Consider the following 57,671-nt stretch of genomic DNA (forward strand, 5'->3'; position numbering starts at 1 on the left):
AACATATGAATAACAATCCTATCGTATTAGATCCGAAAACCGAATTAAATGAGCAAACAGCACAAGATGTTCGCTTGCAACTGAGACAAGATGCTGAAGTGCAACGTATTTATAATGCTGTTGATATTAAAGATCAATTGGAATTAATTGAACTTGGAAAAGAACCTTCTATGGAAATTTCTCGTTTTGCGGATCAAATTTTACATACGATGTCCTTATCCAAGATAGAGGATTCCGGTGAATTACTAAAGCAACTTGGTAAGATTATGGACAGATTTGATAGTAAAGATTTCGCGGAAGAGAAAAGTGGCTTTTTCTCTCGTATGTTTAAAAAAGCAGATAAAATGATTGAACAAATCTTTAGTAAGTATCAAACGATGGGCCGTGAAATGGACAAAGTGTACGTGGAAATTACGAAATACCAAGACGAAATGAAAAAATCAATCGGTACGTTAGATGGCCTATATGAACAAAACTTAACATATTATTTAGACTTAGAGAAGTATGTAGTAGCAGGAGAAATGTTGCTAGAGCGTTTAAATACAGAGTTAGTTCCAATGTATGAAGAACGTGTTCGTAACAATGATCAATTAGCAGGTATTGAATTAGAATCTTTGAGAAACTCTGTCGAAATTTTAGAACAACGTATTGATGATTTAGAGAAGGCTCGTATGGTTGCGCTATTAACAGCACCACAAATTCGCATGATTCAGCGTGGTAATAACAAATTAATCGGTAAAATTAATACGGCGTTTATTACAACAATTCCTATTTTTAAAAATGGAATTATTCAAGCTGTGAACGCAAAGCGTCAAAAGCTTGTTGCTGATTCTATGGCTGAGCTCGATCGTCGTACAAATGAGTTACTTAAGAAAAATGCCCAAAATATTGCAACGCAAAGTGTAGAGGTAGCGAGACTTTCTGGTTCTTCTAGTATTAAAATGGAGACACTTGAAGAAACATGGAATATCATTTCAAGAGGTATGCAAGAAACACAGCAAATTGAAGAGCAAAACAAACGCGAGCGTGAAGAAAGTCGTAAACGTATGGCGGAACTTACAGAGAATATTAAAAAAGAATTGCAAGGGTAATTTGAAAAAGGCAATGAGGAGATTCCTCATTGCCTTTTAGTTTTTCTTAAACACTTTGATAATCTCAGTTACAACAAGCGGAATAATACTTAGTACTATAACAAATCCCCAGTCTTTTAATGTTAAGGAGTGTACCCCAAATATGTTGGCAATTGGCGGTATTGAGATAATACATATTTGCATTAGGATACCGATAAGCAGGGAGAAAACTAAGTATTTATTTGTGAATATTCCAATTGAAAAGATTGATTTTGTACTAGATCGTAAGTTGAATGAATAAGCTGTGAAAAACTAAGTACGACAAATGCCATCGTTTGAGCATGTAGTAATGCATCGTCATTAATTTGAGATGGGAACAGCGGGAAGATATTTGTATCTCCTGTATATAATTTCGCTCCAACAATAAAAGCGATTAAAGTAAGGAGCCCTATGACAGTCCCGTTTAGAATAAGAAAAGAAACACTACCTTTAAACAAGCTTTCTTTTTCCCCGCGTGGTTTGTCTTTCATCACATCTGGGTCTTCTGGATCAACGCCTAGCGATAGGGCGGGGAGTGTATCTGTAATTAAGTTCACCCATAAAATGTGAATTGGACGAAGCGGTGTAGCCCACCCTAGTAAAATAGCTAAAAATAGTGCAATAATTTCTCCAAAGTTGCAAGAGAGTAAGAAAAGAATGGATTTTTTTATGTTGCGATAAATATTTCTTCCTTCTTCAACAGCTTTGACAATAGATGAGAAGTTATCATCTGTTAAAACCATGTCAGCCGCACCTTTAGCGATATCTGTTCCGGTAATGCCCATTGCGACTCCGATATCTGCTTGTTTTAAAGATGGTGCATCGTTGACACCATCCCCAGTCATAGAAACAATATTTCCTTTTGCACGTAGTGCCCCCACAATTTTAACTTTATGTTCAGGAGAAACACGCGCAAATACATTTAAATGATTAATTTCATTTGCTAATTTTTCATCTGAAATACGATCTAAGTCTGTTCCAATCATGACTTCAGATTCTTTTTCAGCGATGCCGAGTGCCTTTGCGATAGCAAAGGCAGTATCTTTATGATCGCCTGTAATCATAATGGTACGAATTCCTGCCTTTTTACATTCAGCAATAGAGGCCTTTACTTCGGTTCGAGGGGGATCAATCATACCGACAAGCCCTATAAATATAAGATTTTCTTCCATGTGATCCTTGGCGATGTTTTGTGTGTCATACTGTTTGAAAGCAAAAGATAGTACGCGCAAAGCTTCTTGTGACATCATTTGAGCAGTTTCTAATATTTGTTCTTTATCTGCGTCGGTTAAAATTCTCGTCTTACCATTTATAAAAATATGGGTACAACGAGGTAAGAGTTTATCAATTGCTCCTTTTGTCATGCTGTAATAGTTTTCATCATATTCATGCAATGTTGACATCATTTTGCGCTCGGAGTCAAATGGTAATTCATTCACACGTCTATGTTGAACTTCTAACGTATCTTTTTGAAAATCAAAGGTGCTACCGGCAACAAGAAGAGCAATTTCTGTTGGATCCCCAGTCTGTGATTCGGTTGTATAAGATGCATCATTACATAAAATCATATTTTCTAATAATAGGCGCTGAGCGTCATTGTTTGCGTTTAAATTCTCTAATTTGTCGTATGTATGGTCACTATAGAAGTGAGTAACTGTCATTTTATTTTGTGTTAATGTACCAGTTTTATCTGAACAAATAATCGTAACAGAACCGAGTGCTTCGACGGCTGGAAGTTTACGGATGATAACGTTTTGTTTAATCATACGCTGTACGCCAATTGCGAGAACGATAGAAACAATTGCTGGTAATCCTTCTGGAATCGCAGCAACGGCTAAGCTAATGGCAGTCATAAACATTTCTAAGGTGTCTCGGCCTTGAAAATATCCGATGAGGAACATAATGATACAGATTGTTACAGCTACAAAGCCTAAATATTTTCCGACTTGCGCTAAGCTTTTTTGAAGTGGTGTTGCATCATCATCAGCTTCATGCAAGAGAGTAGCAATTTTTCCGATTTGTGATTTCATTCCCGTTTCAACAGCAACACCAACGCCTCGTCCGTACGTAACAAGAGTGGACATAAAGGCCATATTTTTTTGATCCCCTAGTGGGATTTGTTCTTCATTTTGAAGTGAAGGATGATAAAGTGAGTCTTTATCAACAGGAACAGATTCACCTGTTAAAGCAGATTCCTCAATTTTTAAATTTGCAGTTTCAATAAGGCGTAAGTCACAAGGAATATATCGTCCTGCATCGAGCATAACGATATCTCCTGGGACGACCTGTTCGGCTGGGATTTCTTTTAATTCACCATTTCGTTTTACAATTGCTTTAGGCGTAGCCATCTTTTTTAATGCTTCTAGTGCTTGTTCTGCTTTCGATTCTTGAATGACACCAATTACAGCGTTTAAAACAACAACGAGAGCGATAATGCTAGCATCGGCCCATTCACCTACAAAGGCAGAGATAAGAGCGGCAATTAAAAGAACATAGACGAGGACATCGTTAATTTGGGCAAAAATACGTTGCCATAAAGTTCGTTTTTGTTTTGTTGTGAGTTCATTTCGACCATGTTTTTCTAATCGAATTTGCACCATTTCTTCTGTTAAACCATATTGTTCATTTGTTCCAAGTTCAAGTATGGTTTGATCTGTTGTCTTCCCGTACCAATTGCTCATAGATAAAACACCTCCAGTAAAAGCAGTTAGCGATGGTAATACGATAAATCTTGAAAAATAAAATGGAATTTGGTGTGGGGTCTATGATGAGGTTCTCTTTTTATTGTACAGCATTTGGAAAATAGATGTAGAAAAGTGAAGGGATGTCATGAATTTGTTGGAAATACAAAAGTCCCTTTGGACAAGGGACTTTTCTTTATTTTTTAATTAACATACCTAATTCTTCTGTAATAGCCTGCATTTCACTAATACTAAATGTTTCACGTTTCATTACATGATCATAAATGTCACGTAGATCCTCATACATTTCTTCATTAAAGCTTTCAGCGCGCATTGCTCCTGCATTTACCATACGTAACTTTTCTTTAATAGCTTCGACCATATATTCAACATTTTCTTGCGATTTTACGGATAAATCCACCGAAGTGTCCCCCTTTGAAATAACATAAGGCTATCTTAACATTTTTTATCATTTTCGTTAATGAATCTTTTCAATCATATTAATTTAGTAGGAATTTCCTTTATAATTAATAATTGGTTGTTTATACTATATGTATATATAAGAAATGCACCCAGAAGGGAAGAAACAAATATGGTTCAAGTATTATTTGTTTGTCTTGGAAACATTTGTCGCTCTCCGATGGCAGAAGCGATTTTTCGTAATCTTGTCGTGCAAGAGGGGATAGAAGATAAGATTCATATTGATTCTGCAGGAACAGGAGATTGGCATATTGGCCATCAGCCTCATGAAGGAACACAAAAAATTTTAAAAGAAAATGAAGTCTCTTTTGAAGGAATTAAAGCACGTCAAGTAGAAAAAGAAGACTTAACAAAGTTTGATTATATTATTGCCATGGACAACAAGAATATAGCGGATTTAGAAAGTTTAGGTAAAGCTGGAGGCTATATTGGTAGACTGTCCGATTTTGTTCCAGACGTTGGCTGGACGGATGTTCCTGACCCTTATTTTACAGGGAACTTTCAAGAAGTATATGACCTTGTAACAGAAGGGTGTGCAAAATTGTTAGCATTCATTCGAAATGAGCAAGGAATATGAGAAAGATTAGAAAGAAATACTTTCTATCATAAGAAATGAAAGGGTGAAGGAATATGGCAAAGAAGAATAAGATAGCTCGAAACATTGCGATTGGTGTAGCAGCAGGTGTAGCTGTTTCCATGCTGAAAAAAGAAAATCGTGAGAAAGTAAAAAATACGGCAGAAAAAGCAAAATCAAAGATGATTGAAATTGGTGAGAATGCAAAGATTAAAGAAAAAGTGCAAACTGTTACAGATAAAGGACGCGAACTTGCAGATTTTAATGTAGTAAAGGCGAAGGTAGCGGAAATTAAGAAATTAACACCAGCTGTTGTTGAAACACTAAAAGAAACGAAAGAAATCTTTAGTAAGAAAAAAGCTGAGCCGGAAGAAAAAACAGAAACAATTGAAATTCAAGCAATTTCTCCAGTATCAGAAGAGGTAAAGGGAGAAGAAACAGTGATTGCTGAGGGGAAAAAAACGGAAGCATACATTGAGTTGAAGCAAGATAAAGAAGAGAAGAAAAGCGTTTAGATAAATATGAAAAAATTTCTAGAGAAAGCAAGGGGAAATCGTGTCTATTCGTTTGGGAAGGATCTATATGACCGAACGATGCGAGATGACGTAGCGGGCTTAGCAGCACAGCTCGCTTATTTCTTCTTGCTTGCTATTTTTCCTGGGCTTGTTTTTTTAATTACACTTCTTGGATTTATTGACATACAAACAGAGAATGTGCTCAGTTTATTGGAAGCTTATGTACCCGAAGAAGCGATGAATTTAATTGAAGTGAATGTAGATACAGTTGTAAATGAACAAAATGGTGGTTTATTATCGTTTGGTTTATTATCGATGTTATGGTTTGCTTCAAATGGTGTAAACGCAGTGATGAATGCTTTTAATCGTGCCTATGATGTAAAAGAAACACGATCTTTCATTACTACGAGGGCTTTATCTATTGTGCTTACACTAGCAATGATTTTTATGATTGTCTTTGCTTTAATTGTGCCTGTCTTTGGACAGGTAATTGGGGCAGCTGTTTTTAGAGCGCTTGGTTTATCAGAGAGTTTTTCTTTCGTATGGAGTATTACACGGTTAGTAGCTAGTTTCTTGGTTTTATTTTCCTTGTTTAGCTTTTTATATACATTTGCACCTGATCGAAAGTTAAAAAGAAGAGAAGTTGTGTCAGGAGCGTTATTTGCTACTGTAGGGTGGATTGTGGTATCGTACTCATTTGCCTATTATGTAGATAAGTTTGCCAATTATGCTAATACATATGGTGGTCTTGGTGGTATCATCATTTTAATGTTATGGTTTTATTTAACTGGTTGGGTTATTCTACTTGGCGGAGAAATTAATGGCTTATTACATTTTTATAGAACAAGTGACAATAATTTCCGTGATGAGAAATAAAGTTCTGTTCCATAATAAAAAGGAACAGGGGGGATACAAGATGAGTAACAATAAAAAAAATCATAATAATAAAAACCAAGGTAAACAAAAAAGTAGTTCGCATCCAAAACATAAAACGAGCAGTAGTGCGAATGGACATAATGGCTACCATTAGAAAGCGTAAGCGACTCGCTTAAAACGTGAGAGGGATGGGCTTCTGATATAGAAGCGTGTTTTCTCTCGTCAGAAAACGAGAAGCCACCGAATAATTTAGTCATTAGAGCTAGATATTGAAGAAAAAACGGGTTCCCTACTTAGGAACCCGTTTAATTATTTCCTTTTAATAATCGTAAACCGTTTAAAATTACAAGGATTGTACTTCCCTCATGACCGATAACACCAAATGGGAGAGCTAAAAATTGCAAGAAGTTAGAACAAATGAGCATTGTGATTACTGCTAAAGAAAGGATAACGTTTTGTTTCACGATACGATTCATTCGTTTTGATAAACGAATGGCTTGCGCAAGGCGAGAGAGTTCATTTTTCATTAGAACAACATCTGCTGTTTCTAAAGCAACATCTGTCCCTTCGCCCATAGCAACACCAATACTTGCTGTAGCGAGTGCAGGAGCATCGTTAATACCGTCGCCAACCATTGCCACTGTACCGTATTTTTCTTTTAGTTGTTTCACCGTGTCTACTTTTGTTTCTGGTAAGCATGATGCGTAGTATTCTTTAATGTTGCTTTCATTCGCAATTGCTTTAGCTGTTTGTTCGTTATCACCAGTAATCATGATGGCTTCAACACCAATGCTTTGTAAATCATGAATAGCGGCAATTGTTTCTTGGCGCAACGTATCTTTTAAAGCAATAAGCCCCAGAATTCCTTCTTTATCACTAATATAGACAACAGTTTTTCCTTCTTGTTCAAGTGTAGTAGCGATTCCGTTATGAAAAGTTTTTGTTTCTTCGCCAATAAAATTGGCTTTTCCAATCTTATAAGCTTTATTTTCTAAAATTCCTTTTAAGCCAAACCCAGTTACATCTTCTACATTTTCTGGCTTTGCTAATGTAATGTCATATGTGTGTTTTGCGTACTTGACGATAGCTTCTGCGAGTGGATGTGTAGAATGACTTTCGATAGAAGCTGTAATATATAGTACAGCTTCTTCTGTTATTTCATCACGGACGTAAACATCTGTTACAGTCGGTTTTCCTTGTGTTAACGTTCCTGTTTTATCAAAGGCAATTGCCTTTACGGAGGCAAGACGTTCTAAATGAATACCACCCTTAAACAAAATACCGTTTCGCGCGCCGTTAGAAATAGCAGATAATGTTGCTGGTGTAATCGATGCAACGAGCGCACATGGAGAAGCGACAACGAGTAAAATCATAGCGCGATAAAATGTTTCATTCCAGCTCCAATCTAGTATGAAATGAGGAACAAACATCATGAGAGCAACAACGATAAGTACACCTTTTACATATGTTCCTTCAAATTTTTCGATAAAAAGTTGGGATGGTGATTTTTCACTTTGCGCGTTTTGAACGAGACGAATAATTTTTTGGAACAATGTTTGGTCGCTTTTTTTTGTAATTTTAACTTCAATAGCTCCGCGTAAGTTCACGGTTCCGGCGAATACTTCATCACCAAATCTTTTTTCATTCGGGATAGGCTCCCCGGTGATAGTAGCCTCATCAATATTTGTTTCCCCGCTATGAATTGTACCATCGGCAGGTACACGTTCACCTGGTTTAATTAAAATGATGTCATCAATTTCTAACTGACCTACAGGAATACGTTCCTCTGCTCCATGAGAAATACGCAAAGCTTCTTCAGGTTGTAAATCTAGCAGTGCTGAAATTTCCTTTTGGCTTTTACTTAATGTATAAGATTCCATTGCACCACTTAATGCAAAGATAAATATTAAAATTGCACCTTCTGCCCAGTATCCGATAATAGCGGCACCGATGGCAGCGAAGAGCATTAACATTTCTACATTCAATTCCTTTTCTTCTAATGTATCTTCAATGCCTTCTTTAGCTTTCGCATATCCTCCAATTATATAGGCGAGGATATATAAAACAATTCCGGTGGTCGTTGCTTCGTTTTTTGTGAATAACCAGCCGGATAAAATGAAAACACCAGATAGGATCGCAAAGATTAGTTCATAATGTTTTTGAAATGATCGAATCCAAGATGGGTTAGACATATTATTTTTTGATGGTAATGTTTTTATTTCTGAGTTCATGATTACTCGCTCCTTCCATATTCTTATTGAGAAAAAGAATCAAAATCGAAACCCCCATAAAACGACGAAAGCTGCCATCCATAAGGATAGCAGCATTTCTATTGAAAAATTTTATCAGTTATTATCTTGTAATTATTCTATATTATATCATATGTTTCTACTCGAGAATATGTTTTTGCTTATTTATAAGATTGAAAAACTTGTTTTTTTGCTTTTCCTTTGGTATATATGAATATTGTTCGTAGAAAGGTCGGAAAGGAAGACAACAAGTTGAAGACAGAGAAATTTTTTACCCATCCGATAGGTGTATTTGTTGCAGCGCTCGCAGCGACATTTCTATGGGGAAGCGCATTCCCTTTTATTAAATTAAGTTATACTGAACTCGGAATTCAGCCACATGAAGTTGGCGAACAAATATTATTTGCCGGTTATCGCTTTTTCTTATCAGGTGTGATGCTCTTATTCTTTTTTAAGGCGATAGGAAAAGATATGCATTTCAAAAAAGAAACAGGAAAGCAATTAGTACAAATTGGTTTATTTCAAACGTTTCTACAATATGTATGCTTTTATATTGGGATGAGTTACAGTTCTGGAATTGAAGGTGCAATTATTTCCGGGACATCATCTTTTTTTCAAATTTTAATTGCACATTTTTTGTATAAAGATGATGCATTAAATATTCGAAAAGTGATTGGTGTATCTATCGGTTTTTGCGGTGTGATTCTTGTCAATGTTCCAAGTGGTGGAAGTATAGCATTTCATTTTGGAATTGGTGAATTATTGCTCCTTGGGGCAGCGATGATGTATTCATATGGAAATATATTGGCGAAAGAAGGAAGTAAAACATTAGATGTTGGGTACATGACAGCATACCAAATGATTTTTGGATCTATGGGACTATTGTGTATTGGTATTTTTCAAGTTGGATTTATGCCTTTTGTATTTAGTATGAAAGCACTACTCATGTTACTGTATTTATCATTCTTATCAGCGGCAGGTTTCTGTATTTGGAATACAGTTATGAAATATAACAAGGTTGGAAAAGTATCGATGTATATGTTCTTTATACCGGTATTTGGCGTTTTGTTATCCAGTATGATTTTAGGAGAAGCAATTCATTCATTCGTTTTATTTGGGTTAGCATGTGTAGCAGCGGGTATTATCGTAGTAAATCGAACACCAAATATGCAAAAAACGGAACAAGAGAAACAAGCAGCTTAAAGTAAGTGAATGTATTGTTTTTTCAGGCTAGAAAAGAAGGACAGAAGTTCTTCTTTTTTTCAAATTTTAGAGGGAAATAGAAGTTATGTCACGAAAATACAGTATTATCTGTTCATTGAGGAGCACATATTATGAATGAAATTTATATATTATTAATTGGACAAGCCATTTTATTTGTTTTCGGTGCGTTTTTTGCAATAGCACAGACAAAACAAGCTAGAAAAAACGAGCCGTTACCATTATTGATTCGTCTTACGCTTAGTTTTTCTTTAACGGGTGGTGCAATTTGGATTTGGCTACAAGACCCATCTGTAGAGTATTGTCAGTGGGTTGCGATTGGGATGACTTTATCTACGCTAGGTGATTTATTTATGGCGGGGCTCATTCCGTTTGGACATCGGCTAATTGGTGGTATGATTACATTTGCGATTGCACATTGTTTTTATGTAACGGCATTTTTGCAAACGGGTATTTCGTGGAAGGGGTTCTGGATTGGCGTAATTGTCTACGGCTTATTTTTAATAATTGGCTGGTTCTTTTTTATTCGGAATCAAGGGCAAGATAAGTTGTTTACAGTAGGTGCGCTCGTATATGGTTTATGGGTTGGTGGAATGGCATGCTTTGCCTTTGCATTATACTATGCAAAAAGTGGAATATGGTGGATCCCAGCATTCGGTGGATTACTATTTGTGATTTCTGATTTTATTATTGGTGTGACAGATATTGGTGGCCGCAAAGTAAAGTATGATCCGCTTTGGATTTGGTTAACATATATTGCTGCACAGATGTGTATTGTTTATGCTGGAATATAAAGTGAAGATTTAATCGGTGGGGGCTCTTCATACCCCACCGATTATTAGTTGAACCAATCGGGATTTTACGGACAGTTTATCTCCCATCTAACTTCTTTGCTTCCACTGAATTTTGAGGTGGGAGTATTACTACCCGCAAATAGCGGGGGAAAATGGAGAACTGCTTGTGAGAGCGGTTCTTTTCTATAGGTGCGATGAAGCATCCTTCATTCATTATTAAGCTTAACGAACTAGGATTTTGTAGGAAAATTCTCTCCTTGGTAGCTACTTTGTTATTACTAAACACGGAGGACTGTATTATCAATCGCTAATGTAGGATAAATAATACGGATAATTAACAGATAATATAGAATTCATTTACAAATGGGCTTTATAATAGAAGGATAAGAGAGAAAGGGGAAATAAATGAAAAAGAAAAGTCGCGTTCGTGAACTTTTTGAAATACTAGCAATTGCGTGTTTGTTGTTTTTTTTAATGAAAATTTTTGTGTTTTTTCCAACAACTGTGCAAGGAGCATCTATGAGGCCGGCGTTGCAAGATGGGGATAAGGTAATTATTAATAAGTTAGCAAAGAGATTTGAGACTTATGAGCGTGAAGATATTATTGTAGTAAAGACTGATAATTTTTATGTAAAGAGAATTATTGGGCTTCCAGGCGATGTAATTGAGATGAAAAATGATCAATTATACGTAAATCATCAAGTGAAAAGTGAACCTTATTTGGATAAGAATAGAAAGCATGCAAAACAACTTCTTATTAATTTAACCGAAGACTTTGGTCCTATTACAGTTCCTAAAGATAAGATTTTTGTTATGGGTGATAATCGTTTAGTGAGTAGAGATAGTCGTAACGGCTTAGGGCTGATTCATAAAACGGAAGTGCTTGGAACATTAACAGCAATCTATTATCCGTTTGATCATGTGAAAATTGTGAACTAGAAGGAAGTGATAATATGGAAGATATTATTGGACACATTCTAGTAGGGATTGGTCGAGCAGCAATTGCATTAGGTGAAGTATGTGTTGATGCAGGTAAAGGTATTGTTAGAGGGACTATTGGTGTTGTAAAAGTAGCTGGGGATTTTATGTTAGATGAAGTAGTAGAGCAAGTGTTGGAGAGATTAGTTGAACGAGAGAAACGGAAAAAGAAAAGAATACAACGGCATGTGGAAAAGCTAAAGAGGTATGCATGGTTCAAAGCTTTATATGAGGATAAGCGCTGCCAGGAAGTTCTAAATTATAATGAAGCATGTAGAGATTTATTAAGTAAACGCCGTTATGTACATAAGTTAATTCATAAAGAAGACGAGAGAAAGGCATTCATTCAGCGTGTAAGAGTTGGTGCAAAGGTTAATGATGTTATTTGGGATATGTGAAATAGAATATAACAAAAAAACCAAGCAATTGTTACAAATTGCTTGGTTTTTTCTACGTATTTAAACTGTAGGAGCCTCGTTCTTTACTATTTTTAAAGAAGGAGAATCATCATTTTTGTCATTTAGCATGAATTTGTACTGTAATAACTGTAATTTAAACAGTGTTAAAGGATCATGGTATGTTTCTGGATTTGTTCGTAGTTTTGTTAGTGCATTTTCGTCCTGATTTATTTCGAGATGTGCTGCTTCCACAGTCTGCTTTAATATGCTGAGAGGTTCTTTAAAGAACATCATAATATCACGTTCTAATGCGCTTTCGAATAATTCAAATTGAAGGAAGAACTGTTCAGAAATCATTGTTGTTACATCTGTATAGTCTTCGGTCTCAATATAATTTTTGTATTTATTGTAAAGCATAGATTGGTTTTTCTGCATATTACCGAATAGTTTTCCAGCACTTTTTAATAGAAATTGTGTTGGTGTAAAGCGTAGTAAAATATTTACGTTATCAACTTTGATTCGGTTTGTCATCCTTGCAACATCTCGGCGCCAATCATCAAGTAATTGAAAATCGCATGGTAGTTTCATACGTTCTTCTTCGTATAATTTATTAAATGTTTCACTCATTTCATCTAAATAAGATTGGCTTTGAATAAATTCGTTATGTGCTTTTTCAATCCATTCCTGAATAGAATGCGTAAACTTAGGTAATATCATTTGTTGTAAATGTTTTTGAATTCTTTCATTCATTGCTGCATTTAGTTCTTCAGGAACTTGTTTAAAGTCACTATCTTCCTGAACTAAATCAGAGCAGCTCTGTAATAACTCAGGAATTTGGTCATGAAGATCGTGTATAATTTCATCTTTAGTTAAACGATATGAGTCTGTGATAGAGCGAGTCTTATCTTTTTCAATAGCAGTTAGGTTATTAATAAAGCCGTTTAGTTTTACTAAAATGTGTTTGTTCCAACGGATGGATTTTACTAACGTATTTTCTAATTGTACGCGTTCATTTAAGAGATACGTGATGGTCTTTTGAATAAACCATAATAGTTTTTCTGTGCGTTCAGTTTTTACACTTCTATTATTAAAGTTTGAAGTAATGGATTCTGTTAAATCACTTAGCTGTTCGCTGCTCTCCTGTAAAGGTGAGTAAGGGAATACGCGTGCATTTGGAAAATGCACATGTATTTTAGACTCGATTTCAGTTAGCTTTTTATTTGCCACTTCCTCATTAAGAGTGGTATCGACTTTATTTAAAACAAAATGAACTTGTAAAGTTGGTAGTTGTTCTTGCATGTATAGTAGTGTATCAATTTCTTCATCAAGTAAAGAAGAAGTATTAAGAACATATAATAGATTATCAGCTGCATGTAAGTAATCTATATTTGTATTTTTGTTATTGCCATTTCCATTAAAACCTGGTGTAACGATAAATGAGAATTTATTTTTTCGTAAAAATCTACATGGTAACTTAAATTCAATACATTTCTGTTCAGATTCTGATTTTGGAGGAACGGTCATTATTTCGTAAAATTCATCCAAATTGGAAATGTTTCGTATTGTTAAATCTGTGAGTTCTGTAATTTCTGTCTGTGCATTATCCTTAAATACGATAGCGGCCTTAGGAGAATCTTTTAGTATATTTTCCCCTAATATAGAATTGATAAAGGATGATTTACTATTCTCATTCGTACCTGTAATGAGAACTTGTTGTACATTTAGATCGGAAAGTTCCTGAACAAGCCATGTGAAAGAATGACTTAAGTCTACATCATTCTTTTCTGCCCATACGACAATCGTTTCAAAAAGATTTGAAACCTTCTCTAGGTCAACTGCGTTATATATTGTTGAACTAGAAAGAAGCGTTTCAGCGCTTTTCACAAGTAATGTATCAAGGCTCTTAGGTGAAACTCCATTCCATGCTAACGTTGCAGCGGAAACAAATAGAGAATGTTCTGCTTTTGTTAAGCTAAACCAATTTGTTAACAAGTCTGGAATAAGTTCCTGCAATTCATGCATTAAGTATTGTCCTGTAATTAATTCACAGTATGTGTCTTGATAAAGCGTAACGATTTCATCCCATGCATCGTAAGAATCGACTTCGACGTGTAAAAAAAGGTGATTAATTGTTTGAATCCATACTAAGTAGGTTGACTCATCTTGATAGCTTTTCCAAAGTGATGAGACAAGTTTTTTAAATTGAACTGAATCGACTGTATATAAAACTTTTAATGCTTCATAAAAATATTTTGGTTTCATTTGTTTTGTGAATTCTTGATTCACATAATTTGTTAAAATCTCAAACCAATGTAATGATTTCGTTCGAATTCCTTCTTGAACAGCAAGGTCAATCGCATTGTTCCAATCCTGCTGTTTCTCATAAAAGGAGCGAGCGATGGCAGTGATATTTGGATAGTCTGGTTGGAATGCAACTGCTTCACTAATAACCTTAAAAGCAAGACCTAAACGGTTTTGTTCCATGTACAGAGAAAGAAGTTGTAAAGACACTTCCATTGTTAATGTGATGTCTTCCGTTTGAATCGACATATAGATTTCTTCTGCTATTGAAAGCAACCCTAATTCTAAATAAGCGTCTGCTATATTTTTTTTGGCCCATAGAGAGAGGTCATTGTTTACTTTCTCCCATTTGAAAATGGCTGTTTCGAAATCTTTATGGTGATAATAAACTTCTCCTTGTGCAAAACGAATGTTAGAGATATTGGAAAATTCATTTTTAGCTTCATTTACATATGATTCCCCAAGCACTTGAGGAGCTTGAACAGAATTCTGTTCAGTTAAGAATGTTTCATAGTATACCTTTTGAATCAACTGTTTTTCTATGGTCATGTTTTTTCCCCCTGTATAATTTAGAAAAATGATTTTTATGTATATACTCTACACGGGTAGAAGGTGCATTTTATCGTTATATATATGATTACTGCCTATATCATTTTTCTTGAGAGTCAAACCGATGCTAAATGTAACTTTTCTTTATTGTAACAAAAATCCTGCTTGTGAAGTCGTATTTTCTTATAATTATGAAGTGAAGTATGGATTTATCCCGCTATTTGTGGACAATATGCATCCACGCCCCAAGACTCTGAAAAGTAAGGATGAAAAGCAGCGGAAAGTTTCATAATAAGTAAGATGAATAGGAGTAGAGTTCATTATAAAAACGATGTATAGTGAATATGTATACCATGTTTGCTTAAAAGATAGAGAGGGCACAATATGGAATAACGATCGTGCATAGGATGTGTCATCCGAATGGAACAACATATTGGTGAGTTAATCACACATTATGGCTATTTTGGAATTATTATAGCTCTTGCGGGTGGAATTGTAGGTCTGCCAATACCAGATGAGTTTTTGCTGACGTTTGTTGGTTATAATATTTCGAAAGGAACTATGTCAGGGACGGCTGCTTTTCTAAGTGGAATGGCCGGTGCGGTACTTGGAATTACTTTAAGTTACATACTTGGGTTAAAACTTGGACTTCCTGTATTAAAAAAGTATGGTCCGAAGATACGAATTAAAGAAAAGCAAATTGAAAAAACACATGTCTTGTTTGAAAAATATGGTCCCTTTTTATTAATGATTGGATACTTTATACCAGGAATTCGTCATTTAACTGCATATTTTGCTGGTATGTCGAATTTAACGTTTTGGAGATTTTGTCTATACGCATACGGTGGTGCTCTCATCTGGATTAGTGTTTTTATTGGAATTGGATGGAAGCTTGGAGAGAAGTGGCGTTTTGTTGAATATAGCTTGCATCATTATGGAATGTGGATTTTAATTATCTCAGTCGTAGTTGTACTTATTGTATGGCTCTACCTAAGAAGGAAAAAAACCGCAAATTAAGCGGTTTTTTAGCTGAAAGCAATGAAGAGAACACCTGCTGTAATACATACAACACCCATTCCAGTCATGAAGTTTAATTTTTCGCCTAATATAATCATTGCGAGAATGATTGAAAAGACAACACTTAATTTATCTACAGGGGCAACTTGTGAAACCTTTCCTGTTTTTAAAGCGAGAAAATAAAATAGCCATGATGAAGCACCAGCTATCCCACTTAAGGTGATAAATAGAAGTGCTTTTTTATTCATTAGAACGTCACCGATATTTTGAAATTTTCCTTGTATCATAATTACACCTATCATGAATAGTGCCATGATAATTGAACGGATAGTTGTTGCCACGTTGGCATCGATTCCTTCTAAACCAAATTTCCCAAAGATGGATACAAGTGCTGCAGCAATTGCTGATAATAATGCGAATAATAACCATGAACTCATAGTGAAATTCCTCCATTCTTGTATTATTATACATGAAAATCATTATCAAATATAATGATTTTCATAGTTATTTATATATATATCTATTTTGATTTTATACATATAAGTCGCTGCTATAAAGAACAAAAGGTGACCAGGACTTGTTTTCTCCCTTTGTTTTCAATTGGCATGGGCAGGAAGAGGCTCTGATCTCTTCTATGCATTGCTGGATGCTCTCTCTCATTTAAAAAGAAAGGTTTTATGTCGGCTTTTCAGCTTGTATTTATATAGAAATATAACTATGAAAATAGTAAGGCCCACCTGACAGGTGGGCCTTTTACTCTATTATTCTGCAATTTCTTCATATAAAAAGTACGTTACATTATAAATGTGCTCTACTTCATCATCTGTCATAAATAAAAGTTCTTCACGCTCAATTCCTTTTTTCTTTTCGATAAACTCAATCATATTTTTCCGTTCTTCTCTTTTCATCATTTTCTTTCTCCTCCTAATCTGTTTTAATACAGTTTATTTAAGTTACTGCTATTATATAACAGAATCTTTAGAAAGTTCCACCTTTTTTATATTTTTTTAGTAAGAACTTTTCGACAAAACAAGCCCTTTTAACAGGGCTTGTTTTTGTATTACAGTCGTAAAAACTCTGGCTGAGTCGTACCGTCACTATCGATGTAGTAAATTGTATTTGGATTAATTTTTATTAGTACGTAGTTTGGATCTTCAGCACCTAGTAGCCAACGTTTTAAGCTATTATTCCAAAATTTATTTTTTAATGTTTGATCTTCTTCAATTGAAGCGATTCCTTCAACTTCGATATAATCTTCATCCCATTTCTTTCCTTCTCGTCCAAGCAGTACATGAACATTTGGATTCTGCTCAATATCTGCTAATTTTTTGGAATTACGATCTGTTGCGACGTATAGTACAAAATCTTCATGAAAAAACATCATAAAACAGCTATGTGGTTTATTCTCACGAATGGTAGCTAATACACCAGTTCTTTGTCCTTGAATAATGGTTGCAATTTTTTCTTTTAAATGCATTTTTTTAACCTCTTTCTATTACCTGAAATTTTTGTGCAAAAAAATGTATGACCTTTTATACTTTTTTCTTCAATCCCATTTTTTAAACGTATTTGTGATGAAATGGGACAAGTTAGGATAAGAATAAAGATAGTAGTGAGGAGAAATACATACGATGGAAGGATGGAGAATATGTTCAATAAGATTTTCTTAATACTTGCGCTGACTGGTGTACCGCTTTCTATTCTTGGAAATACATTACATTGGCCACAAACAATTATGTTTGCTGTATATTGCGTTACAATTATTGCTCTTGCTGCTTTTATGGGAAGAGCGACGGAAAGTTTAGCTATTGTTTCTGGTCCACGAATTGGTGGATTATTAAATGCAACCTTTGGGAACGCAGTTGAGCTTATTATTTCGATTTTTGCATTGCGAGCAGGATTAACTGAAGTTGTACTAGCTTCACTAACTGGTTCTGTTCTTGGAAACTTATTATTAGTTGGGGGTCTTTCCTTTTTCGTAGGGGGACTGAAGTATAAAAGACAAAGCTTCAATGTTTATGATGCAAGACATAATTCGGCCTTACTAATATTTGCAGTTGTTGTAGCGTTTGTTATTCCAGAAGTTTTTTCGATGAAGATGGGAATAGAGAAAACATATCAATTAAGTATTGGGGTTTCACTTATCATGATTGTCATGTATTTAGCGGCGCTGTTTTTTAAATTAGTTACACATCGCGGTGTATATCAGCATAAAAGTGATGAAGTGGAGCATGAAGAAGAACCAGAATGGTCAAAGGGGAAAGCGTTGCTTATTTTGGCGATTGCAACAGCAGCAGTTGCTTATGTATCGGAGGCGCTCGTTCATACATTTGAAACAGTAGCAAAATCATTTGGATGGTCGGAATTATTTATTGGGGTTATCATTGTTGCTATTGTTGGTAATGCGGCTGAGCATGCCTCTGCAATTATTATGGCCTATAAAAATAAGGTGAATATTGCAGTTGAAATTGCCGTCGGTTCTACACTACAAATTGCCATGTTTGTTGCTCCTGTACTCGTACTACTATCGATGTTCTTTACAGTGAGAATGCCCCTGGTATTTACAATGCCAGAACTTGTAGCGATGATCACTTCTGTCTTTTTAACGATTGCAATTTCAAACGATGGAGATACGAACTGGTTTGAAGGAGGAACATTATTAGCTGCCTATTTCATTATGGGAATTGGTTTTTACTTGTTATAAAAATAGGGATAACAATGTCATGGAGAGAAAACAATAGAGATAGTTAGTATATAAAATTTGATTTTTGACATATAAATGCTTGTTATGAAGAATAAAGGGTGACCTACACTGGTTATTTCTCTTTGTTTTCACTTGGTATGAGATAGGAAGAGAATCTGACCGCTTCTATGCATGGCTGGATGCTCTCTCCCACCTAAGAGAGAGGTTTTTTCAATTTGTATTTGTATAAAGTGAAATTTCTATCACCATGCTTCTAGGGGATGCCTTCTTTTGGGCTTGTCGCATATAAGTTATTGCTATGAAAAACAAAAGAAGATATACGCTCGTTTTCTCTTTTTGTCTTCACTTGGCATGGGGCAGGAAGAGGATCTGACCGTTTCTATGCATGGTCGGATGCTCTCTCCCACCTAAGAGAGAGGTTTTTTTCAATTTGTATATAGCTATTTAAATGATTTATACATTCTTAAATTAGGAAGGAGTAAAGCAGGTGAAACGAGTGTACAGCATATGTCTTTCAACTATGGTCTCGTTTATTTTATTATTTCCTTGCAGCAGTTTTGCAAAGACAACAGTAAATGTAAAGATGCCTTCATCTGTTTTGAATATTTCAAAAGGCAATACCTATCCAAATACAGTGCAAGATTTGCCGCATTTGCAGCCAAGTCAATTTGCGAAAGAATTATTGAAAACATCGGATATTCGTATTGAAAATCCACACTTAATTCGAATGTTTAATGAAACTTCGATTTCAAATGCCCCTCTTGCAGTAGGATATAGGGCAAAAATTTATTTGGGACAATGGCCTTTAAATTATGAGTCAACAGATACAACAATGAATTGGGAATATAAGCAAGTGAACCGTAACGTGTATGACAACCGTGGTGTAGAGAAATTATATCCACTTCGATACAAGCAAGAAGCACAAAAAACTGTAGAAGGCGGTTTAACAGCATATATTAAAGATGCGGAAGATGTGAAAAAGATGATTCTTTTAAAGGCAATGGAAAAGGTACAACTACCGCTTTCTTTTAAAACAACCATCGGTTACGGTACGGGGAATGAGCGTATATACAACATCAGCCCTAAACAACTTGGATATTTATATGCATATACACCAGCGGTAAATGAAAAAGGGAAAGTTACATTTGGAGAAGTATATCTTGTTTTAAAAGGAAATCAAAAGAGGCTTGTAATTAAAAATATTACTTCGCAGGGAATTGGAGCTGCGATTCCAATTCAAGATTATTTGTCTTTTAAATTTATTTCTTCACCTCATCCACAATAATAGGATAAGTAAAAAAACGTCAGCTAATTGGCTGACGTTTTTGTATTAAAGTGTAAGATTTGTTTCTTTTGTTAAAAAGTTTTCGGTTGGATAATAGCTGTTTTTTACAAGGATATTTGGTCCAAGACATTTTACAGCAGGGCAGTGACAGCTTAAAGATTTTGCTGTTTTTGAGCTGCACCATTTGTCATAGGCTTCTTGTAATGTATTTGTTTGAATGTTACCAAGTAGTGGTATGTCGCCAAAGTCTGTTACGATAATGCTACCATCAAAAATATTTACATTTAAGCGAGAACGCCCATCTGGATCGTTACGAACCGTCACGTTTTTGCTCTCATGTAATTTTCTCAATGTGGCTAAATCATGTTTATCATTACTACATGCGTAGAAAGGTAGTGTACCAAATAACATCCATACGTTTTCATCGCGAATATCTAATAAATGCTCAATTGCACTTCGAATTTCAGCTTTTGTTAAAATTTCAAGGTTACTAGCAAAATCACTCGGATACATCGGGTGTACTTCATGACGCTTACAGCCCATTTCTTCAACAATTTGACGGTGAATGTGTTCAATATGTGGCAAAGTACGTTTATTTAGCATTGTTTCTGCCGACACGAGAACACCTGCATCTGATAAAGCTTTACTATTTGTAATCATGCGTTCAAATAGTTTCGCACGTTGTTCATAAGTAGGTTTGCGCTCCATCATTGCAAATCCACCTTCAACGAAATCATCAATTGTTCCCCAGTTATGTGAAATATGCAACACATCTAAATAAGGAATAATTTGTTCGTAACGGGCTAAATCTATAGTTAAGTTTGAGTTGATTTGAGTGCGAACGCCTCGCTCATGGGCATATTTTAAGAGTGGTGTTACATAGTTGTCGACGGATTTTTTTGAGAGCATTGGCTCTCCGCCCGTAATACTTAAAGAACGTAAATGAGGAATCTCATCTAATCGCTTTAATAAAAGTTCCATCGGAAGCGGATTTGGATCCTTCGGCTGTAAGGTATAACCAACAGCACAATGCTCACAGCGCATATTGCATAACGTTGTCGTTGTAAACTCAACGTTTGTTAATAGTAATTTGCCGTACTCTTCAAGGTCCATATACGCTTCCCATGGATCGTAAGAAGGAGTAATCGGCTTCATTGTTTGTGATATACTCATCTGAAATACTCCTTTGACTATTGAAATAACAATTTGTCCACCCTCTATAATAGAAGAATACAGACGTTTTATAAAGTGAAACTTTTTGTAACAAGGATTTCTTGATTTTCTTATTTCGTTTTAAAAGAAAAAGAAAGCGTATTACATTTCTATTTATATTGAATCTAGTACTGTGACAAAATTGATGAAAATTCATGTCCGTGACAATCATTTTTGCGGTATAATAAAAGTAACTCGAATAAAAAGGAGAGTGCCTTCATGGGAAAAGCAATTCAAGATAAAGATTCACAACTAGTATATTTAAAAGAACGTTTAAATATGTTCGTAGAAGTAATCGATACAATTGAACCAGAAGAGGTAGAATTAGAAGATATAGATCGTCTTCTTGCAATGTTAGATGAATTAGAACTGAAATGTGAGCAATTTAAAAAAGACGAATAATATATTAAAGCGGCTGCCAATCATGTTTTGGTAGCCGCTTTTTATATGGTGAAACTGTCCCAAAAGGTCGTTAAAAACGACCTTTTGGGACAGTTTCTTCTTTTTTACCTTTATATGGATGAGAACATACTTCGTGGGAAAGAAAACTGTTGATTACCTCTTATAGCTGTGTGTTTTTTACGTCTTGTTTAGTTGTTGATGCCAATCTCCGCGGATTATGGATAACACAAATAAGACCCTATTCCAATCTATTTTTGGAAAGGCCTCGTAAGAAGAAGCGTTGGAAAAGGCGATTGTAGTTTAATATGACAAAATGCAGATTCTACATCTACTTTTCGTTTGCCATATAAATTTTCACCCTCTTCTGCACTTAAATGTTCTCGCACTTCTTTTTGCTGTTTCTGATTTTTTACAGAGACACTGATGGATTTTGTTTCTTTCCCTTTTGCACATGTTTCTTGAAATGGAGACCCGAGACCCCAAACATTCTATATACCGATAGATTCTTTTGATTGTCGTATAGCCATTACTTGTTTTTTGTTTTCTTTCATGTAAAAAAAGATCCCAAAGGTAGCTATTCAGCTATTTTTGGGACAGCCACCAAGAAAATCTGTTTTCGTTTTCTACTTTACAGTATAAATAGGAAGAAAATATAGTTTATAATATGAAGATGAAGAGGAGGAATTATATGGAATATAATTTAATGGAGCCTATATTACAAGGAAAACAAGCAAGAGAAACAAAAACGTACAATATTTACAATTTGTTTATTATTGGACTCATTTTTGGAGTTATTCCAGTTATGATTTTAGGAACTTGTAATGCGATTTGGTTAAAAGAGTCCAAACAGAAAATATACGGACTCTTTATAATAGGAATAATGACTTTACTAGCAATGTTCATGTGTGCTGCCTTAATTGGCAATATCGATGTGCTGCAGATTGTTTTTCGAATAGCTGCTGCAGTCGTAGCGGGTGCGTATATCTATGCAATGCGAGAGCGATTTCGAATTCATAGTTTAGTAAATGGAAACGTAAGGTCATTACGATGGATAGGTCTTATCATTGGAATAGTTGGTATCATAGCTCAAACGGCATTGTTAGTAGGAGGGGAGATGCTGTATGTCAACTTCACAGAGTGAAACGATGTTGTTGCAAGAGGCGCAGCATTATTACGGGATTGGTCATATTGAAACAGCACAGCAGAAATTAGAAAAGCTGCTTTCTTATAATCCGCAGCATGCGGAAGCATTGTACAATTTAGGATGCTGCTATGCAGATTCAGAACAATATGATGAAGCGAAAGAGCTTTGTATATTAGCGTTGCAGCATGGTTATAAGCCAGAAGAAGTGTACTATACACTTGGACATATATATACATACACGAATGAGTTTGAAAAAGCGGAACAAAACTTTTTGAATGTTCTGTACTCGGAACCTTCCCATGCGCAAGCAATAGCGAAATATGCATTTGTTTTATTAAAAACAGGCCATATTGAAAAAGCCAAACAATCCATACAAACAGCAGTAGAAATTGATCCGAATCATCCTACTGTTCTTCATTATCAATTTATTTTATTACTTGCAATAGGAACGAAACAAGAAATAGAGGAATCCCTAAAAGATAATTATAATGCATCAGATAACAAAGTTCATTTTTTAGTACAGTTAGGAACCCATGCAGCAACAAGGAAGCAGTATAGGGAAGCATACAAATATTACCGACAAGCGTTTTTGTTGGCGCCTAATAATAAAGAATTACTTGAAATCTTAGAAGAAGCGGAAGAGCTGATTCATCCGATTTTCTTTCCGAATGTTCTCGTCAATAAAGTGGGTGGTCCACTTATCTTTTGGGCAATATGTTTTGGAGCATTAGGTTTATTCATTACCTTGAATTGGGAAATTATGATCCGAATCGGAATTCTATTTTATATCATCATTTGTATATGGAGCTGGCTATCTACACCGATGTACAAATTGTATAAAAAAATAAAAAAATCATGACGGGGGAGAACACGGTGAATAAAATAGAGGTATTAAAGCAAGTGTTAGCACAAGATGAAGAAAATGGATCGATTTGGTATTTAATTGGAGTCGAGTATAAAGAACAGGGAGATATAGCAAATGCACTGCAAGCCTTATCGAAAGCCCTTCAGTATGGTGATCAAGAATGGAAGGATAAAGTTGCAGCTGAATTGGGAGCCTTATCACAGGTGCTTACAAGTTCGAAAGAAGCATTACATGTAACAGAAGAGGGGAGCCATTTTGAAAAAAACGAGCATCACGTAATAGAGCGAGCTCCGGAAAAGGAAAAACAGTTACATACAGATTATGTAAACGAAAATGTGGAAGAAAATGTGATTCCGATGGACGTGCTTCAAGGTGGAAGAAGTAAGCAAAAACGTGAGCAAGACCAGATTACATTTGAGGATGTCGGTGGTTTACATGATGTAAAAAAAGCGATTCAAATGAAAATTATTAAACCGTTTACTTCACCAGGATTATTTGAACGTTTTAAGAAAAAAGTTGGCGGCGGCATTTTATTATACGGTCCTCCTGGCTGCGGCAAAACATATATTGCAAAAGCAACTGCAGGGGAGTGCAGAGCACATTTTGCGACGATGAGCATTACCGATATTCTGGATCCGTATGTTGGCGTGAGTGAACAAAATGTACGGGAAATTTTCCGATATGCTCGTTCCAAAAAGCCATGTATTTTATTTTTAGATGAAATGGATGCGCTTGGATTTAACCGGAGCAAAGTATCGGGACATCCGACATTAAGAACAGTCATAGATCAATTGTTAACAGAAATCGAAGGTATTGATACGAATACAGACAAACTATTGTTAATTGGTGCGACCAATATGCCGTGGGATATTGATCCTGCGTTTAAAAGACCGGGTCGCTTTGATAAAATGATTTTCGTTTCCCCACCTGATTTAGAAGCACGGAGCAATATTTTTCAAATTAAGCTGGCAGGAAAACCAAGTTCAATAATAGATTATGATATGTTAGCTAAAGAAACAGAACTGTATTCCGGTGCTGACATTGAAAATGTAGTAGAACTGGCCGTAGAAAATGTTTTAGGAGAAATTATGACAACAGGTGTGGAGCGAATCATTACAATGAAGGACTTAACCGATGCTATAGTAGAAACGAAGCCGTCCACGTTGGAGTGGTTCCGCACGATTAAAAATTATATTAAATATGCAAATGAGAGCGGTGCATACGATGATGTACAAGCGTATTTAAAAAGATATAAAAAAATATAATCCCTTTCAGACGCTATTGAAATAGAAGGAATAGAAAAAAAAGAGTATAATCAAGTTGTGAAAAATTTCATTTGATCTTAAGAGTCGTGAAATAAAAAAGAAAAGACTCTAGAGAATTAAGAGTGGAAATTTCATTTCGTAACGTTTTGGTAGCGTTCACAATTGAGGGGGAAGTAACAATGGAAAAGCTTCAAGAAAGTATGTATCAACTAATTGTTGAAACATCGACGAATTTACCGAAAGATGTTCGTCGTGCAATTCAAAGAGCGAAAGAACGAGAAAATGCAGGGACTCGTTCAGCGATGGCACTTGGCACGATTGCAAATAATATTAAAATGGCAGACGACAATATCTCGCCAATTTGCCAAGATACAGGGATGCCAACGTTTAAAATCTATACACCAGTTGGTGTGAATCAATTGAAAATAAAAGTGGCCATCTATAGTGCGCTTGAGCGGGCGACAAAGGATGGAAAACTTCGTCCAAACTCCGTTGATTCTCTTTTCGGAGACAATAGTGGTAACAACTTAGGACCAGGTACACCTGTGATTAAGTTTGAGCAGTGGGAGAAAGATTATATTGATGCTCGTTTAATTTTAAAAGGAGGCGGCTGTGAGAATAAAAATATTCAGTACAGCTTACCTTGTGAATTAGAAGGACTTGGACGAGCAGGGCGTGATTTAGAAGGAATTCGTAAATGTCTTCTTCATGCAGTATATCAAGCACAAGGGCAAGGATGCAGTGCAGGTGTAATCGGCGTTGGTATCGGGGGAGACCGTACGTCAGGTTATGAGTTAGCAAAGAATCAACTATTCCGTACATTAGATGATGCGAACTCAGTTCCTGAATTACAAAAGCTTGAGGAATACGTATTAGAGAATGCGAACAAGCTGGGTATTGGTACGATGGGATTTGGCGGCGAAACAACTTTACTTGGTTGCAAAATTGGTGTATACAATCGTCTGCCAGCTAGTTTTTATGTATCTGTTGCATATAATTGTTGGGCGTATCGTCGCCTTGGTGTAACAATTCATCCTGAAACAGGTGAGATTATCGATTGGTTATATCAAGAAGGTGAAAATACACTTCAGCAAGAAGCAAGCCAAGAAAAAAGTGAACAGCGTGAAATTATCTTGCAGGCACCAATTACAGAGGAGCAAATTCGTGAACTCCGCGTTGGTGATGTTGTTACGATTAACGGGATGATGTACACAGGTCGTGACGCAATTCATAAGCATTTAATGGATAATGACTGTCCAGTAGACTTAAATGGACAAATTATTTATCACTGCGGTCCAGTTGTTGTAAAAGATGAAAACGATAATTGGAAAATTAAAGCGGCAGGTCCAACAACAAGTATTCGTGAAGAGCCATATCAAGGTGACATTATGAAAAAGTTTGGTATTCGTGCTGTTATCGGTAAAGGTGGCATGGGAGCCAAAACATTGGCGGCATTAGCTGAACATGGCGGCGTATATTTAAATGCAATCGGAGGCGCTGCGCAGTATTATGCAGAATGTATTAAAGAAGTAAAAGATGTCGACTTCTTACAATTTGGTATTCCAGAAGCAATGTGGCATTTGCGTATTGATGGCTTTAAAGCTGTTGTAACAATGGATTCTCACGGTAACAGCTTACACGCAGATGTAGATAAAACATCACTTGAAAAATTAGCAACCTTTAAAGAACCCGTATTTAAATAAGTAAAAAATGCATCTCGAATCATTCGAGATGCATTTTTTGTTGGCATATATGGAAAAACATGCTCAGCATGAAAGGGATATTGTAAACAGAAACTACAGGTACGATGATATATGGAAAGGAGACTATTTATGAAGCATAAATGGTTATATATAGGTCTCATTTTTTCAATTATAATGGCACTTGTTCCAGTTTCAACACTTGCTTATACAAATACACCGAATCACTGGGGAATTCCACGAGCGAAAAATGAGATCCCGCCAGATGCAGGGAAAAGATTTACTGAGTTACTCCATAATAATGGTGGTTTTTATTTAGGAGATACGAAGAAAAAAGATATATATTTAACATTTGATAACGGATATGAAAATGGATATACTGGAAAAATTTTGGATGTACTGAAGGAAAAAAAAGTACCAGCAACATTTTTTGTAACAGGTCATTATATAAAGACGCAAAAAGATCTATTATTAAGGATGAAAAATGAAGGGCATATTATTGGAAACCATTCTCAAAGTCATCCAGATTTTACAACAGTAAATGATGCAAAACTTCGTGAAGAATTGCAAAGTGTAACAGATGAAATTAAGAATGTTACTGGACAAAAGGAAGTGAAATATTTACGACCACCCCGTGGGATTTTCAGTGAACGTACATTAGCGCTTGCAAAAGACATGGGTTATTATAATGTATTTTGGTCACTTGCTTTTCTTGATTGGAAAGTCGATCAACAACGAGGATGGCAGTATGCGCATAATAATGTTATGAATATGATTCACCCTGGTTCTATTTTATTACTTCATGCTATATCAAAAGATAATGCAGAGGCACTTGCAAAAATCATTGATGATTTGCGCGAGAAAGGGTATCATTTTAAAAGCCTAGATGATTTAGTAAAAAGCAATCAACCGTAAGCATGTATGCTTACGGTTTTCTCATGCTATAATGATGTGTAAAAAGGATGGGGAAACGTATGTGGAGCGAACATGTTACGTTAAAGGATTCGTATCATTTTGAAGAGGTTTTAAGGCGTTTGTCTTTTGATCCACTCAATGTTGTTCAATTAGAAGAAAAGATCGTTTATGTTCCACTTCTTATAGATGAAGAACAAATTGTTGTCCGTGTACAAGGGATTGGTACGCTTCAAAATCCACAATTTTGGGTTTCAAGTCAGACAGGTGAACAAGAGAAGGTTATGAAACGTATCTACTCCATTTTTCAATGGAATGAATCTTTTCAAGATATACAAACCCATTTTAGAAACACATCATTACGTCCGCTTTTTGAAACATATGCCTATACACCACTTGTTTTAGAGTTTGATTATTTTGCTTGTCTTCTTCGCTGTATTATTCATCAACAAGTACATTTGAAATTTGCTACTGCTCTTACAGAACAATTTGTAAAACGATATGGAACAGAGAAGAATGGCGTTTTCTTTTTCCCTACACCAGAAAGGATAGCAAATATTTCGGTAGAAGAGCTTAGAAATCAGAAATTTAGTCAACGAAAAGCGGAATATATGGTAGGACTAGCAAAACAGATTGTGGAAGGAAATCTCAATTTAGTGGAGCTAGAAAATCAAACAGAAGAAGAAGTGTCAGCACAATTGTTACCAGTGCGAGGTATCGGTGCATGGACAGTACAAAACTTCTTATTATTTGGACTCGGGCGGAAGAATATGTTCCCGAAAGCAGATATCGGGATTCAGCGGGCACTTCAAGGTATATTTCAATTAGAGAATAAACCAGATGATGCATTTTTAGAAAAAATGAAACAAGAATGTGAACCATACTGCAGTTATGCAGCGTTATATTTATGGAAAAGTATAGAGTAGAGGTGTAACAATGGTACAAAAGCAACATGAGAGTAAGTTGGAAGTTGGTCAAACATTTCCTGTGACAATTAAGCGTCTTGGGATTAACGGAGAAGGCGTGGGTTATTTTAAAAGACAAGTCGTTTTCATTCCAGGGGCATTACCAGGGGAAGAAGTTGTTGCAGAAACAACGAAAATTCAGCGTGGCTTTGCTGAAGCGAAAGTGAAAAAAATTCGTAAGGCGTCACCGCATCGCGTAAAACCGCCATGCCCAGTATATGATGAATGCGGTGGTTGTCAATTGCAGCATTTAGATTATAAAGAACAGTTGAATCAAAAGCGAGATATTGTTGTACAAGCGTTTGAAAAGTATATGAACGGAAGCATGGAAGCTAACATTCGTCCAACACTTGGTATGGGAAATCCATGGCATTATCGTAATAAAAGTCAATTACAAGTAGGACGTAAAGATGAAAAAGTGATTACAGGATTATATAAACAAAATTCACATCAATTAATTGATATTTCTCATTGCATGATTCAGCATAAAGCAACAAACGAAGCGACAAAAGTTGTAAGACGTATATTAGAGAAGTTGAACATTTCTATTTATAACGAGAAAAAACAAAAAGGTCTAGTGCGTACAATCGTGACACGTGCTGCAGTTCAAACAGGGGAAGTACAAGTCACATTAATTACAACAAAAGAAGAATTACCAAATAAAGAACAATTTATCGCAGAAGTACAAAAACAAATGCCGACAGTTAAATCGATTATGCAAAATGTGAACTGGCGTAAAACATCTGTTATTTTCGGTGACAAAACATTCAACTTAGCTGGAAAAAAAGTCATTCAAGAAACGCTTGGTGATTTATCATTCGAGTTATCAGCACGTGCATTCTTCCAGTTGAATCCAGAACAAACAGTTGTCCTATATAACGAAGCGAAAAAAGCTGCTGCGTTAACAGGTACGGAAAAAATTGTTGATGCATATTGCGGCGTAGGTACAATTGGACTTTGGCTGGCAAACGATGCCGCAGAAGTGCGCGGTATGGATGTCATTCCAGAAGCGATTGAAGATGCAAAGAAAAATGCAAAGCGTCACGGATTTACAAATACAAAGTACGAAGCTGGAAAAGCAGAACAATGGCTACCGAAATGGGTGAAAGAAGGCTGGCGCCCAGATGTAATCGTAGTTGACCCTCCTCGTACAGGTTGTGACGATAAGTTACTTGAAACAATTTTAAAAGTACAACCAAAGCAAGTTGTTTATGTTTCTTGCAATCCTTCATCATTAGCGCGTGATGTGAAAGCATTAATGAAGAATTATGAAGTAGAATATGTGCAGCCAGTGGATATGTTCCCGCATACGGCGCATGTTGAGAATGTGGTTAAGCTTGTTAGAAAAGAAAAGTAAAGTAAAGGTGTAACAATGATAGGCCTTATCGAAAAATCGATAAGGCCTAATTTTTATTTAGGATGAATTACCCTGAACCGCATCATAAGTATAAGTAACAGATAGTGATTTGATTTTAAAAGCGAATTGTTTATTTTAGGTTTATCGGAATAATTTTAATAAAAATTAGAATTAAGAAATTAGCACTGATCTTTGTGTATGATGGAGTGCTTTTTTATTTTTTTTCATTACTATATCAATTCCGATTACTTTAATTTTAATTCGCATGTAATTAAATAATATGCTGATTAAAGGATTATACAAATATTGGGTGAAACGAAGTATACTCAATATAGATAAAGATAAGTAATTTAATTAGGAGTGATTTTTATATTTAGGAAAAATGCAAAAAGGATACTTATATCATTATTAACAAACCCAATATTAATAATTGGATACTGGATTTTTTGTTATGAGTTAGCTTTATTCTGTATGTACGGAAGAATGAATTATAATATTTATATTTTATTATTATGTATAGTATTTTTTATATCTATCATTACATTTACTACAATGAAAATTATAAAAGATAGAGAATATGAATCTAAAAAATTAACTAATTTAACTGCATGGAAATACATTTCTATTATCATTATTGTTGTAATCACATCATTTTATGGGGTACAGATTTATAAAAGTGCAACAAATTATAATGGCAAACTTGCATGGTTCATAGAAAGGTTAAAACATGAAAGATCAATTAAATTTAAACATAATAATATATATGAATATGGAGTAGAAGGTATTTTTGAAGATATAAATAAAAAATATTCTTTGCCAAAGAAATTATATATGGCAACTGATTTTGATCTTACATTTCGTTCAGATGGAACAATCACAGCGTTTGATACATTTGTTTATGGGAAAAATGCTGATGGGAAAGAGGAAACCTATTTAATAGCTTATGATAAGAAGAAGTCAGAAGATATTACTGTAATACGAGATGGGTATGCAAATCCTGATTATGATGATGATAAACTAGTAGAACCTCTAATTAAAACGGTTAAGGCTATTCCAGTTAAGCGAACAGTTAGTAAGTGGAATGAAAGTAAGTATGGATTGATTTATTACGGGAAAAGGAATTGGGGATACAATACAGAGGGAATTATTAATATTAATGAGGATGGTAAGGAGCATAAACTTGAAGAAGCAGCTTCTGAAATCATTGGATATACTGTATCTATATTCGTCCCTGGAAAAGAGAAAGAGTTAGTACCTGCTAGATATAACTTAATAGGTGACCCAAATTGGAGTAAACCAAACAGTAATTCAAATCAAAAGAGCTCCAAAGAGAAGGGTGTAACGAATAACAAGGAACAGTTTTACCTATCAAAAGAAGTTGGTTATAAACTAACTATTACAGATAAAGCATTAGGTAGTGCTTTTTATTCACTAAGCAAGACTACTGATGGAGGTAAAACATGGGAGGTTATAAATACAGACCCATTCATCGGAGGAATTGGTAGTGTATCAGGAATAACTTTTATAAATGATAAACTTGGATTTTTAGGAGCAATCCGTCCTTCTGGTACTAACGGAGAGTTATATCGTACAGATGATGGGGGCATATCTTTTAAAAAGGTAAATTATACACCTCATGAAGTAAAATTAGATAGTGGACAGTCTATAAGTCCTTTTGATTCTCCAGGTATGCCTTATGAGAAAGATGGAGTTTTTAATATGTTAGTTGGACAAGGAGCAGATGGAGATTATAATGGCGATAGTAGCGTACTTTATCAATCAAAAGATAAAGGAGAAACATGGGAATACATAAAGGAAGTTAAAAAATAGTTAGAGTTAGTACTAAAGGTGAATAAATAAAATGGCCACCGTTGTAGGTGCAACGGTGAACAATACTATAAGTAAATAGGTTTAAGTATATAACTGTTTTACCCCGCACAGGAGAAGTACGGAGCATAAATAATAAAAACAAAGAAGCAGACAATCACTTACGATTGCCTGCTTCTTTGTTTTTATTAAGAACATACTTGATAGACTAGTACACGATAACCGGTTCATAAGTGCTGAGATTATCATACACCGTTTTTGCAACATTAGGAGAAAGGTTAACACATCCGCCTGATCCCCCTGTTAAATAGGCATTATTGGCCCAGTTTGTTCGCCAGCCGGCATCGTGGAACCCTTGTCCGCCATTTGTGAACGGAGCCCAGTAATCTACCTTAACGGAATAATCAGGTTTACCTACTGCGCTACCTTTGAGTGTGTACGGTGATCGTTTATAGAGGATATACCATACACCTGGTGATGTATCTTCACTCGTACTATGTTTACCTGTCACGACATTCGTTGTGACTACCAATTGTCCATCTTTGTAAATCCAAATTTGTTGTTCTGCAATTGACACTTCCGCATACGTGTCTCCAATGCCGTTATTCGCTGTTGTTTCATAACCGATGCCTTCATTCTTCCAGCCATTGCCGTAAATATTAGAGGCAGAAAGTGATTTTTCACCTTTTTCGAATGCTTCTTGGATTCGTCTTGCTTCTTTTTCAACATGTATTGCCCAGCCGTAGCCTTGTCCTTTTACTGATATGACTGAACCAGAATGGGTTTTGAATGTGAAGTCTTTATGTAATGTCGATTTAGAATTATTAATTTCAGCAATCTTGTTCTTAATGTCGCTCGCGTCAATTGTAACCTTCATATCCTTTGACATAGAGGCATTTTTAATTAAATCTTTAGCTGTTAAAGAGTAAACTTCATTCTGCACTTTATAATCAATGGTTTGTTGAAGAAGATTCTGTAGTGCTTTCTCTTCTTTTTTTATAATAGGATTGTCTTCTTTAATAGGCTGCATGTATACAGGCTTTAGATGAACTTCACTTTTATACTTCTGCTTTTCGTAATCTTTTAATAGACTAGTAACGTCATACTGTGTTCCATCAATGCTTTTTGAGATAACAACTTTTCCCTGTTCGAGCTTCGCCATAGCATCTTGAGGCGCCTTTAAATCTTTATTCACAGATAAGAGCTTTTCTTCTACAAGTTTTTTCATCGTTTCGCTTCGATACTGATCTGCCTTTTCCGGTAGTAGCGAATAATTTTTTTCCTTTGAGGAAGGGAAAAATGTCCACTGGCTTTTTAGTAGTTTCTTAACTTTAGGCAAGTCTTCCTCCGAAAGTTCCGTTTGCGTATCTTTTTCATCTAAAATTAGCTGTTGGTCAACATAGACGTTGTTTTCTAATCCAGATGTTTTTAATTGCTGTATTGCCTGATCAGCAGTCAGACCGCCAACTTTTGTGTCATTAATCGTAACATGTGAATTGAAACGGGTTGCCTGATAATAGCTCATTCCCCCAATTAGAAGTGCAATTATTACGCCGCCACCTGTTGTGATAAATTTCCAATTTTTAAAACGCTTGCTTGAGTTTGCTCGTTTTCTATCAACTTCTTCAACTGATTCATTTATTGTGTTGTTCATAAATATTTCCTCCACATACCTAATATAATCCCGGTATCAACGTCAACCGACTGTAAACTAGTGTTTTGCATCCAAAACCATTGATTAGTTTACCTTATTATTCTTAAATTTTCACTGCTTTTTACCAGGTTTTATAGTGTTGAGTCGGTCAAATTTAGATGTTTGTCAATAGAATGAACGTGTTAATAACCAGTAGACCAAGAAGTTTCTAAAGGAGTGCGAAGAGTGGGAGAAAAATGTACAGCATAAAGAAGAGTTGCAGAAGTTCTTGCAGGAACATGGATGGCGTCCGTGAACTAGATTGTACACTATTGATTTAATATGTATAGTCTATGCGCATAATACATTGGCAGAAGTAGACACTAAATGAGCTCTCTTGTGTTACTATGAGAAGAAGATTACGAAAAACATCATAGAGTGCTTAGAATTTTTGTTTTATGTAACGGAAAAAGAAAGGCGGTGAGTCTGTTAATAAAAACATGAATAGGCAAATGTCTATGTTTTTAATAGCAGAAAACAATGAACAACTACAAATTAACAATTCAATATGACGGCGGCCGCTATAAGGGCTGGCAGCGTCTTGGTAATAACGATAATACCATTCAAGGAAAAATTGAAAGTGTGTTATCAGAAATGGTCGGACAAGAAATAGAAATTATCGGATGCAGCAGAACGGATGCTGGTGTACATGCTCTGAATCAAGTAGCTAACTTTAAGAGTGAGGAAAAATTACCAGAACATAAAGTGAAAAAGTATTTAAATCAATACTTACCAAACGATCTTAGTATTATGAATGTAGAGTTGGTTTCAGAACGTTTCCATGCTCGCTACAACTCAAAAGCGAAAACGTATTTATATAAGATTTGGAATGAGGAACATACGAATCCATTTATGCGTAAATACAGCATGCATGTTCCGAAAAAGTTAAATATTGAAAGCATGAAAAAAGCAGCTCAATATTTAATTGGTTCACATGATTTTACTGCTTTTTCAAACGCTAAATCTAAAAAGAAATCTATGGTTCGAGAAGTATATATGGTTGATATCATGGAACGTGAAGGCTTCATCCAAATTAGAGTGAGCGGAAATGGATTTCTTCACAATATGGTGAGAAAGATCGTTGGAGCATTAGTAGAAGTTGGCTTAGGTCAGTTAGAGGCTGATGCGATCCCGCAAATTTTAGAAGCAAAACAACGAAACCAAATCAACTGTCTTGCTGATGCGAGTGGGTTGTATTTGGAAAAGGTGGAGTTTTAGACAAACGGATGTAACGTATATTGTAAGTTCGGTAGTATCCCCATATGTTCCTATGTATTTTTTATATATGTGGAGATTATCGAGCTGTTGATATAGATAGAACGTAAATCAAAAAAGAAAGAGTTATTGACTCTTTCTTTTTTGATTGTACTTATAGAAAATGCAAAGAAATCCAGATAATGTATGGCTTTCTCAGGTATTTAAATTATACTTTTTTAGCCGATACTGTAGGTTTTGCCTACTCAGCCCTAAAAATTTTGCAGTTTGTGAGATATTCCCTTTATTTTCTTTAAGAATTTGATTAATGTATTCTTTTTCCATTTCTTTTATTGTATGCTTTAAATTTTTAGGCGTATCATTTTCATTCCGATCAGTTAGTGGCGGATGTATGTCAAATTCTCTTTTTGTCAGTTCATAAAAACGTGTTGGTATATGGAACGTTGTAATGATGTCCTCATCTTCAATTAAGTTCATAGAGCCTTCAATCATGTGTTCTAATTCTCGTACATTCCCCGGCCAATCGTAGCTATAAAAAAAGTCTCTTACGTCAGGGGCTATTCCTTTTACTTTTAATCCAAATTGGATATTGTATTTTTCAATAAAATGATGAAGGAGCATTAAGATATCTTCTTTTCGCTCTCTTAAAGGTGGTAGAAATAAAGTCACAACGCTTAACCGATAATATAGGTCTTTCCTTAATCGATTGTGTGTTATGGCTTCAATAGGGTCTTCATTAATGGTTGCTATGATTCGGACGTCTACTTCTTTTTCTTGTGCGCCTCCGACTCTTCGTATTGTTTTATCTTGTATAGCACGCAATAATTTTGCTTGAAGAGCTGGACTTAATGAGTTGATTTCATCTAATAATAAAGTCCCGCCATTTGCTTCTTCAAATAAACCAGGTTTATCTATTGCACCTGTAAAAGCCCCTTTGTTTGTTCCAAATAATAGGCTTTCCATGAGGGTTTCTGGTATAGCAGCACAGTTTTGTGAAATAAAAGGCTTTGCTGAACGGTGACTTTCATTATGAATGCTTTGTGCAAACAATTCTTTACCAGTTCCCGTTTCTCCTACGATAAGTATGGAGGATGATGTACGTGTTACTTTTTTGGCTTCTGTAATGATAGATTGGTTTGCCTTAGAATTACCTACTATATGATTAAAGGTAAATTTAGTATTTTGTTTTCGAGAAAGACTTGTTTTAATCGTTTGTTTTAATTTGGTAATGTCTTTTGAAATCTCAATAGCACCTTTGATTTTTCCATTTTCTATTATGGGAAAGGTATCATTAATTGTTGTAATCTCTTTTCCTTTATTATTAAAATAAGTTTGTTTTATGTTTCTTTTTGTTTTTCCGAGTTTTAGTGCCTCTATGAGTGTGCTACTTTTGTTTTCTTCAAATGCAAATACCTCTAAAGGATTTTTATGTAATATATCTTTAGAATCCATTGATTCAATTTCCATCATTTTACGATTGTAGATTATTGTTTTACTTTCCTCATTAATAATGTGAATTCCAATATCAAGTTCATTTAGCAAAGTTTCATATAGCATATTCATTTCAATTAATTTTTTTAAATTGATTTCTTCTGTATGCATGTATCATCTTCTCCTTGTTATACCCTATGAAGACTGACTTTTTTTAATTTTATTAAAATTCTCTTAAAAGCGCAAAACTTTTTGCGCTTTTCCGATTAAAAACTTAAAAATAACAGAAAAAATTTTGCACTTATTAAGTTTTTTTGTAAGCATCTCTAATTTTACAGGGGAATTGAAGTTGGTATGCATTTTGCATTAATAGTAGGTGAAAGCTCTAAATTTAAAGACTAGGGTGAGTTGAAAGTTTTATAGAGTGTATAACTTTTTAACAGCACTTAATAAGAAAGAGGAGGTTACAAAATGAAGGCAGTTATAGAAAACGTGTACAGTCCTTGTTATGGGAAAGTAGAAAAATTATTTATTACTGAAAGCTCCTATGTATATGAGTGGGAGAAATTAGCATTAATTGAAACGATAGATAAACAGAAAGTAGAAATTAAAGTGGGGATTAGTGGCCATATTGAATTGTTAGAAGTGGAAGAGGGACAAGTCATTACCAATAAAACACGATTAATAACAGTAAGGGATGACCTGTTAATAACAGGTAGTGATTAATATAAAATGTATGGATTATGTACCGTTTTCTAGTGCGCTTTAAATAATCATTTTCATTTATGCTAATGTCAATTAAGTCATGAGAAAGGTTAAGAATTGATTATCGCGTTATGGTTTATTTTCTTGGAGTGGGAGATTTACTTTCGAAAAATCTCCCACCTATTGTAAGTCTTTAATAAAAATGCAAGCTATTATCTTTTTATAGTTTAACTTTCTTTTTTAATTTATTTTTTAAAGCGTTTACATTCATGAGGATTTGCAAACAAAAAGGGGGATTTATATGACAAATCACAACCAGGAATTGAAGCGGGAGTTGAAAAGTCGACATTTATTTATGATTGCACTTGGAGGAGTAATTGGTACCGGACTTTTCTTAGGATCCGGTTATACAATCCATGAAGCTGGACCTGGAGGAGCAATTGTAGCTTATCTTGTTGGAGGATTTGTTATGTATTTAACGATGCTCTGTCTTGGAGAATTGGCGGTTGCTATGCCTGATGCAGGGTCTTATCAAACATATGCTACAAAGCATATTTCACCTGCAGTAGGTTATGTAGTGGGATGGATGTCATGGTTAAACTGGTCCGCTACGATAGGGATTGAGTTGATAGCAGTTAGTATCTTAATGAAACGTTGGTTTCCAGATGTATCATCGTGGATTTGGTGCGTAGTTTTTGCTGTTCTACTTTTTGCTATTAATGCACTATCTTCAAGAAGTTTTGCAGAGGTCGAGTTTTGGTTTGCAAGTATTAAAGTAATTACGATTATTGCATTTATTATTTTAGGCGGGGCAGCTATGTTTGGTTTCCTAGATATGAAAGGAAATGAATCAGCGCCAATGCTTTCTAGCTTTACTGATTACGGAGGACTGTTTCCAAATGGGCTAACAGCTATTTTAATTACAATGGTTGCAGTTAATTTTTCCTTTCAGGGAACAGAATTAGTTGGTATCGCGGCTGGAGAGAGCGAGAACCCAGAGAAAACCATTCCAAAAGCTATTAATAATACAGTTTGGCGTATACTTGTTTTCTTTGTACTTTCCATTTTTATACTTGCGGGGCTATTCCCTTGGCAACAAGCAGGAGTGATAGAAAGTCCATTCGTAGTTGTATTTGATAAAATTGGTATCCCTTATGCTGCAGATATTATAAATTTTGTTATTATTACAGCAGTACTATCAGTAGCGAATTCTGGATTATATGCAACTTCTCGTATGCTATGGTCTATGTCTAATCAAGGGATGATTAGTCCGATTTTTGGTAAGTTATCTAAAAATGGTGTTCCAATTTATGCATTAATTGTAAGTACCATTGTTGGTTGTCTCTCTTTATTATGTGGTATATATGCAGAGGATACAGTTTATTTATGGCTTCTTTCCATTGCAGGATTCGGTGCAATATTGGTCTGGGCATCTATTGCTTTATCTAATCTCTTGTCTAGAAGAACATACTTAAAGCAAGGAGGAGATATTAAGGACTTGAAATTTAAAACACCATTGTATCCATTTGTGCCACTTCTTGCTTTGGTATTAAACTTAACGGTAATTGTTAGTATGGCGTTTATTCCGGAACAACGAATGGCACTATATTGTGGAATTCCATTTATGATTGTTTGTTTATTGTTTTACCGTGTTACAAAAAATAAGAAAAGTAAAATGGAACGTATTGAAAAGACGGATACAACAGAAGTGCAAAGTTTGTGATGAGATTCTAATTTATGAATGAGTAAGAAAAGGTTCATCTTAAGTTATAGATTATTAGAGACTGTTAAATTGTAAACAGTCTCTTTTTTTGTAAAAATAAAAGCTGAAACATACTATGTATGCAAAGGGGAATTTGTAATGAATCAGGCAATTTCACAGTTAGTAGAACAAATCGATTCACGAAAAGAAGAGCTACTAGAACTTACAAAAACATTAATCCGTTTTGAAACACCAGCACCACCAGCAAGAAATACAAGTGAAGCACAGCAATTTGTCGCTGATTTTTTAATGAAACGTGATTTTATAATTGATAAATGGGATGTCTATCCCAATGATCCGAATGTTGTTGGTGTAAAAAAGGGGACAGCTAGTGATTCGAACAAAAGTTTAATTATTAATGGGCATATGGACGTGGCAGAAGTATCAGTGGATGAGAACTGGGAAACGAGCCCTTTTGAACCATTTGTGAAAGATGGATGGCTAGTTGGGCGTGGTGCAGCTGATATGAAAGGTGGATTAGCTGGTGCCTTATTTGCGATTCAGCTTTTGCAAGAAGCTGGAGTTGAATTACCTGGGGATTTGATTTTTCAGTCAGTAATTGGAGAAGAAGTAGGAGAAGCAGGCACACTTCAATGTTGTAAACGTGGATATGATGCTGATTTTGCAGTTGTTGTGGATACGAGTGATTTACATATGCAAGGCCAAGGCGGTGTCATTACAGGGTGGATTACTGTAAAAAGCATACAAACATTTCACGATGCAACGCGTAGACAAATGATTCATGCTGGTGGCCGTTTGTTTGGAGCAAGTGCAATTGAAAAAATGATGAAAATTGTGCAAGGTTTGCAAGAGTTAGAAAGGCACTGGGCGGTAATGAAAACATATGAAGGGTATCCATCAGGAACAACAACGATTAATCCAGCTGTTATTGAAGGTGGGCGTCATGCAGCATTTATTGCAGATGAATGCAGGCTCTGGATTACAGTACACTTCTATCCGAATGAAACACATGACCAGGTTGCAAAGGAAATTGAAGAGTATATTGGCAGGGTGGCTGCGGCTGATCCATGGCTTCGTGAAAATCCACCACAGTTTGAATGGGGTGGGGAATCAATGATTGTTGACCGGGGTGAAATATTTCCTTCACTAGAAGTAGACAAAGAGCATCCGGCAGTACAGAAACTTGCTGCGGTACATGAATCTACATTACACCGCAGCGCAACTCTAGATATGTCAGCAACAGTAACAGATGGTGGGTGGTTTAGTGATTTTAATATTCCAGCTGTTATCTACGGGCCAGGTACGTTAGAAGAAGCACATTCTGTAAACGAAAAAGTTGAAATTAGCCAGTTAGTTGAGTTTACGAAAGTTATTACCGCTTTTATATATGAATGGTGTCATACACAAAAATAAGAAAGATTTAAGGTTTTTCTAATAAAAGGATAAGGTATATCGTGTAATATGAAAGTACCTGTCGTGGAATCGTACAAACTTTGATGTTTGTACGATTTTTTTAGTCCTTCAAAATATATGAATGATAACATAATACTAAAGGTAGTAAGGGGGAATGTAAGTGAATTTGAATCAACAGGCAATTGAATTACTTGAGAAAAATGAATATGAAGAGGCATTCAAACTTTTTGAAAGAGCGTTACAAGTGTCACGAGATGTTCAATCGTTGAACAATCTTGCTTGGATATATAGTTATGAAGAAGATGATATTGAAAATGCCCTAGTACTTATTAGAGAAGCTATAGATATGAAGCCGAAATCTTATTTTCCATATAATCTTTTAGGAGAAATTTATATAAAGAAAAAAATGTGGGGGGATGCTTCTAATATTTTGCTTCAGTCTATTGCGATTCAGCCGTCCATTGAAGCATACAAAAACTTAGGGATAGCTAAGTATCACCTTAGAGAATTAGAAGAAGCATCGAAATATTTTCTTATGGGTGCGAGCAATTCGGATTATTATATGTATAGTCATATTAAATGTTTGATTGAACTTGGCAAAGCAACTGAAGCGAAGAATACATTAGATTCGTTTTCGGAGGATGATAATGATTTTGTAGGAGCAATCGAAGTTGCAGAATTGTATGTAGAAATGGGATGTTTTAAAGAAGCAACTGTCTGGTTTGAAAAAGGTCGGAAAGAGTATGGGAATGAACCGAATTGGATAAGTAGATATATTTATTCACTGTTAAAAGAGAATGCCCTAACATATGCCGAAGAAATAATCAGTAAGGTAATTGAACAGACAGATGAACTTATTCAAGAGATTCTAGACGAAGAGTGTGATGAAGCATGGACAGAAAGTGATAAGGAAGAGCGTGTTAGAGAGTTAGTTCAAGATAAGGAAGAGTATTGTCATATGATAGAGAAGATTATGTCTGGATATATTCCACAAATGGAATTTGAAATACCGCTTGCTACAGATTGTTATTTGTTTGGATGTAGACGTCATAATCATCCTGAATATCAAGGGTAGTTAACTTGCTATTATAGCTGGATTTGTATTAATTCTGACAGGCATTGATTAATGGATGTAAAATGAGAAACAATATTTGAGTATTTCCACGGAAATATAACAAACCGTTGCATATATCGACATGCTTCTCGTCATACTAACAGTGATTTCTTTTAAGAAAGGGGTATGAATATGGGACGTGGTAAATCTTTTGATCATAAGAAAAAGGGGCATGATCATAAGCCGCCTAAAGGGGCCTTCATTCATAAAGATGTAAATGAGCATACGTTAGAAGAGGAAGAATTACCTGTTAATATTGAAACGTATAAAAATAGTTTGAAGAAACATTAAAGCACCTATATAGGTGCTTTTTTAGCGTATATCTTCAATTAGCTGCTGTGATTCTTCATACATTTCATACTCACCGAGCACTTGAATACAACGCCATTTTAACTCTTCAATACTGGGCTCAAGTTCTTCGGGGAGGACATGATGAATGTCTTCAAGCCCCATGCCAAAATGAATAAGCTCTAGAACTTGATCATCAATATTTCGATCCATTAATAATTCCAATACTTCTAAATTGAATATGTATCGATAAGCTTCATCGGGGGAAACAACCTTGAGTTTTAAGCTTTCTACAATACTAAGTATAAAAAGAAGAATGGTTTTCTCTAGGACAGGCTTTTCCTCCATTTGAAAAATAAGTTTCATTTCTTTTACACCTCCACCGTATAGCGTTAGGTTGTACTATATTATTCGGGAAGGGGGAGCAAATATGCATAATAAAAAAAGTTATCCTATCGAACGAAGTGGGGGAGGATAACTTTTTTATTTGTTGGAATTTGAAATTTAATTATAAATAATGCCGAAAATCGTCATTAGAATCCTTTTTTAAAAAATGCTCCAACCTTCTTGAGCAGAAAGCAATTCTAATATTTTAAATCCAGCAATACTATTTCCATTTGCATCTAGAGCTGGTCCGAAAATACCGATTCCCATTTCTCCTTTTACACAACCGAAAATCCCACCAGCGACACCGCTTTTTGCGGGGATTCCAACACGAATCGCAAATTCTCCAGATTCATTGTACATGCCGCAAGTTACCATAAAGGTTTTACAAATTTTTGTGATATGTTTTGGGATAATTTGTTTTTTCTTATATGGATCGTAGCCATCCATTGCAAAAATTAAACCAATACGTGCTAGATCAATGCAATTTACTTCGATTGCACATTGACGTGTGTATAAATCCATTAATTCTTCGATATTACCATCAATGATGCCGTTTTGCTTCATATAGTAGCAAAGAGATCGATTTAAGTAAGCAGTTTCTAGTTCAGAGATGGCTACTTTGGAAGAGTAATTAATTGTAGGATTGTCTGTAATATCACGTACAAAGCGAAGAATTCGTTCCATTTTCTCTTCGTTACTATCTCCTGTAAGCATACTTGTAATAGCTAGCGCACCTGCGTTAATCATTGGATTAAGAGGTTTAGAAGGACTAGTTGTTTCTAGCTTAATAATAGAATTAAATGGGTCGCCAGTTGGCTCCATTCCAACTTTAGAGAATACATATTCTTCACCACGATCTAAAAGTGCGAGAGCGAGTGTAATTACTTTTGAAATACTTTGAAGAGTAAAAAGTGTTTGTGAGTTACCAGCATGGATGTATTCGGTCTCTTTATGATAGATAGCAATTCCTAAATCGTCTGGATTTGCATTTCCTAGTTCGGGGATATAAGTAGCAAGTTTACCTTTTTTTGTATAGGGTTTTACTTGTTCTAGCAACTGTTGTAAGTTGTTTGTCTCGATGCACTGCATAATACCAACGCTCCTGTTCCTTTTTCACTAAGTTTACGGTTCCCTATAAACTTGGAAATAAATAATAACATGAAAAAGTGGAATGATAAAATGAAACTTATATATGAGTAAGAATTGGCTAAAAGATATAAACCTTGTTTTAGGTGGGAGAGAGGATCCGACCATGCATAGAAGCGGTCAAATCCTTTTCCTGCCCCGTGCCAAGTAAAACAAAGAGGGCAAACGAGTGCAGGTCACCTTTTGTTCTTCATAGCCGTGGCTTATATGTTAGAAAATCAAAATAGTTATATATATCCCGTTCCATTGTTTTTTTATTTAAAACGTTAATAGAAAGGATAATTTACCTTTTATATAACAGTTTGGAAATAGGAAAGATATCCATAAAAAGTTCATAAATAAAAACTACACATCTATACAACTATATGTTATTATGATTATGTGATAGAAAGCGTTTTCTAAACGTATTTATAATGGTAACGATTTCATAAATTGAATAGGAGGAATTACAATGTTGCAGTTTTTACAACGTATTGGTAAAGCATTAATGCTTCCAATCGCAGTGCTACCAGCAGCAGGATTATTGCTTCGTTTAGGACAACCAGACGTGTTCGATATTCCTGTTATGGCACAGGCCGGTGCAGCAATCTTTGATAACTTAGCACTTATTTTTGCAATTGGTGTTGCAATCGGTTTGTCTGTTGATGGTAGTGGTGCCGCAGGTCTTGCTGGTGCAATTGGTTATTTAGTTATGAAGAATACAACTGATACATTAAGTAAAGGGTATTCTGCTGCAGAGCTAAATGATAAATTAAAGGGTGTTCAAGACTTATTAGGATCAGTTGATCCAAGTAAGTTAGCGGATACAATGACAAAAGTTTCAAAAGCGGCAGCGTTAACGCCAAAGATAAATATGGCCATACTAGGCGGTATTATTGCTGGGGTTGTTGCTGGGTTATTATATAACAAGTTCCATAAAATCAAATTACCAGAATGGTTAGGGTTCTTTGCAGGAAAACGTTTTGTACCAATTATTACTTCTATCGTTATGCTTCTTCTAGGGTTAGTATTCGGTCAAATTTGGCCAACAATCCAAAGTGGTATTGATACAGTAGCGCACGGCATTGTAAACTTAGATGCAATCGGTGCAGGGTTATTCGGTTTATTAAACCGTTTATTAATTCCAATTGGTTTACACCATGTAATGAACACATATTTCTGGTTTGTACTTGGTGACTTTACAAATGCAGCCGGTGATGTTGTTCATGGTGATATTGCACGCTTCTTTGCACAAGACCCATCAGCTGGTATGTTTATGACTGGTTTCTTCCCAATCATGATGTTCGGTTTACCAGCAGCATGTTTTGCAATGATTGCGGCAGCTAAACCAGAAAAACGTAAAATGGTTACAGGGATGTTAGGTGGGCTTGCTTTAACATCATTCTTAACTGGTATTACAGAACCAATTGAATTCTCATTCATGTTCTTATCACCAGTATTATACGGTATCCATGCTGTATTAACAGGTATTTCTTTATTTGTAACAACAACACTTGGCATTCACGATGGTTTCTCATTCAGTGCCGGTGCGATTGATTACTTCTTAAACTTCGGTATTGCAACAAAACCGTTATTATTAGCGGGAATTGGTTTAATTTATGCAGCAATTTACTTTGTAGTATTCTATTTCTTAATTAAGAAGTTCAACTTGAAAACTCCAGGTCGTGAAGATGACGATGAGTTAGCTGCAGAGGGAGACGCACCAGTGGCAGGTTCTATCGGTGAAACTTACGTGGCAGCATTAGGCGGAAAAGACAACTTAACAGTTATTGATAACTGTGCAACTCGCTTGCGTTTGCAAGTGAAAGATGCAAACTTAGTAAATGAGCCAGCATTAAAACGTGCCGGTGCAAAAGGTGTTATGAAATTAAGTAATACAAGCGTACAGGTTATCGTAGGTACAAACGTTGAGTCTGTCGCTGATGACATGAAGAAACATGTATAAATAATTAGATAAGAGGATATCCCTAAAGGCTGGATTAGACTAGTCTTTTAGAGGATATCCTCTTTTTTATATAGGGAATCTTACTTTAAAAAAATTCTTTTCTTATTTCAAACATATTGGTTGGTTATAACTTCATCACATGATAAAGTAAGAATGGTATGAAATGAAATTTCCAATAGTTAGGGGAATTTAAAGGTTATATTTTTGTGAAGTGATTAAATTATTTGGTCAGTAAGGGGAAAAAAGAATCATGAATGAAGAAAAGGATAGTGCAAGTATGAAAGCTCGTAGACCGGTTACATATATAAAAAGAACGAGCATTCTTATTGTATTGTTTTTGCTTGTATATTTCGGATATACAAAAATTACTGCACATACTAAAAAAGAGAATACGTTAAAAGCAACGACAGAAGTAAAGAAAGAAACGGAACAAAAACAATTAGAACAACCTCCAGAAGGCACGCAGCAAGCAAAGGCAGCGGAAAAAACTGTCGAAGGCCCGCCACAAGAAATTAACGAGAATGCTGAGTTAGACAATTATTTAAAAGATAAAAATTTTAGTGGAACAGCAGTTGTTGTGAAAAATGGTAAAGTACTTTTGAATAAGGGCTACGGGATGGCAAATCAAGAGAAAAAAATACCGAATAATTCACAAACAACATTTTATATTGGTTCAATTTCAAAGGCATTTGTAGCTACAGCGATTATGCAGCTAAAAGATCAAAATAAACTTCAAACAGAAGATACAATAGCAAAATATATTCCTGATTTTCCGAGAGGTAACGAAGTAAAGTTAGTTCATCTATTGACACACACATCGGGAATTCCTGAATATGAGGCAGGAGAAGGCGATATTTCTCACGAGGAATTGTTGAAGCGAATTGGACAACAAAAACGTTTGTTTAATCCAGGTGAAAAATGGAAGTATTCGGATTCAAATTACTCAATACTTGGTTACATCGTTGAGAAAGTTAGCGGGCAACCGTTAGAAGAGTATATTAAACAACATATTTTTGATGTTGTAGGGATGAAACAATCAGGTTTCGGAACGGAATTAGAGAAAACAAAGTATCCTTCGACTGGTTACAAGGTTGTAAATAATAATATGACAGTTCCTGCTATTCCAAATATGTCACAATTATATGGAAATGGTGATATATATACGAGTGCAAATGATTTATATTTATTTAATGAAGCACTATTTTCTGGGAAGCTAATATCTAAAGAGAGCTATGAGCAAATGTTTACAGCATTTAAAAAAGATTATGGATTTGGTTGGTATGTAAATCCGGGAAGTTACTCTAATCATGGTGTAATGCCTGGATGGAATTGCTTAAATGGATTTAGTAGAAGTGGGAATGTGTATGTTATTTTATTATCTAATATTCAAAATAATATTAAATCATTTGGTACGCTTAATAATGATATTTATACAATGCTACAGCATATTGAAGTGTAAGAGATTATCCTCTGGGGTAGTCTTTTTTTTATGAGTTGAGGCAGAATCTATTTATTGAGATAATGAAAAAAATGGAAAGGAAGGAGGAGGTTATGAGTATTCATAAGCACCATGCGCGTAATGCGAGGCGAACTTTACTTTTAGCTATTATTGTATGGATTATTATTGTGATTGGATGCGTAGTGGAATATCAAAATGGAACACTTCTTAGTTCGGAAAAGGGGATTCTAGAATTAATAAGTATTATGTTACCGGCGTGTATTCTATTGATTTATAGTTTGGTAGAAAAGAGCAGAGCTAAGAGGATAGAAAAGATTGTTCAAGGGAAAGAAATTTCCTTATTGTTGGAGCAAAGAAGATTTGTAGTTCGTAGGGAAACTAATTTTTTTACGGCAGTTACATACTTTGGGCTAGAGGGAAATACAATGGGGATGCTCAAAGAAAAATATGATTCTAAAATTCAAACGATATGGAAAAGTATCTTATCCTTTTTCTTTAAAGGAATGAATGAGCAACAATTTTATTTATTAAATGAATTAGGTGAAGAGCTGTTAGTAATTAAGAAAAAAAGAGGTGTACGGAATTCATATACATTTTATAGCATAATGGGAGAGAGAATCGGTGAATTCAATCAATTGTTAAGCTTAACAAAATGGGAGTGGAGCTTCCTATCATCTGAAGGAAAAGAAATCGGGAAAGTTACAGGAGATTTATCAGGTACATTACAAAAAGGAAAATGGCAAGATGGAACTTATATTGATGTGAAAGAAGACGGGATTCCGTTAGAAGCGGTTCAATATTTCTCTGCAAGTGGGGGATCACTTGTTACAGTATCTGTAGCGAAACATACAGAGTTACAGCGAGCGGTATATTACGCTGTGGCTGCAATTATAACTTTGAAAAATTAAAAAACATCTAAAACATTATCTTCGTTATTCTAGATTATACCTCAATTTAATCAGAAGCTATATCTCATTCATTATGAAAAGAAGTGTACCAAATAGGTACACTTCTTTCTATTCTGTTTTAGAAAAACTATAACAGAATAAGAGAAAAGGGTATTACAGTTTAAAATGGGTATGACTCTTTATACCACAGAATAGGATTCGTTTATAAGGATACCAAAAAAATACAATTAAGGAAAGTCTTAATTTAAAAGAGTTTAAATTAAAGTTAATACTATGTATATAGTAGTATGCTCAATATTTCACAAATGTGTCACAACTACCTCGTTCACTTTTTCAAAAAAGTAGTATTCTAAATGTGTAAGCTGTTATATAAAAAATCTTAGTCCTGTACTAATCAAAAATGGAGGAGATTAGGATGACTCAAGTATTAGAAACTGTAAAAAACGCATGGACAAACTTTAAAGGTGAAAAGTGGAAAGCAGAGATTGATGTTCGCGATTTCATTTTAAATAATGTAAACGTTTTCGAAGGAGACGAATCTTTCTTAGCGGAAGCAACAGAAGCAACGAAACAACTTTGGGATCAAGTAATGGATTTAACGAAACAAGAACGTGATAATGGTGGCGTCCTTGATATGGATACAAGCATTGTTTCTTCTATTACATCTCACGGTCCTGGATATTTAAATAAAGATACTGAAAAAGTAGTTGGTTTCCAAACAGATAAACCATTTAAACGTTCTTTACAACCATACGGTGGTATTCGTATGGCAGAGCAAGCTTGTGAAGCTTATGGATACGAAATGGATAAAGAACTTAGCCGTATTTTCAGAGATTGGCGCAAAACGCATAACCAAGGTGTGTTTGATGCGTATACTCCAGAAATGAGAGCGGCTCGTAAATCAGGTGTTATTACAGGTCTTCCGGATGCATATGGCCGTGGACGTATTATTGGTGACTATCGCCGCGTAGCATTATATGGTGTTGATCGCTTAATAGAAGCGAAAAAAGAAGATTTAAATTTAACTGGTGGCGTAATGAGCGAAGATACAATGCGTTTACGCGAAGAGTTATCTGAGCAAATGCGTGCACTTCAAGAGTTAAAACAAATGGCAGCTTCTCATGGTTTTGATATTTCTAAACCAGCAACAAATGCACAAGAAGCATTCCAATGGTTATACTTCGCTTATCTTGCAGCGATTAAAGAGCAAAACGGGGCAGCAATGAGCCTTGGACGTACTTCTACATTCTTAGATATCTTCATTGAAAGAGATATTGAAAATGGTACATTAACAGAAGAAGAAGCGCAAGAAATTGTTGATCACTTCATCATGAAATTACGTCTTGTAAAATTCGCAAGAACACCTGATTACAATGAATTGTTCTCTGGTGATCCAACTTGGGTAACTGAATCTATCGGTGGTATGGCACTTGATGGTCGCCCATTAGTAACGAAAAACTCATTCCGTTTCTTGCATACATTAGATAACTTAGGACCAGCTCCAGAGCCAAACTTAACAGTTCTTTGGTCTAAACAATTACCAGAGAACTTTAAAAACTACTGTGCGAAAATGTCTATTCAAACATCTGCAATTCAATATGAAAATGATGACATTATGCGCCCAGAGTATGGCGATGATTACGGTATTGCTTGTTGTGTGTCTGCAATGAGAATTGGTAAGCAAATGCAGTTCTTCGGAGCTCGTGCAAACTTAGCTAAGACACTATTATATGCAATTAATGGCGGTAAAGATGAAAAATCAAAAGAACAAATTGGACCTGAATTTGCAGCTATCACTTCTGAAGTATTAGATTACGAAGAAGTTATGCGTAAATTTGATATGACAATGGAATGGCTAGCAGGTTTATATTTAAACACATTAAATGTTATCCATTATATGCACGATAAATATAGTTATGAACGTATTGAAATGGCACTTCATGATACAAATGTTCTTCGTACAATGGCAACAGGTATCGCGGGCTTATCTGTAGTAGCTGATTCTTTAAGTGCAATTAAATATGCAAAAGTAAAACCGATTCGTGATGAAAACGGTATTGCAGTTGACTTTGAAATTGAAGGTGATTTCCCTAAATATGGTAATAATGATGATCGCGTAGATGAAATCGCAGTAAATCTTGTAAAAACATTTATGAACAAGCTTCGTAAACATAAAACATACCGTAATTCTGTTCATACAATGTCAATCTTAACTATTACATCTAACGTTGTATATGGTAAGAAAACAGGTAACACTCCAGATGGTCGTCGTACTGGTGAACCGTTTGCACCAGGTGCAAATCCTATGCATGGACGCGATACAAAAGGTGCACTAGCTTCACTATTATCTGTTGCAAAATTACCTTATGAAGATGCGCAAGATGGTATTTCTAATACATTCTCAATTATTCCAAAAGCGCTTGGTAAAGAAGATGATGTACAAGTTAAAAACTTAGTATCTATGCTTGATGGATATGCAGTGAAAGAAGGACATCACTTAAATATTAACGTATTTAACCGTGAAACATTAATGGATGCAATGGAACATCCTGAAAAATATCCACAATTAACAATTCGTGTATCTGGTTACGCAGTTAACTTCATCAAATTAACTCGTGAACAACAAATCGATGTAATTAACCGTACAATGCATGAAAGTATGTAAGTAAAAAGTTTCCCTCTGTTTTTATAAAAACAGAGGGAGGCTGTTTCAATAGAGGAGGAAGTTAACATGGTAAAAGGAAGAATTCATTCTGTAGAGTCTTGTGGTACTGTTGATGGCCCAGGAATTCGTTATGTCATATTTACACAAGGGTGTCTATTACGCTGCCAATATTGTCATAATGCTGATACGTGGGAGATCGGTAAAGGAAAAGAAATAACAGTTGAAGAAGTGATGCAGGATGTTACATGTTACCTTCCTTTTATTGAAGCTTCCGGTGGTGGCATTACAGTGAGCGGTGGAGAGCCATTATTGCAGTTAGATTTTTTGATTGAATTATTTAAGAAATGTAAGGAAATTGGAATTCATACGACAATTGATTCTTCCGGAGGGTGCTATTCTGAAGAGCCGGAGTTCCAAAGAAAATTAGATATTTTAATGGACTATACAGATTTAGTATTATTAGATTTAAAACATATCGATCCTAAAAAGCACCGTAAATTAACTGGTAAAACGAATGAACATATTCTACAATTTGCCCGTTATTTATCTGATAAACAAAAACCAATTTGGGTAAGACACGTATTGGTCCCAGGTGTTACAGATAGTGAAGAAGACCTGCAGAGATTATCTAGCTTCATTCAAAGTCTTTCTAACGTAAAGAAAGTAGAAGTCTTACCATATCACAAACTTGGTGTATATAAATGGGAAGCGCTTGGACATAAGTATCCTCTTGAAGGTGTAGAACCTCCAACAGAAAAAAATGTTCAAAATGCAAAAAATATTTTACAAGCAGTCTAATCCAAATTAAGGATTAGACTTTTTGTTTTCCATTAATAAATTCTAGAGTATATCTGAAGAAAAGAGTATACTGAAAGTAGAATATCCATATTTTTGTAAAGAAATAAGAGGATAAATTTACATAATTGTAAAGGGAAAACCAAATAGTAACAAGAATTAAGAAGTAGCAGGGCGAGTATCATGAAGTATGATCATTTGTAAGTTATTGCGAAAGCTCTTGTAGGAAAGTATAATATAAAGATATGAGCACAGATAGGATTAAGGGGTCAATCTTATATGCTTTGCATATCCACGACAGGTACATAGCTAACATGAAAGTGTTGGAATCCAAACATGTAATTTTTTTTAGGAAAATGTTTTTCCTATTGTCGTATATGCAATATGGAAAAGCGAAAAAGCTAGGAGTGGATTTGTTTGATAAAAAACCCCAAGGTTTTAATATTAACTGCACATTACGGTAATGGTCATGTGCAAGTAGCAAAAACATTAGCACAAACATTTCGTCAAAAAGGAATTGAAGATGTGATTGTGTGTGATCTATTTGGAGAGTCACACCCAGTCATAACGGATATTACAAAATACTTATACTTAAAAAGTTATACAATAGGTAAAGAGCTATATCGCTTATTTTATTACGGTGTGGAAAAGATTTACGATAAGAAAATTGCATCGTGGTATGCGAATTTTGGGAGAAAACGTTTAAAAGTACTATTACATGCAGAGAAACCAGATATTGTTATTAATACATTTCCAATTATTGCAGTGCCAGAATTGAAAAAGCAAACAGGTTTTTCAATTCCTGTTTATAATGTGTTAACAGATTTTTGTTTACACAAAATATGGATTCATCGTGAAGTAGATCGTTATTTTGTAGCGACAGATTATGTGAAAAAAGTAATGGTTGATATTGGTGTACCTTCAGAGCAAATCGTAGAAACTGGGATTCCAATTCGTAAAAACTTTGAATTAACTATTAATCCAGAAATCCTGTATAGTAAATATCATTTATCTCGTGAGAAAAAGATTTTACTTATTGTAGCAGGTGCTCACGGTGTATTAGGAAATGTAAAAGAATTATGTCAATCATTTATGACAGTCCCTAATCTTCAAGTAGCTGTTGTTTGTGGGAAAAATGAAACTTTAAAACAAGAGCTATTAGGACTCAAGGAACAAAATCCTGAGGTATTAAAAGTATTTGGCTATGTAGAGAATATAGATGAGTTATTCCGTATTACCTCTTGTATGATTACAAAACCAGGAGGCATTACGCTAAGTGAAGCAGCAGCTTTACAAGTACCTGTCATTTTATATAAACCAGTACCGGGGCAAGAAAATGAAAATGCAATATATTTCGAAAACAAAGGAGCTGCACTTGTAATTCGCGAAGATGAGGATGTTTTTGCGAAAACAAAGGCACTACTAGAAGATGATAGGAAGCTCTTACAAATGAAAGAAGCGATGGGAAGTATCTATCGTCCAGAGCCAGCTTGCCACATTGTAGATGCAATTTTAGAAGAAAACCATGTGCAATCTAATCATATGCCGATTAAGTCGCCAGCTTTTGCCCAATCTTTTACGTAATATGAAACCCTCTTTGTATTTTGGGAGAGGGTTTTTTGTTTTGCGTGAATTTAGTATAGGAAATAGAATTATAAGAAGGTATATATACATTGACTGTTAATAAAGTTGTAAGCTTTTATATTTTCGTTGTATGTTATCCACAAAAGAATACGGTTTCAATAGACGATAAAGTCGGAATATTAACAATGATATCCACATTATCCACAATTTTCAGAAAAAATATCCACAAATTAAACACAATATATGTGATTAAGTTTAGAGCAATCCAAAATAACTATTGAATTTATACACAATTCTATTAATTCTGTGGATAAAGTTTTCCACAAAAAATACTCCTTATAATATAAGGAGTAAATCTTTACTTTATAATTACACACCTTTAGGGCGATATCCTGCTGCGCGATCCGCTCTGCGAAACTCTCGCTGATAAAGAACCTCTTGTGTACTATTTAATGTATTTCTTGCTTTTTCACGTTTCTTTCTATCCATTACAGTTCACCTCGTGTCATAAAGTTATTACCTATCGTTTCCAATGACACAAAGAGATATACACAATAAACAAGTATATTCGCTTTATAATTTATATAAATACGCGTTGAAAGACCGACATACAATCATTCCTTTTAGGTGGGAGAGAGCATACGGGTCAGTATCTTTTTTAGCCCAATGCCATATGAAAACAGAAGGAGAAAATCAGTGGAGAACTTCTTTTATTTTCATAACCGCGACTTATATGTCGGAAAATTAAAATGGATATATATAGTTACATTTTAAGCTTCTTTTAAATGATGTGTATCTTGGAATGCAGTGTCGCGCATTGTAGCAAGTGTATATTGATCTTTAACAATCTCATATAGGTTATACACGTCCAGATTTTTGTTGATTTGATCATAAACAGCTTTTCTAGTTTCATTTGCTAGGTTTACATATGATAATTTTTCCGCTGCTTTCATCGAACGAATATTTACTTTGCGAATGCGCATAAAGATTGTTTCAATATCTAACTCATAGAAAAGCTCGCTGAAAAAAGCATCTTTTGCTAATTTATTATATCCCTGGCCATGATAAGGTTTTCCAAGCCATGTGCCAAGAAACCCAGCTTTTTCTTGCACATCAAATAAAGTAATCGTGCCGATAGGGTTTCCCCATTCATCTAAAATGGTACGTGAGATTAATTCACCACGATCTTCGGCTTCAATTGTTTGTTTTGTTAAAAATAGAAATTCTTCATATGAATAAGCCTTTTGACGCACAAAAGGGAAGACAGCTGGATCCACCATTAAATCGTATAGAACGTGGCTGTCGTGTAAGTCGCGTCTTTTTAACATACTAACTCCTCCTCATATGAGGGTAGCATGACGAAAAAACACCCCACCCTCGAAATTTTTATATCAACCTTTAAAAAATTTCGGGGTGGGAATCGAACCCACTAGAACCAGTCTATAACGCTGGTGGCGCACCATTTGCCTTCCCCATTCATCAATTTGAAATGAATCATCACGACACAAATTGATTATGGTTTCATTCAGTTTATAATCGTATAATACTTTATCTAGTCAAAAAAATAAACTAGTTTTTTTTATTTTTTTTGTAAATTATTTCTCCGTCAATCATAGTTAGTACGGGCTTGGCTAAATAATGGAATGGGTGATGTGTCCATAATACAAGATCAGCATCTTTTCCGGCCTCAATACTTCCAATCCTTTTCTCTAAACGTAGGTTTCGAGCAGGGATGATTGTAATTCCTTCTAATGCAATTTTTTCATCTAATCCTTCCCTGACAGCGATGGCTGCACAAATATTTAAATACTGAATTGGAGTATAGGGGTGGTCTGTTGTGATAGAAACTTCTATCCCATGCTTGGATAAAATATGGTACGTATCCCATGATTTATTTTTTAGTTCAATTTTTGATCGGCGTGTTAATGTTGGGCCAACAGATATTTTTAAGTTTTGGTTGGCAAGCTCTTTTGCAATAAAGTGTCCTTCTGTACAGTGTTCAATACGTAAATCAAGATTAAATTCTTTTGCGAAGCGAAGAGCGGAAAGAATGTCATCTGCCCGATGAGCATGCATACGTACTGGAATTTCTCGGCGCAGTGCTTTTAGAATAGGAAGCATTCGAAAGTCTGCTTCATTACCATAATGTTGTGCTTCGTAAAAAGATTCACGAAGCAACCCCATAATCCCCATACGAGTAATGGATTCTTTTGTGCCATTACTATGAACTCTTTTTGGATTTTCTCCAAATGCAATTTTTAATCCGGCAGGTTCTTGAATAATCATATGATCGATACAGGTTCCAGCAGTTTTAATTACGCATGTTGTTCCGCCGATAATATTTTGACTTCCGGGCATAACATGTGCAGTTGTAACCCCATTTTGAACTGCATCTTGAAAAGCAATATCAAATGGATGGATACCATCTATAGAACGAATATGTGGTGTTAATACTTCAGATGTTTCATTGGCGTCATTTCCCGCCCATCCAGTTCCTTCATCGTATAGTCCAAGATGAGTATGCACATCGATAAATCCTGGTAAAAGGTGAAGGGCTCTTGCATTAATCACAGTCATATCTTGAGTTGGCTCAATATTTGGTTTTACCGCAGTGATTTTATTGTGTTTAACCAATACATCTCCTTGAAATTTAGGAGATGTAATGGGGTATACAGTCGCTTGCTTAAATAGCGTTTTCATAGGTACCTCATTTCCATTGGTTCATAATCTTTAGACTAGCGAAGAGAACAATTCGAAAGATTTATTTTAAAAGTACTACATTGTATGCGATGTGATATTTTGTAATGCATGCTTTAATGTAGAAAAAGAATATTGGTATCCGTGCTTCATTGCTTTGTCAGGCAATACATATTGTCCTTGCAAAACAAGCATACTCATTTCGCCAAGTAAAGCATGTAGTACAAATGATGGAACGGGAAGCCAATGGGGGCGATGTGTCATAACAGAAAGTGTTTTCCCGAACTCTTTCATTGTTGTAGGTTCTGGAGCTGTAATGTTAAGAGGTCCTTCTATCTCTTTTGTGTGTATTGCAAAATCGATCATACGGATGACATCATCTAGATGAATCCAAGATAGCCATTGATTACCTGAACCAATTGTCCCACCAATAAATAATTTGTAAGGGAGCAACATTTTAGGAAGCGCACCACCATCTTTTCCTAAAACGATTCCAAAGCGTGTATAGATGGTTCGAATCCCGAGAGAAGTTGCGTTAGATGCTGCTTCTTCCCATAGTTTTACTGTGGTTGCTAAAAAGTCACTGCCATTTTCTTTGTTCTGTTCTGTAAAGGTTTTTGTTTCAGATGTACCGTAATAGCCAATTGCGCTAGCGTTAATAAAAGTATGGGGTTTCTTTTGTAATGTTTGTAATTGCCTAATGAGACTATTTGTTGTATGAAGGCGACTCGCTACAATATTTTCTTTCTGCTTTTTTGTCCAGCGACCATTATTAATAGATTCTCCAGCTAGATTCACAACAACATCAATAGAAGTGAGGGGAAACTTATGTGAGCGCGTATCCCATTGGATATAGCAAATGTTAGAGTTGAGAGGATTCTTCCTTTTTTTTCGGGTGAGGATGTAAATTGTATATCCTTTTAGGCTTAAAAAATTAGCCAATGCTTTACCGATAAAACCAGTTCCTCCAGAAATTGCGATTTTCAACTGGGTTTCCTCCTCATTATATATATTCATGAAAAACAAAATTGTTCCGCACTATGTTAAAATAGTAGCGAGGTGAAGAATATGGCTGTCATTACAAAAATAGAAGTACAAAAACGAACGAAAGAACGCTTTAATATTTATATTGATAAAGGACAAGGTGAAGAATACGGATTTAGTGTAAATCAAGTAACCTTAATCAAATACGGTTTGCAAAAGGGGTTAGAAATTGATGAAGTAGAGTTAGCAAATATTTTGTACAATGAAGAAGTACAGAAAGCATATTTACAAGCAATTTCTTATTTATCCTATCAAATGCGGACGAAACAAGAAGTAGAAGAGCACTTACGAAAAAAGGAAATTGGACAAGCCATCATCTCTGAAGTTGTTTCGAAATTATTACATGATCACTATATTAATGATAGAGAGTATGCCATTTCATATGTGCGAACTCATAGTAACGTGAATCAAAAAGGACCGACTATTATTAGACGGGAACTTCTTGGTAAAGGTGTCCAAGATATAATTATTACTCATAGTTTACAAGAATATCCGAAAGAGAAGCAAATTGAAAATGCTTTTGAACTTGTGGAAAAAAAGAAAAAATCCTATCAAAAGCATTCTTTTTTACAAATGAAACAAAAGTTAGAAGAAATGTTAGTCCGTAAAGGATATAATCGTGATGTGATTCAAATTTGTCTAGAAGAATTAAAAGAGGACAAGGATGAAATACAACAACAAGAAGCGTTGTTATATCATGGAAATAAGTATCATGAGAAGCATAAAAAGCATGATAGATGGACATATGAAAATAAGATGAAACAAGCATTATATCGAAAAGGATTTTCCATTGATGAGATAGAGACATTTTTACAAATGAAACGTGAAGAGGGATGAGAGAATATGATGAATATGCCAAAACGTTATAGCGAGATGACACCACATGAGCTAAGAGAGGAAATTGGCATTTTAAAAGAACAGGCTGTGAAGGCAGAACAGCTTGGTATAATAAATGAGTTTGATGTATTAATGAGGAAAATGGCAATGGCCCGTGCTTATATGACAGATATAAACGCATTTCAGATTGGTGAAACGTATGAACTAATAGAAGAACCGGGTGTATTATTTACGATTACGTATTTCAATGGAGTGTTTGCTTGGGGACGCAAGCAAAATGAGACAGAGGAAATTGGTATTCCTATTTCGCTATTACAAGGGAAATAAAAACCAGAGAGCCTTGGCTGCTCTGGTTTTCATTTTTCGTAGTTGTTAAAGGAGATAGGCAATTAAATTTGACGTTTTCTCATTTCGTTTGCCAAAATAATGAGAGATTGGGTTTGTTGCGTCTGTCCATTTACTTGTGCTTTTGCATGTTTCGGACGTGCCCAGGTAGGGTTGAATAATTCAGAACGACGATCTAAATGATTACGGTAGCTCATCTTTATCACCTCATGTAGGAAGTTAATTGTAATAACCTTTTATAATTGACTATTTGTTTACTCTTCCTGATGATTTGCGGCACGCATACGTTCCTGTGGGTGCGTATTAATTGTGCCGTTAGGTCTTTTCGAAGCGAAGCGAGCTTTTGCTTTCGTTGGACCATCGATTTTGCTGTTGTTTTTTGATTCAGACCAAAATTCGGCTTGTCTACCCAAGAAAAACGCCCCCTCATTATAAAATGATACTTACTAAGAAGTATCATTAATAGAATGTGCAAAGTAGAAGAAATTATGCTTAAAGAATAAAGTGAAACTTTCTTCATTGATGGAAAAAATAACAAATTGGTCTTTTGAAGACAGTGTATCCTGTTGTCAGCGATTAGATTGCGGGATAAAATATTTAAATCAATAAAAGGAGAAATAAATCATGAATGATAAGTATGAAATACTAACAAAAGAATTACTTGAAAAAAATAGCTTCCTGTCTTATTCTCAGGCACGTGCATGGATTGAGTTATTATGGGAGGACTTCCAAGTAACGTATGCAAAGTCTGGTCGGTATCAAGGAGAAGAAATGACGGAACAAATTGTAAGAACATGGATTAATAACCATGGTGAACGTCTTCATGAAATTCGCACGAATAATCCGAAATACAGTCATTTAATTAATCAAGACGATCATTTAAAGCATTAAGAAAAG

At 35.2% G+C, this 57,671-nt stretch carries 52 protein-coding genes and 3 pseudogenes; 36 read left to right on the forward strand and 19 right to left on the reverse strand.

Annotated features, from left to right (window positions below; translation table 11 throughout):
• Positions 1 to 5: 5 nt before the first annotated feature.
• Positions 6 to 1,091: a toxic anion resistance protein gene (locus AAIE21_RS21760; RefSeq protein WP_343268701.1), complete on the forward strand. Its 1,086-nt coding sequence runs from the start codon at positions 6 to 8 to the stop codon at positions 1,089 to 1,091.
• A gap of 36 nt (positions 1,092 to 1,127) precedes the next feature.
• Here AAIE21_RS21760 and AAIE21_RS21765 read toward each other — a convergent pair.
• Positions 1,128 to 3,790, reverse strand: a pseudogene (locus AAIE21_RS21765) (cation-translocating P-type ATPase).
• Positions 3,791 to 3,986: 196 nt separating this feature from the next.
• Positions 3,987 to 4,211, reverse strand: coding sequence for a DUF1128 domain-containing protein (locus AAIE21_RS21770; protein ID WP_343268702.1), 225 nt, complete (start codon positions 4,209 to 4,211; stop codon positions 3,987 to 3,989).
• Positions 4,212 to 4,382: 171 nt separating this feature from the next.
• Here AAIE21_RS21770 and AAIE21_RS21775 point away from each other — a divergent pair, with 171 nt between their 5' ends.
• Genes AAIE21_RS21775 through AAIE21_RS21785 form a run of 3 tightly spaced genes read left to right on the forward strand, consistent with a single transcriptional unit; the run spans position 4,383 to position 6,235 of the window.
• Positions 4,383 to 4,847: a low molecular weight protein-tyrosine-phosphatase gene (locus tag AAIE21_RS21775; RefSeq protein ID WP_343268703.1), complete on the forward strand. Its 465-nt coding sequence runs from the start codon at positions 4,383 to 4,385 to the stop codon at positions 4,845 to 4,847.
• Positions 4,848 to 4,900: 53 nt separating this feature from the next.
• A complete protein-coding gene (locus AAIE21_RS21780) occupies positions 4,901 to 5,359 on the forward strand; it encodes a DUF4075 domain-containing protein (RefSeq protein ID WP_343268704.1) in 459 nt (152 codons plus the stop codon).
• Between the two features lie 6 nt (positions 5,360 to 5,365).
• A complete protein-coding gene (locus AAIE21_RS21785) occupies positions 5,366 to 6,235 on the forward strand; it encodes a YihY/virulence factor BrkB family protein (protein WP_343268705.1) in 870 nt (289 codons plus the stop codon).
• 305 nt (positions 6,236 to 6,540) lie between these two features.
• Here the strand turns inward: AAIE21_RS21785 and AAIE21_RS21790 are convergent, their stop codons facing one another.
• Complete coding sequence (locus AAIE21_RS21790; protein ID WP_343268706.1) at positions 6,541 to 8,466, reverse strand: heavy metal translocating P-type ATPase; 1,926 nt, start codon at positions 8,464 to 8,466, stop codon at positions 6,541 to 6,543.
• Between the two features lie 270 nt (positions 8,467 to 8,736).
• Here AAIE21_RS21790 and AAIE21_RS21795 point away from each other — a divergent pair, with 270 nt between their 5' ends.
• The 4 genes from AAIE21_RS21795 (at position 8,737) to AAIE21_RS21810 (ending at position 11,875) form a co-directional block, all read left to right on the forward strand.
• A complete protein-coding gene (locus tag AAIE21_RS21795) occupies positions 8,737 to 9,687 on the forward strand; it encodes a DMT family transporter (RefSeq protein ID WP_343268707.1) in 951 nt (316 codons plus the stop codon).
• Between the two features lie 131 nt (positions 9,688 to 9,818).
• Positions 9,819 to 10,499, forward strand: coding sequence for a lysoplasmalogenase (locus AAIE21_RS21800; RefSeq protein WP_343268708.1), 681 nt, complete (start codon positions 9,819 to 9,821; stop codon positions 10,497 to 10,499).
• A 405-nt stretch (positions 10,500 to 10,904) separates the two neighbouring features.
• On the forward strand, positions 10,905 to 11,438 hold the full coding sequence (gene lepB, locus AAIE21_RS21805) for a signal peptidase I (protein WP_343268709.1): 534 nt from the start codon (positions 10,905 to 10,907) through the stop codon (positions 11,436 to 11,438).
• A 14-nt stretch (positions 11,439 to 11,452) separates the two neighbouring features.
• On the forward strand, positions 11,453 to 11,875 hold the full coding sequence (locus AAIE21_RS21810) for a hypothetical protein (protein ID WP_343268710.1): 423 nt from the start codon (positions 11,453 to 11,455) through the stop codon (positions 11,873 to 11,875).
• A gap of 60 nt (positions 11,876 to 11,935) precedes the next feature.
• Here AAIE21_RS21810 and AAIE21_RS21815 read toward each other — a convergent pair whose 3' ends face one another.
• Complete coding sequence (locus tag AAIE21_RS21815) at positions 11,936 to 14,725, reverse strand: tetratricopeptide repeat protein (protein ID WP_343268711.1); 2,790 nt, start codon at positions 14,723 to 14,725, stop codon at positions 11,936 to 11,938.
• A gap of 420 nt (positions 14,726 to 15,145) precedes the next feature.
• Here AAIE21_RS21815 and AAIE21_RS21820 point away from each other — a divergent pair, with 420 nt between their 5' ends.
• Positions 15,146 to 15,742, forward strand: coding sequence for a DedA family protein (locus AAIE21_RS21820; RefSeq protein WP_343268712.1), 597 nt, complete (start codon positions 15,146 to 15,148; stop codon positions 15,740 to 15,742).
• An 8-nt stretch (positions 15,743 to 15,750) separates the two neighbouring features.
• Here AAIE21_RS21820 and AAIE21_RS21825 read toward each other — a convergent pair whose 3' ends face one another.
• The 3 genes from AAIE21_RS21825 to AAIE21_RS21835 form a co-directional block, all read right to left on the reverse strand.
• Complete coding sequence (locus AAIE21_RS21825; protein ID WP_017154020.1) at positions 15,751 to 16,179, reverse strand: EamA family transporter; 429 nt, start codon at positions 16,177 to 16,179, stop codon at positions 15,751 to 15,753.
• A 324-nt stretch (positions 16,180 to 16,503) separates the two neighbouring features.
• Complete coding sequence (locus AAIE21_RS21830) at positions 16,504 to 16,650, reverse strand: BH0509 family protein (protein WP_026008701.1); 147 nt, start codon at positions 16,648 to 16,650, stop codon at positions 16,504 to 16,506.
• 152 nt (positions 16,651 to 16,802) lie between these two features.
• On the reverse strand, positions 16,803 to 17,219 hold the full coding sequence (locus AAIE21_RS21835; protein ID WP_343268713.1) for a pyridoxamine 5'-phosphate oxidase family protein: 417 nt from the start codon (positions 17,217 to 17,219) through the stop codon (positions 16,803 to 16,805).
• A 171-nt stretch (positions 17,220 to 17,390) separates the two neighbouring features.
• Between AAIE21_RS21835 and cax the strand changes: the two genes are divergently transcribed.
• Positions 17,391 to 18,446, forward strand: coding sequence for a calcium/proton exchanger (cax, locus tag AAIE21_RS21840; protein WP_343268714.1), 1,056 nt, complete (start codon positions 17,391 to 17,393; stop codon positions 18,444 to 18,446).
• Between the two features lie 487 nt (positions 18,447 to 18,933).
• On the forward strand, positions 18,934 to 19,731 hold the full coding sequence (locus tag AAIE21_RS21845) for a YfkD famly protein (RefSeq protein WP_343268715.1): 798 nt from the start codon (positions 18,934 to 18,936) through the stop codon (positions 19,729 to 19,731).
• A 45-nt stretch (positions 19,732 to 19,776) separates the two neighbouring features.
• Here the strand turns inward: AAIE21_RS21845 and yfkAB are convergent, their stop codons facing one another.
• The gene (yfkAB, locus tag AAIE21_RS21850) at positions 19,777 to 20,904 is read right to left on the reverse strand and encodes a radical SAM/CxCxxxxC motif protein YfkAB (RefSeq protein ID WP_343268716.1); all 1,128 of its coding nucleotides are present in this window, start codon (positions 20,902 to 20,904) and stop codon (positions 19,777 to 19,779) included.
• A gap of 258 nt (positions 20,905 to 21,162) precedes the next feature.
• Between yfkAB and AAIE21_RS21855 the strand changes: the two genes are divergently transcribed.
• Entirely contained in the window at positions 21,163 to 21,345 is a 183-nt protein-coding gene (locus AAIE21_RS21855) for an SE1561 family protein (RefSeq protein WP_000513557.1), read from the forward strand.
• 160 nt (positions 21,346 to 21,505) lie between these two features.
• On the opposite strand, the pseudogene AAIE21_RS21860 reads toward AAIE21_RS21855, so the two are convergent.
• Positions 21,506 to 21,906: pseudogene (locus AAIE21_RS21860) on the reverse strand (transposase); the annotation flags it as partial.
• Positions 21,907 to 22,033: 127 nt separating this feature from the next.
• Between AAIE21_RS21860 and AAIE21_RS21865 the strand changes: the two are divergent.
• The 8 genes from AAIE21_RS21865 (at position 22,034) to AAIE21_RS21900 (ending at position 31,383) form a co-directional block, all read left to right on the forward strand.
• Positions 22,034 to 22,486, forward strand: a complete 453-nt coding sequence (locus AAIE21_RS21865; RefSeq protein WP_343268717.1) for a hypothetical protein — start codon at positions 22,034 to 22,036, stop codon at positions 22,484 to 22,486.
• Positions 22,467 to 23,348 carry a tetratricopeptide repeat protein gene (locus tag AAIE21_RS21870; protein ID WP_343268718.1) on the forward strand — a complete coding sequence of 294 codons (882 nt, stop codon included), beginning with the start codon at positions 22,467 to 22,469 and terminating at the stop codon, positions 23,346 to 23,348. The genes AAIE21_RS21865 and AAIE21_RS21870 overlap by 20 nt, the downstream gene beginning before the upstream one ends.
• A 14-nt stretch (positions 23,349 to 23,362) precedes the next feature.
• The gene (locus AAIE21_RS21875; protein WP_343268719.1) at positions 23,363 to 24,619 is read left to right on the forward strand and encodes an AAA family ATPase; all 1,257 of its coding nucleotides are present in this window, start codon (positions 23,363 to 23,365) and stop codon (positions 24,617 to 24,619) included.
• Positions 24,620 to 24,798: 179 nt separating this feature from the next.
• Complete coding sequence (fumA, locus tag AAIE21_RS21880; protein ID WP_343268720.1) at positions 24,799 to 26,322, forward strand: class I fumarate hydratase; 1,524 nt, start codon at positions 24,799 to 24,801, stop codon at positions 26,320 to 26,322.
• A gap of 129 nt (positions 26,323 to 26,451) precedes the next feature.
• Entirely contained in the window at positions 26,452 to 27,234 is a 783-nt protein-coding gene (gene pdaA / locus AAIE21_RS21885) for a delta-lactam-biosynthetic de-N-acetylase (protein ID WP_343268721.1), read from the forward strand.
• Between the two features lie 59 nt (positions 27,235 to 27,293).
• Complete coding sequence (locus AAIE21_RS21890; RefSeq protein WP_343268760.1) at positions 27,294 to 28,157, forward strand: DNA-3-methyladenine glycosylase family protein; 864 nt, start codon at positions 27,294 to 27,296, stop codon at positions 28,155 to 28,157.
• Positions 28,158 to 28,167: 10 nt separating this feature from the next.
• Positions 28,168 to 29,553 carry a 23S rRNA (uracil(1939)-C(5))-methyltransferase RlmD gene (gene rlmD / locus AAIE21_RS21895; protein ID WP_343268722.1) on the forward strand — a complete coding sequence of 462 codons (1,386 nt, stop codon included), beginning with the start codon at positions 28,168 to 28,170 and terminating at the stop codon, positions 29,551 to 29,553.
• A gap of 360 nt (positions 29,554 to 29,913) precedes the next feature.
• On the forward strand, positions 29,914 to 31,383 hold the full coding sequence (locus AAIE21_RS21900; RefSeq protein ID WP_343268723.1) for a WD40/YVTN/BNR-like repeat-containing protein: 1,470 nt from the start codon (positions 29,914 to 29,916) through the stop codon (positions 31,381 to 31,383).
• 205 nt (positions 31,384 to 31,588) lie between these two features.
• Here AAIE21_RS21900 and AAIE21_RS21905 read toward each other — a convergent pair whose 3' ends face one another.
• The gene (locus tag AAIE21_RS21905; protein WP_343268724.1) at positions 31,589 to 33,034 is read right to left on the reverse strand and encodes a L,D-transpeptidase family protein; all 1,446 of its coding nucleotides are present in this window, start codon (positions 33,032 to 33,034) and stop codon (positions 31,589 to 31,591) included.
• A 196-nt stretch (positions 33,035 to 33,230) separates the two neighbouring features.
• On the opposite strand from AAIE21_RS21905, the pseudogene AAIE21_RS29650 reads away from it, so the two are divergent.
• Together AAIE21_RS29650 and truA are read left to right on the forward strand one after the other, a co-directional pair.
• Positions 33,231 to 33,329, forward strand: a pseudogene (locus AAIE21_RS29650) (DnaD domain-containing protein); the annotation flags it as partial.
• 224 nt (positions 33,330 to 33,553) lie between these two features.
• Positions 33,554 to 34,291: a tRNA pseudouridine(38-40) synthase TruA gene (truA, locus tag AAIE21_RS21910; protein ID WP_343268725.1), complete on the forward strand. Its 738-nt coding sequence runs from the start codon at positions 33,554 to 33,556 to the stop codon at positions 34,289 to 34,291.
• A 192-nt stretch (positions 34,292 to 34,483) separates the two neighbouring features.
• Here truA and AAIE21_RS21915 read toward each other — a convergent pair whose 3' ends face one another.
• Positions 34,484 to 35,890 (reverse strand): sigma-54 interaction domain-containing protein, encoded by a 1,407-nt coding sequence (locus AAIE21_RS21915; protein WP_343268726.1) that lies wholly within the window; start codon positions 35,888 to 35,890, stop codon positions 34,484 to 34,486.
• A gap of 300 nt (positions 35,891 to 36,190) precedes the next feature.
• Between AAIE21_RS21915 and AAIE21_RS21920 the strand changes: the two genes are divergently transcribed.
• The 5 genes from AAIE21_RS21920 to AAIE21_RS21940 all read left to right on the forward strand — a co-directional run bounded on the left by AAIE21_RS21920 (position 36,191) and on the right by AAIE21_RS21940 (position 40,965).
• Complete coding sequence (locus tag AAIE21_RS21920) at positions 36,191 to 36,445, forward strand: biotin/lipoyl attachment domain-containing protein (RefSeq protein WP_343268727.1); 255 nt, start codon at positions 36,191 to 36,193, stop codon at positions 36,443 to 36,445.
• Positions 36,446 to 36,725: 280 nt separating this feature from the next.
• Positions 36,726 to 38,147: an amino acid permease gene (locus AAIE21_RS21925; RefSeq protein WP_343268728.1), complete on the forward strand. Its 1,422-nt coding sequence runs from the start codon at positions 36,726 to 36,728 to the stop codon at positions 38,145 to 38,147.
• Positions 38,148 to 38,285: 138 nt separating this feature from the next.
• Positions 38,286 to 39,560: an acetylornithine deacetylase gene (locus AAIE21_RS21930; protein WP_343268729.1), complete on the forward strand. Its 1,275-nt coding sequence runs from the start codon at positions 38,286 to 38,288 to the stop codon at positions 39,558 to 39,560.
• A 160-nt stretch (positions 39,561 to 39,720) separates the two neighbouring features.
• Positions 39,721 to 40,635 (forward strand): tetratricopeptide repeat protein, encoded by a 915-nt coding sequence (locus AAIE21_RS21935; protein ID WP_343268730.1) that lies wholly within the window; start codon positions 39,721 to 39,723, stop codon positions 40,633 to 40,635.
• Between the two features lie 171 nt (positions 40,636 to 40,806).
• Entirely contained in the window at positions 40,807 to 40,965 is a 159-nt protein-coding gene (locus AAIE21_RS21940; protein ID WP_098491648.1) for a hypothetical protein, read from the forward strand.
• A gap of 21 nt (positions 40,966 to 40,986) precedes the next feature.
• Here the strand turns inward: AAIE21_RS21940 and AAIE21_RS21945 are convergent, their stop codons facing one another.
• On the reverse strand, positions 40,987 to 41,328 hold the full coding sequence (locus AAIE21_RS21945) for a DUF3969 family protein (protein ID WP_343268731.1): 342 nt from the start codon (positions 41,326 to 41,328) through the stop codon (positions 40,987 to 40,989).
• Positions 41,329 to 41,508: 180 nt separating this feature from the next.
• Complete coding sequence (glsA, locus tag AAIE21_RS21950; protein ID WP_343268732.1) at positions 41,509 to 42,438, reverse strand: glutaminase A; 930 nt, start codon at positions 42,436 to 42,438, stop codon at positions 41,509 to 41,511.
• A gap of 508 nt (positions 42,439 to 42,946) precedes the next feature.
• Between glsA and nagE the strand changes: the two genes are divergently transcribed.
• The 6 genes from nagE to AAIE21_RS21980 all read left to right on the forward strand — a co-directional run bounded on the left by nagE (position 42,947) and on the right by AAIE21_RS21980 (position 51,851).
• Complete coding sequence (gene nagE / locus AAIE21_RS21955) at positions 42,947 to 44,440, forward strand: N-acetylglucosamine-specific PTS transporter subunit IIBC (RefSeq protein ID WP_343268733.1); 1,494 nt, start codon at positions 42,947 to 42,949, stop codon at positions 44,438 to 44,440.
• 250 nt (positions 44,441 to 44,690) lie between these two features.
• Positions 44,691 to 45,899, forward strand: a complete 1,209-nt coding sequence (locus tag AAIE21_RS21960; RefSeq protein WP_343268734.1) for a serine hydrolase domain-containing protein — start codon at positions 44,691 to 44,693, stop codon at positions 45,897 to 45,899.
• 92 nt (positions 45,900 to 45,991) lie between these two features.
• Positions 45,992 to 46,807: a sugar ABC transporter ATP-binding protein gene (locus tag AAIE21_RS21965; protein WP_343268735.1), complete on the forward strand. Its 816-nt coding sequence runs from the start codon at positions 45,992 to 45,994 to the stop codon at positions 46,805 to 46,807.
• Positions 46,808 to 47,222: 415 nt separating this feature from the next.
• Positions 47,223 to 49,472, forward strand: a complete 2,250-nt coding sequence (pflB, locus tag AAIE21_RS21970) for a formate C-acetyltransferase (protein WP_343268736.1) — start codon at positions 47,223 to 47,225, stop codon at positions 49,470 to 49,472.
• A 66-nt stretch (positions 49,473 to 49,538) separates the two neighbouring features.
• A complete protein-coding gene (gene pflA, locus AAIE21_RS21975) occupies positions 49,539 to 50,270 on the forward strand; it encodes a pyruvate formate-lyase-activating protein (RefSeq protein WP_343268737.1) in 732 nt (243 codons plus the stop codon).
• 414 nt (positions 50,271 to 50,684) lie between these two features.
• A complete protein-coding gene (locus tag AAIE21_RS21980) occupies positions 50,685 to 51,851 on the forward strand; it encodes a diglucosyl diacylglycerol synthase (protein WP_343268738.1) in 1,167 nt (388 codons plus the stop codon).
• A gap of 369 nt (positions 51,852 to 52,220) precedes the next feature.
• On the opposite strand, the gene AAIE21_RS21985 is transcribed toward AAIE21_RS21980, so the two are convergent.
• The 4 genes from AAIE21_RS21985 to AAIE21_RS22000 form a co-directional block, all read right to left on the reverse strand.
• Positions 52,221 to 52,340, reverse strand: a complete 120-nt coding sequence (locus AAIE21_RS21985; RefSeq protein WP_003194890.1) for a YfhE family protein — start codon at positions 52,338 to 52,340, stop codon at positions 52,221 to 52,223.
• 281 nt (positions 52,341 to 52,621) lie between these two features.
• Entirely contained in the window at positions 52,622 to 53,179 is a 558-nt protein-coding gene (locus tag AAIE21_RS21990) for a GNAT family N-acetyltransferase (protein ID WP_343268739.1), read from the reverse strand.
• Between the two features lie 241 nt (positions 53,180 to 53,420).
• Positions 53,421 to 54,551, reverse strand: coding sequence for an amidohydrolase (locus tag AAIE21_RS21995; RefSeq protein ID WP_343268740.1), 1,131 nt, complete (start codon positions 54,549 to 54,551; stop codon positions 53,421 to 53,423).
• A 75-nt stretch (positions 54,552 to 54,626) separates the two neighbouring features.
• Positions 54,627 to 55,535, reverse strand: a complete 909-nt coding sequence (locus AAIE21_RS22000) for a TIGR01777 family oxidoreductase (protein WP_343268741.1) — start codon at positions 55,533 to 55,535, stop codon at positions 54,627 to 54,629.
• A gap of 81 nt (positions 55,536 to 55,616) precedes the next feature.
• On the opposite strand from AAIE21_RS22000, the gene recX reads away from it, so the two are divergent.
• Together recX and AAIE21_RS22010 are read left to right on the forward strand one after the other, a co-directional pair.
• Positions 55,617 to 56,429, forward strand: coding sequence for a recombination regulator RecX (gene recX / locus AAIE21_RS22005; protein ID WP_343268742.1), 813 nt, complete (start codon positions 55,617 to 55,619; stop codon positions 56,427 to 56,429).
• 9 nt (positions 56,430 to 56,438) lie between these two features.
• Positions 56,439 to 56,756 (forward strand): YfhH family protein, encoded by a 318-nt coding sequence (locus AAIE21_RS22010; protein WP_343268761.1) that lies wholly within the window; start codon positions 56,439 to 56,441, stop codon positions 56,754 to 56,756.
• Positions 56,757 to 56,818: 62 nt separating this feature from the next.
• Here AAIE21_RS22010 and AAIE21_RS22015 read toward each other — a convergent pair whose 3' ends face one another.
• Both AAIE21_RS22015 and AAIE21_RS22020 read right to left on the reverse strand, forming a co-directional pair.
• Positions 56,819 to 56,971 carry a YpzG family protein gene (locus AAIE21_RS22015; RefSeq protein ID WP_000122139.1) on the reverse strand — a complete coding sequence of 51 codons (153 nt, stop codon included), beginning with the start codon at positions 56,969 to 56,971 and terminating at the stop codon, positions 56,819 to 56,821.
• A 57-nt stretch (positions 56,972 to 57,028) separates the two neighbouring features.
• A complete protein-coding gene (locus AAIE21_RS22020; RefSeq protein ID WP_018767248.1) occupies positions 57,029 to 57,187 on the reverse strand; it encodes a small, acid-soluble spore protein K in 159 nt (52 codons plus the stop codon).
• Positions 57,188 to 57,398: 211 nt separating this feature from the next.
• Here AAIE21_RS22020 and AAIE21_RS22025 point away from each other — a divergent pair, with 211 nt between their 5' ends.
• The gene (locus AAIE21_RS22025; protein ID WP_174102951.1) at positions 57,399 to 57,665 is read left to right on the forward strand and encodes a YfhJ family protein; all 267 of its coding nucleotides are present in this window, start codon (positions 57,399 to 57,401) and stop codon (positions 57,663 to 57,665) included.
• Positions 57,666 to 57,671: the final 6 nt, after the last annotated feature.

This window comes from Paenibacillus sp. 102, from assembly GCF_039549175.1.
In the GTDB taxonomy this organism is placed as follows: domain Bacteria; phylum Bacillota; class Bacilli; order Bacillales; family Bacillaceae_G; genus Bacillus_A.

What these genes read in the sequence shown, in the direction of transcription:
- lepB (WP_343268709.1), top strand. Translation starts at nt 10,905, where the DNA reads ATGAAAAAGAAAAGTCGCGTTCGTGAACTTTTTGAAATACTAGCAATT.
- AAIE21_RS21995 (WP_343268740.1), bottom strand. Translation starts at nt 54,551, where the DNA reads ATGAAAACGCTATTTAAGCAAGCGACTGTATACCCCATTACATCTCCT.
- AAIE21_RS21825 (WP_017154020.1), bottom strand. Translation starts at nt 16,179, where the DNA reads ATGAGTTCATGGTTATTATTCGCATTATTATCAGCAATTGCTGCAGCA.
- AAIE21_RS21800 (WP_343268708.1), top strand. Translation starts at nt 9,819, where the DNA reads ATGAATGAAATTTATATATTATTAATTGGACAAGCCATTTTATTTGTT.
- AAIE21_RS21785 (WP_343268705.1), top strand. Translation starts at nt 5,366, where the DNA reads ATGAAAAAATTTCTAGAGAAAGCAAGGGGAAATCGTGTCTATTCGTTT.
- AAIE21_RS21990 (WP_343268739.1), bottom strand. Translation starts at nt 53,179, where the DNA reads ATGTTAAAAAGACGCGACTTACACGACAGCCACGTTCTATACGATTTA.
- AAIE21_RS22010 (WP_343268761.1), top strand. Translation starts at nt 56,439, where the DNA reads ATGAATATGCCAAAACGTTATAGCGAGATGACACCACATGAGCTAAGA.
- AAIE21_RS21760 (WP_343268701.1), top strand. Translation starts at nt 6, where the DNA reads ATGAATAACAATCCTATCGTATTAGATCCGAAAACCGAATTAAATGAG.
- AAIE21_RS21890 (WP_343268760.1), top strand. Translation starts at nt 27,294, where the DNA reads ATGTGGAGCGAACATGTTACGTTAAAGGATTCGTATCATTTTGAAGAG.
- cax (WP_343268714.1), top strand. Translation starts at nt 17,391, where the DNA reads ATGTTCAATAAGATTTTCTTAATACTTGCGCTGACTGGTGTACCGCTT.
- truA (WP_343268725.1), top strand. Translation starts at nt 33,554, where the DNA reads ATGAACAACTACAAATTAACAATTCAATATGACGGCGGCCGCTATAAG.
- AAIE21_RS21780 (WP_343268704.1), top strand. Translation starts at nt 4,901, where the DNA reads ATGGCAAAGAAGAATAAGATAGCTCGAAACATTGCGATTGGTGTAGCA.
- AAIE21_RS21940 (WP_098491648.1), top strand. Translation starts at nt 40,807, where the DNA reads ATGGGACGTGGTAAATCTTTTGATCATAAGAAAAAGGGGCATGATCAT.
- AAIE21_RS21905 (WP_343268724.1), bottom strand. Translation starts at nt 33,034, where the DNA reads ATGAACAACACAATAAATGAATCAGTTGAAGAAGTTGATAGAAAACGA.
- AAIE21_RS21775 (WP_343268703.1), top strand. Translation starts at nt 4,383, where the DNA reads ATGGTTCAAGTATTATTTGTTTGTCTTGGAAACATTTGTCGCTCTCCG.
- AAIE21_RS21815 (WP_343268711.1), bottom strand. Translation starts at nt 14,725, where the DNA reads ATGACCATAGAAAAACAGTTGATTCAAAAGGTATACTATGAAACATTC.
- AAIE21_RS21810 (WP_343268710.1), top strand. Translation starts at nt 11,453, where the DNA reads ATGGAAGATATTATTGGACACATTCTAGTAGGGATTGGTCGAGCAGCA.
- pflA (WP_343268737.1), top strand. Translation starts at nt 49,539, where the DNA reads ATGGTAAAAGGAAGAATTCATTCTGTAGAGTCTTGTGGTACTGTTGAT.
- AAIE21_RS21915 (WP_343268726.1), bottom strand. Translation starts at nt 35,890, where the DNA reads ATGCATACAGAAGAAATCAATTTAAAAAAATTAATTGAAATGAATATG.
- AAIE21_RS21930 (WP_343268729.1), top strand. Translation starts at nt 38,286, where the DNA reads ATGAATCAGGCAATTTCACAGTTAGTAGAACAAATCGATTCACGAAAA.
- recX (WP_343268742.1), top strand. Translation starts at nt 55,617, where the DNA reads ATGGCTGTCATTACAAAAATAGAAGTACAAAAACGAACGAAAGAACGC.
- AAIE21_RS21945 (WP_343268731.1), bottom strand. Translation starts at nt 41,328, where the DNA reads ATGAAACTTATTTTTCAAATGGAGGAAAAGCCTGTCCTAGAGAAAACC.
- AAIE21_RS21870 (WP_343268718.1), top strand. Translation starts at nt 22,467, where the DNA reads ATGTCAACTTCACAGAGTGAAACGATGTTGTTGCAAGAGGCGCAGCAT.
- AAIE21_RS21835 (WP_343268713.1), bottom strand. Translation starts at nt 17,219, where the DNA reads ATGCATTTAAAAGAAAAAATTGCAACCATTATTCAAGGACAAAGAACT.
- AAIE21_RS22015 (WP_000122139.1), bottom strand. Translation starts at nt 56,971, where the DNA reads ATGAGCTACCGTAATCATTTAGATCGTCGTTCTGAATTATTCAACCCT.
- AAIE21_RS21820 (WP_343268712.1), top strand. Translation starts at nt 15,146, where the DNA reads ATGGAACAACATATTGGTGAGTTAATCACACATTATGGCTATTTTGGA.
- AAIE21_RS21960 (WP_343268734.1), top strand. Translation starts at nt 44,691, where the DNA reads ATGAATGAAGAAAAGGATAGTGCAAGTATGAAAGCTCGTAGACCGGTT.
- AAIE21_RS22025 (WP_174102951.1), top strand. Translation starts at nt 57,399, where the DNA reads ATGAATGATAAGTATGAAATACTAACAAAAGAATTACTTGAAAAAAAT.
- pflB (WP_343268736.1), top strand. Translation starts at nt 47,223, where the DNA reads ATGACTCAAGTATTAGAAACTGTAAAAAACGCATGGACAAACTTTAAA.
- AAIE21_RS21855 (WP_000513557.1), top strand. Translation starts at nt 21,163, where the DNA reads ATGGGAAAAGCAATTCAAGATAAAGATTCACAACTAGTATATTTAAAA.
- nagE (WP_343268733.1), top strand. Translation starts at nt 42,947, where the DNA reads ATGTTGCAGTTTTTACAACGTATTGGTAAAGCATTAATGCTTCCAATC.
- rlmD (WP_343268722.1), top strand. Translation starts at nt 28,168, where the DNA reads ATGGTACAAAAGCAACATGAGAGTAAGTTGGAAGTTGGTCAAACATTT.
- AAIE21_RS21865 (WP_343268717.1), top strand. Translation starts at nt 22,034, where the DNA reads ATGGAATATAATTTAATGGAGCCTATATTACAAGGAAAACAAGCAAGA.
- glsA (WP_343268732.1), bottom strand. Translation starts at nt 42,438, where the DNA reads ATGCAGTGCATCGAGACAAACAACTTACAACAGTTGCTAGAACAAGTA.
- AAIE21_RS21925 (WP_343268728.1), top strand. Translation starts at nt 36,726, where the DNA reads ATGACAAATCACAACCAGGAATTGAAGCGGGAGTTGAAAAGTCGACAT.
- AAIE21_RS21830 (WP_026008701.1), bottom strand. Translation starts at nt 16,650, where the DNA reads ATGAAAAGAGAAGAACGGAAAAATATGATTGAGTTTATCGAAAAGAAA.
- pdaA (WP_343268721.1), top strand. Translation starts at nt 26,452, where the DNA reads ATGAAGCATAAATGGTTATATATAGGTCTCATTTTTTCAATTATAATG.
- AAIE21_RS21985 (WP_003194890.1), bottom strand. Translation starts at nt 52,340, where the DNA reads ATGGATAGAAAGAAACGTGAAAAAGCAAGAAATACATTAAATAGTACA.
- yfkAB (WP_343268716.1), bottom strand. Translation starts at nt 20,904, where the DNA reads ATGAGTATATCACAAACAATGAAGCCGATTACTCCTTCTTACGATCCA.
- AAIE21_RS21790 (WP_343268706.1), bottom strand. Translation starts at nt 8,466, where the DNA reads ATGAACTCAGAAATAAAAACATTACCATCAAAAAATAATATGTCTAAC.
- AAIE21_RS21965 (WP_343268735.1), top strand. Translation starts at nt 45,992, where the DNA reads ATGAGTATTCATAAGCACCATGCGCGTAATGCGAGGCGAACTTTACTT.
- fumA (WP_343268720.1), top strand. Translation starts at nt 24,799, where the DNA reads ATGGAAAAGCTTCAAGAAAGTATGTATCAACTAATTGTTGAAACATCG.
- AAIE21_RS21920 (WP_343268727.1), top strand. Translation starts at nt 36,191, where the DNA reads ATGAAGGCAGTTATAGAAAACGTGTACAGTCCTTGTTATGGGAAAGTA.